Origin of the sequence: Nodosilinea sp. FACHB-141, from assembly GCF_014696135.1 — a bacterium.
Lineage (GTDB): Bacteria > Cyanobacteriota > Cyanobacteriia > Phormidesmidales > Phormidesmidaceae > Nodosilinea.
Genome location: NZ_JACJPP010000003.1, coordinates 57,672 through 115,342, shown reverse-complemented (window position 1 = coordinate 115,342; position 57,671 = coordinate 57,672). Strand labels below are relative to the sequence as shown.

The following is a 57,671-nucleotide window of genomic DNA, read 5'->3' as shown; positions in this document are numbered from 1 at the left end:
TCTCTCCTCACACCTGGGAGAAAAAGTCACTAAGCGCAATCTGCGGGCGGTTCTAGCCCGCCAGCTCAAAGCCCTGACGGTCAAAGCCCCCGACCTATCGGCAATCAGCCCCAGTGTCGCCCCTTTTCGGCGGCGTCGCGACTGGGGCGACGCCGCCACCGCCACGTTGTTCTATGGACGCACCGACGAGCTGGCCCAGCTGCAAGACTGGGTGGTTGCCGATGGCTGTCGGCTGGTGGGGCTGTTTGGTATGGGGGGTATCGGCAAAACCACCCTGGCGGTGAAGCTAGCCCAGCAGGTGCAAGACCGCTTTGAGGTGGTGATCTGGCGATCGCTGCGCCATGCCCCCCTGGTCAACGACCTGCTCAAAGATCTGCTGGGGGTGCTGGCACCCGGAACCAACGTCGCCGCTGAGTTTGACGGTCTGCTGCGATCGCTGCTCGATCAGCTGCGCCAGCACCGCAGTTTGATCGTGCTCGACAACGGCGAAACGATTTTGCAGCCGCGCGATCGTACCGGCACCTACCAGCCAGGGTACGAAAACTACGCTCAGCTGTTCTACAGCCTGGGCAATGTCGATCACCAGAGCACCGTCGTGCTCACCAGCCGCGAAAAAATCAAAGAAATCGCTCAGCAGGAAGGAGCTACCCTACCGATTCGCTCCCTGCGTTTGGGGGGCTTGCCGCCCCGAGTCGGCCAGTCCATCTTCCAGGCGCGGGGCCAATTTACCGGTAGCTCTGCCGACTGGCAGCACCTGGTCAATCACTACGCCGGCAACCCCCTGGCCCTCAAGATGGTAGCCGCTGTGGTGCAAGACTTTTTTGACGGACAGCTAGGGCCGTTTGTGCAGATTTTAGCCCAGGGAGACTCGGTATTCGGCGACATTCGCAATCTGCTGACCCACCAGCTCGATCGCCTTACATCTGTCGAGCAGCAGGTGATGGCCTGGCTCGCCATTCACCGCGAGCCCGTCACCCTAGCGCAGGTGCGCGCTTCCCTGGCGGCGCCCCTGGCTCTGGGCGAGCTAATCGAAGCCCTCACCAGCCTGGAGCGGCGATCGCTAATCGAGCGCGACACCCCGCGGGCTAATTCTCGTAGCACGCGCTTCACCCTCCAGCCCGTGGTGATGGAATATATGACCGACTGGCTGGTGGAGCAAGTCAGCCAAGCCATTCTGGCTCCCCCGACAATTGACCCCGGCCCGATGCACACCCACGCCCTAGTTTTGGCCCAGGCTAAAGACTACATTCGCGACAGCCAAACTCGGCTGATTCTGCAACCCGTATTGGAACGGCTGCGGCTGCGACCTGACAGTTTGGCCCAGCGCCTGCGCCATCACCTTGACACCTGGCGCGGGCAGAGTTTGCAGAGCTACGCCTGTGGCAACCTGATCAATCTGCTCCAGCAAGCCGGCGTTTCCCTGGAAGGCTGGGATTTTTCTGAGCAGACGATCTGGCAGGCCTATCTACAAGACAGCACCCTGCACAACGCCAACTTTGCTCAGGCCGACCTGTCGCGCTCGGTGTTTAAAGACACCTTTAGCCAGGTGCTAGCCATTGCCTTTAGCCCCGATGGTCAGCTGTTGGCGGCCAGCGATGTCAGCTACGAAATTCACCTGTGGCGGGTCAGCGATGCCCAGCCGATGCTCACCCTGCACGCCCAAGACGGCTGGTGCTGGGCGGTGGCCTTTAGCCCCAACAACCAAACCCTGGCCAGCAGCGCCAACGGCACCATCGACCTGTGGGATCTCAAAACCGGCGATCGCTATGGCCAGCTCAAAGACTCCTCCAGCCGGGTTTTTTCCCTCGCTTTTAGTTCCGACGGGCGCTTTCTGGTCAGCGGCTGCGAAGATCACCAGATCCGCGTGTGGAATGTGCGTACTCAGACCTTAGTTCACAGTTTGGTGGGCCATACTGACGAAGTGCGATCGGTGGCGTTTTCCCCCCAGGGCTACCTGCGAGGTGGTTTGAACCTGAGCAAAGCGCGAAGCATTCCGTTTCAGAATCGCTCTGAACTCCTGGTGAGCGGCAGCTATGACGGCACTCTGCGCCTGTGGGACTTGGCCAGCGGCGACAGCACCGTTGTGGCAACTGGGTCACCCGTGTGGTCGATCGCCTTTAGCCCTGACGGACAAACCTTAGCCAGCGGTCACCACAACGGCCACATCGGCATTTGGGATGTTGGCACCCAAGCGCCGGTGCGATGGTGCCAGACCGAGCCCAAGGGGCGATCGCCAAGTTCCCTCCAAGCGGCGCGTTCAGTGGCCTTCAGCCCCGACGGGCGCACCCTAGCCAGCGGCGGTGATGACCAGATCCTGCGCCTGTGGAACTGGCAGACCGGGCAAATCAAATGGGCGGTTAAGGGCCACAGCAGCTGGATCTCAAACGTCGCCTTTAGCCCCGTGGGGGAAACATCTGCCAAAGAGAACGGCTACATCCTAGCCAGCGCCAGCGAAGATCAATCCGTGCGCCTGTGGGATAGCCAGAACCACCAGCCCCTGCGGGTGCTGCGCGGCCATAACAGCGGCGTGTGGTCGGTAGCGCTGCATCCCCAGGGTGACTGTCTGGTCAGCGGTGGCCAAGATCGCCAGGTGCGCCTGTGGCCGCTAACTACCCCGGCTGCTCCCCGAAGGTTTATGGGGCACGATGGCTGGGTCTTTGCCGTAGCGGTCAGCCCCGACGGCCGCTGGATTGTCAGCAGTGGAGAAGATCGTACCGTGCGCCTCTGGGATAGCGAAACTGGTAATTGCCGCGCCACCTGGACTGACCATAGCCATGAGGTTTGGGCCTTGGCCTTTTGCCCCCAGGGCGATCGCCTAGTCAGCGGCAGTCTAGATGGCACCCTGCGCCTGTGGAATCTCACCAGCCACACCTGCGAAGGTACCTTCAACGGCCACACCAGCGGCGTTTGGACATTGGCCATTAGCCCCGATGGTCGCCGCCTGGCCAGCGGCAGCCAAGATCAAACCGTGCGCCTGTGGGATCTTGAATCCCAAACCTGCCTGCAAACCTTGCCCTGCGAGGGCAGCTGGGTGCGGGGACTGGCCTTCAGCCCGGATGGCCGGTTCCTCTCCAGCGGCGGCTCTAATGGCTATGTCATGCTATGGGATTTAAAGCTGGGTCACCGCACCGTCATCGGCACCCATCCCAGCCTAGTACTAGCCGTGGCCTTTAGCCCCGATGGCCAGTGGCTGGCCAGCTGCGGCGGCGATACCATCATCAGGCTGTGGAACCTGCGCACTCGCCAATGCCATCAAACCCTTTGCGGTCACGAAAAATGGGTGCGATACGTTACCTTTAGCGCCGACGGCGATCGCCTAATTAGCTGTAGCCAAGACGAAACTATCCAGATTTGGCAGAAACTACCGACCCCCAACGGCTTTATCTACTGCCACGAAGAAACGCTGCGGGTGCCTCGCCCCTACGAGGGCATGGCGATCGCTGGGGTAACTGGCCTCACCGAAGCTCAAAAAGCGGCCTTGGTGACACTAGGGGCCAGTGAAACCCCGGCCATCAGCCCAAAGCCCTCGATCGCGCCTCTGTATCATCGGTAGAGTAGACTACACTCCAGGTATCACAACTGCTAGAACTTAGCCTAGTCCAGAGCTCTCCAGCCCTAGGTTTGAGGCATTTAATCCCATGTTGACCCAGAGGTGGCTATGACATCTGAATTTGCCGTCGGCGATCGCGTCCGCCTCGCCGCCCTGCCCCCCTATTTCAAAACCGCCGACCCCATGCCCATGCTGCGGCCCGCCGATACAATTCCTCTGGGGGCCGAAGGGGTAATTCTCAACCGTCGCCCCGGTGGCTACTGGGGCATTAAATTCGACAAAGGGTCTTTTCTCGTCGATAGCCAGTTTTTAGAGTTAGCAGAAACCCCGGCAGACTAAACTACCGAGGTCTGCAAGTCATCCCTTGTCGCCAACTAGGCTGGCGACACTTCGGTGTCGGGCTCAGCATCAGCGGGGCTATCTGCCGTAGTTTCAGCAGCGTCACCTTCAGCAGCGGCAACGGTGTCTGCTTCAACGTCATCTGCTGCCGTTTCTTCCGGCGCTGCTTCAGGCTCCTCGACAGCCTCAACCTTAGGCTTGGGTTTGGGGCCACGCATGAGAGCGGGAGGGACCGAGGGCTTGCGATCGCGATCGTCGCGATCGCGACCTCTACCGCCGCCGCCCGAGCGCTTACCTTGACCCCTAGGGCGCTCCTCGCCACCGCCGCCGTCTTCTTTAACTCCTACGGTAATAATCTTTTTCTTGGGCTTCTCAGGGGAAGCATCCGGCGTGTCTGACATGACTTTACAGTAGTTAACGTCGTGGAGATCTTACCCCGAATCTGGCCCTGGCCCAATCTCGATCTATCAGACAGCGGCGGCACCGTCTGGTAATCCTATAGCCCCAGAAAAATCCTTTTTATAGGACTGAGGCGGCCTGAGGCCCAATGGTTGGCTTCCTGAGGAGGCTAAGGCAAAATTGCTAAGGCTTTGATGAAAGTGCCAGTGTGTCAGTGGCGGTGCATCAGTGCTGGTTGCAGGTTGGCTAGCGTTGGTGATATCTGAGTCATCTAACTCACATATCGCCAACGCCCCAAACACTAAAAAGTTAGTCGACGACCCGCAGTCTCCCCTGGCTAAGCGCTTCATAAACCCGATTGATCAAGGCGGCATCATTGGGGCTTAGATCGCGCTGAGAAAACATGGCCATCAGTTGCTGTTGGTCGTTTCGGGTTAGGCGACGGGCTGCAAACATTCGTTCGATGGTCTGCTCAAGGTTTGACATGGTAACGCACTCTGATTGGTCGAACCGTGGCTATTCGGGGGAATGTATAACACAACTTGAGTGTTACCCCCGAAAACTATAACGCTTTGTATAGTACCTCGATTTTACTGAGCGGCCAAAGGGGCGGCATCGGCGGGATAACCTAGTTTCTTCATCAGGAGTTGTGCACCCAGGAGGGTATATGTCCGTATTCTCACGGTTAGAGCTGGCGATCGCTTGATGAGCTCTGCCACGACACTGCTCTGAAATCAAGAGTTCACCGGGTATACTCGTGCCATAGGGGTAATAGAGTCAACAGCTAATGCAATACCTGGCGAAGGTTCAAAAAAAAGCATTCCTGGGCGGTGCAGAACTTCTGCTGCTGGCCGAACAGACCTCTGAATCGACCTGGACGTTACTGCCCTCAGAACGGATTGTTGAAACTACCCGCCTCCTCGCCTTTCAGGAAGGAAATCTGGTGCTGGTAGACCTCGACAACCTGAATCAGATCGTAGCGGTGCAAGACGCCACCCCCTGGGTGCTGGGCTTAGTCGAACACTATCTAGCCTATGGGGTCACCCCTGAAGCCCTAGAGCAAGAAATTGAGCGGGCAGAGCGATGGCGGCAGTCGCTAACCCTTAAAAGTCAGGAAGTCGATCGCCGTGCCCTCGAAACCGCGGCTCGCCGCGACGAAATTCAAGAGCTAGAGCGCAGCCTAAAGCACGAACGCGAGGAATTAGAAACCCGCTGGCAGGCTTTACAGCAGATGCAGTCGGAAGGGGAAGGGGGGTGACGAGGTAATGGAGTAAGGGGGGCATGGGGTAAGGGGGTGATGGCGAAGCCTGCCAGCGGGTTTAAGGGCGATTTTCACGTTCCTCCCCTACTTGCCCACTCGCCCACTCCCCTACTCCCTTAACCCCCCACTCCCTACCCGCCCACTCTCCTACTCCCTACCTTCAGACGCTTGCCTATGCCCCAACATCCTGATTGAATAGGGGCATTAAAAATGAAGTTTTATGACGGGAAGGCCCTATGTATATCGTGCAGATTGCTTCGGAATGTGCCCCAGTTATTAAAGCCGGAGGGCTGGGCGACGTGGTTTACGGCCTCAGCCGTGAGCTAGAAAACCGAGGCCACTGCGTCGAGATCATTCTGCCTAAGTACGACTGCATGCGGTACGACCACATCTGGGGGCTGCACGAGGCCTACAACGACCTGATCGTGCCCTGGTACGGTACCGACATTCGTTGCGACGTGCTCTGTGGCTGGGTGCATGGGCGGCTGTGCTTCTTCATTGAACCCAAATCGTGGGAGATGTTCTTTAACCGGGGCTGCTACTACGGCTGCGATGACGACCCCATGCGGTTTGCCTTCTTTAGCAAGGCGGCGATGGAGTTTTTGCTGCGCAGCAACAAGCGCCCCGATGTGATTCACTGCCACGACTGGCAGACCGGGCTGATTCCGGTGATGCTGTTTGAGATCTATAAGTACAACGGTATGGAGTTTCAGCGCACGCTGTACACCATCCACAACTTTAAGCACCAGGGCTTTGGCGGCAACGAGATTTTGGCGGCGACGGGCCTCAATCGGCCAGAGTACTACTTTCAGCCCTACCGACTGCGCGACGACTTTAACCCCTTTGCGATCAACTTTATGAAGGGGGGCATTACCTACGCCAATCACGTCAACACGGTGTCGCCTTACCATGCGTGGGAGGCGCAGCACACTGACCAGGGCTTTGGCCTAGGGCACACTCTGCACACCAATCAGCACAAGTTCTCGGGCATTCTCAACGGCATTGACCCGGAGGTGTGGAATCCGGAGAGCGATGCCTACATTCCCCATCACTACGGGCTGACGACTTTTGAAGACAAGGCGTTGAATAAGAAAGAACTGCGCGATCGCCTACTGCTGAGCCAGAGCGACAAACCCCTGGTGGCCTTCATTGGCCGTTTAGACGATCAAAAGGGCGTCCATCTCGTCCACCACGCTATGTACTACGCCCTAGAGCGGGGGGCGCAGTTTGTGCTGCTGGGCTCGGCCACCGAGAAGAGCATTAACGACTGGTTCTGGCACGAAAAACTCTTCCTCAACGACAACCCTGACGTGCACCTGGAGCTGAGCTTTAATGAGGAGCTGGCCCACCTGATCTACGCCGGGGCCGACATGATTGTGGTGCCCAGCAACTTTGAGCCCTGCGGCCTTACCCAGATGATTGGTCTGCGGTATGGCACCGTGCCCGTTGTGCGCGGCGTGGGCGGCCTGGTGAATACCGTCTTTGACTGGGACTATGACACCCTGCATGGGCCGGAGGAGCGCAACGGCTTTGTCTTCTTCCAAAATGACACTGTGGCGCTCGAGTCGGCGATGAACCGCGCCTTTGACGTTTGGAACCAAGAACCCGCGATTTTCAAGCAAATTGCTCAGCAGGGTATGGCCTACGACTTTTCGTGGAATCATCCGGCTCAGGCCTACATCGACCTGTATGAGTATGTGCGCCACAAGTAGCGTAAGATACAAAGCATCCCTGCAAGCGGCGCTGAATTGACCGTTTCTTGATGGATGTAAAGCTGATGTGGGGCCACCCTGTTGACCTTAGCGATCGCCTCCAGGAAATGGGCAAGCTTGGGGATAGGTCTACCACCCAGCGCCTTAAACGGTGCCTGTTGAATGAATGTCTGCTGGATCTGACGCCACCCTACCTAAGCTCACCCGTGCAAAGCTCCTCCGAGGTCAGGGGGATGCCCTCTACGCTATCGGTCGCCATAGTGAGGCTCTGTCGCGGTTTCAGGCCGTGCTCACCCTTGATGACAAGGACTACGAGGTGTGGACTCTGCACGGCTTTTGTCTGGCTGCCCTGAAGCAGTTTGAGGCCTCAATCGAAAGCTTTAACCAAGCGATCGCCTGCAACCCCGACTACGGCTTGGCTTGGCACGGCAAGGGGCATGCCTTGGCCAGGCTCAGCCACTTTGAAGAAGCCGTCACCCATTTAGAGCGAGCAGTTAAGCTCAGCCCCGGCGACAACAAAGCCTGGTACAACCTTGGTACTGCCCAAAACCAGCTGCGCCGCTACCGCGATGCCGTCGTTAGCTTTGGGCACAGCCTCAAACTCAGCCCCCAAGACCACCGGGCTCGCTATAACCAGGGGGTCGCTCTCTGCGGCCTGCACCGTTACGAAGATGCCCTTCAAGCGCTGCACCAGGCCCTAGGCCAAAAGCCCGACGCCCACTACATTTGGAACCAGCAGGGTACAGTGCTAATTCAAATGGGGCGCTATGGCGAGGCTATTCAGAGTTTTGACATCTCCCTCAGTCACCAGACCCACAACCCCAACGCTTGGTATGGCAAGGCCCGTGCCTACGCCATGGCCGGCGACCTAGAGCAAACCCTCAAAAATCTCTATCGCACCTTTGTCCTCAGCCCCTACATGTATCGGGTGATGGTGCAAATTGACGCCCATTTCGATACTGTGCGCCACCACCCCCGCTTTAAACAGCTCGTGGATGGAGCCCACTAGGCCGCTCAAAATGGCCAGCAGTGGCGGTAGCTCCGTATGCTTAGCGCTCTAAATTGGGGTGCTATAGTGGCCTGCGGAACAATTACGGGTGCAGAAGGCTATGGGGCAAACACCGGCAACACCAGCCACCGGCGGGACGGTGGCCATTCGTGGAGCGCTGTTAGACTGCATAGCGGATCCCTTTTACGAACCTGAAGCCCAGGCTGTGCGCTATATCCCCGATGGGCTGCTCGTGGTGCAGGATGGGCATATTGCGGCCCTAGGTTCCTACGAGGAGGTGTCTCCCACCCTAGGCGATATCCCCATCAGCGACTACACCGGCAAGCTGATTACCCCCGGCTTTATCGACACCCACATTCACTATCCCCAAACGGGCATGATGGCCGCCTACGGCGAGCAGCTGCTGGAGTGGCTAAATCGCTACACCTTCCCAACTGAGGGCAAGTTTGCCGACCCCGCCTACGCTCGTTCTGTAGCCGAGCTGTTTCTTGATGAGCTGTTGAGAAATGGCACCACTACGGCCCTAGTGTTTGCGGCGGTGTTTCCAGCCTCGGTGGATGCATTTTTTGAGGCTGCCGAGGCCCGTCATCTGCGCATGATCAGCGGCAAGGTGATGATGGATCGCAACGCCCCTGACTTCCTTAGTGATACGGCTCAGTCCTCCTACAAAGAGTCGAAGGCGCTGATTGAGAAATGGCATAACCGGGGTCGATTACTCTACGCCGTCACCCCTCGGTTCGCGGCTACCTCTAGCGAAGCCCAGCTGAAGCTGGCAGCCCAGCTGCTCGATGAATTTCCCGATGTCTACCTGCATACCCACTTATCAGAAAATGTTAGTGAGGTGGCCTGGATTCAGGAGATGTTTCCCCAGTATCAGGGGTATTTGGATGTCTATGACCAGACGGGGCTGGTGCGGGAGCGATCGCTGTTTGCCCATGGCGTGCAGCTCACCGATGCCGAGTTTCAGCGGCTCTCCGAGGCCAAGGCAGCGATTTCTTTCTGCCCGACCTCCAATCTGTTCCTCGGCAGCGGCCTATTTCGCATCGAACAGGCCAAAAACCCCACACACCCAGTCAAAGTAGGCTTGGGCACCGACGTGGGCGCGGGCACCAGCTTTTCGATGCTGCAAACCACCAACGAGGCCTACAAGGTGGCCCAGCTACGGGGGCAAAAGCTCTCAGCCTTCAAGGCGCTGTTTCTTGCCACCCTAGGTGGAGCCAGGGCGCTGTGTCTGGAAGACAAGCTGGGCAGCTTTGACCCCGGCAAGGAGGCCGACTTTGTGGTGCTCGACCCTCAAGCTACGCCATTGCTGGCGCTGCGGAACCAGTCCGGGATTCCTGGAACCTTGGAGGCAATGGCAGATCTGCTGTTTTCGCTAGTGATTATGGGGGGCGATCGCGCCGTCACCGCCACCTATGTCCTGGGCAAGGTAGCCTACAGCTCAGAATCTCCCTGAACCCCTTGAATAATCCGCGATAGCTCACTCTTCTCATCCACCGCGATCCGAGTGGGCGAACCGCTGATAATCCGCTCCAGGTTGCGGAAGGAGTCTTTGATATCTGGCCCCTGGTTGTTGATCGTGTACTCGCGAATGCCCTTGTCGTGCCACGAGCCGCGCATCTTAAACACGTTGATGGCCCGCGACAGTTCGCCTCGCACCTCCACGTATTGCAGCATCAAAATCGTGTCGGTAATGGTGGAAATGTGCGACTCGGTAATCGAGTGCAGCCCCATAAACTGCTCAGTGGTGTTGGTGAAGAAACCCGTGATCTCCTCCTGCTTGGCAAAGCCCGTCACGCCAATCACAAACTGCCGAAAAGAGTTGTTGCTGACGCCGCGATCGAGGGCCGATAGTGAGTCGATCGCCACGCGCGACGGCTTGAACTGTGAAATCTCGGTCTTGATAATTTGCAGGTGGTCTTCTAAACCCGCTGACTCGGGGTAGGCGCAGATGATCTTCAGCAGCCCCTGCTCCTCCATGGCCTCAAAGTCGACCCCCCAGGAGTAGGCGTTGCGGGAGAGCTGGGCACGCGACTCTTCATAGGCAAACAAGATCGCCCGCTCGCCACTCTTGCAGCCATCCACTAAGAACTTGCTGACCAGCAGGGTCTTGCCCGTGCCCGTGGCTCCGGTGGCCAAAATAATAGAATCTTTGAAGAAGCCGCCGCCGCACATTTCGTCTAACGTCGGCACCCCCGACGACACCCTAGCATTGGACGATCGCTGGGTTAACTGCATCGCCCCCAGCGGGAAGATGTTGACGCCGCCGTTGGTAATCGTGAACGGGTACTCCCCCTTCATGTGGGTGGTGCCCCGCAGCTTGAGAATTTCGATGGTGCGGCGACGGCGCTCCCCCTCTAGGGCGTTGCGCACAATCACCACATTGTCTGAGACAAACTCCTCGACCCCAAAGCGGGCCACCGGACCGTACTCATCGAGGCGCTCGGTGGTCATCACTGTGGTCACGCCCATCAGCTTTAGGCGAGCCACCAGGCGAAAGATCTCCCGCCGCACTACCGAGGCGGCATCGTACTGCTGAAATACCGCCGTCACCGAGTCGATGGAGACCCGCCGCGCCTTGTATTTACGGATGGCGTACTGAATACGTTCAATTAGCGCCGACAGGTCAAAGTTGCCCACCACGTCCTGGCCTTCAGGGTCGGGGGAGGCGTCAAGAATAAACAGCTTGCCGTCGTCCACCAGGCGCTGCAAGTCCCAGCCAAAGCTGTAGGCGTTTTGAATGATGTCTTCGGGGGATTCTTCGAAGGTGACAAACACCCCCGGCTCGTCAAACTCCGTGATGCCGTTATAGATAAACTGCACTGCGAACAGCGTCTTACCGGTACCCGAGGTGCCGCTTACCAGGGTCGATCGCCCCGCCGGCATGCCCCCGTGGCTAATGTCATCGAAGCCTTCGATAAGGGTGCGAATTTTACGCACGCCCGGTGGATGGGAGGATGACTGCAAATCGGTTTGGTCGGAATCTGTCATGGGAGATCGCTAAGGTCATGGGCAGCGTGCCGCCCTTAATAAACTACAGGAAATCTTGAGGATTAAGCATACCCCGAACCGGCTACCCTACCGGATTTAAGCTAGTTGTCTCCAGACGTTGGGCGTCCCTTGCCAGCCATCGAGGACTTTTCACTCGAGCCAGAGCCGCTAGCCGTAAATGTCGTCTTCGCGCAGCTCATCGTAGAGCAGGTCGAGGCCAATCAGCACGCGCTCGCGGTCCGACAGGTCACCAATAATTTTGCGCACTGGAGGTGGCAGAATCTTGGCTAGGGTGGGTGTCGCCAAGATCTTGTCTTCCTCCGCTAGCTGAGGATTTTTTAGCACGTCGATCACCTTGAGGGCATAGACGCCCTGAAACTCTTCTTCGAGAATGTTGTTGAGGGTCTTGAGGGCGCGAATGGAGTTGGGAGTATTGCCCGCGACGTAAAGCTTAAGGATGTAGGTCTTTTTGATGGAGCTCATAGAACCCTCTGGGCTAAGCAGGAACAAGCATGATTGTATCGAGAGTTTTTGGGTCAAGGGCCGCGATCGCCCTAGGGTTCGCGAGGGATCGATCGCCGGTACATTTCGCACAGGTGGGCAATGACGTCGATCAGGGTGAGGCGGTAGTCCAGCAAGATCTCTTCGCTGCGCCCCTCTAGCTTGAGCTGTTTTGAGAAGTTATCCATCAGCTCCATATGAATTTCAACGATTTGAGCCACGGAGATATCGGCCATGAATGCTTGATCGACAAAGTCGTCGATCAGCTGGTTGAGGTTGATTTTGGCATCCTTGGCGAAATAGCCCAAGACAATAGTGCGGTAATCGGTCTTGAGCTGACCCAAAAACGCCGCGCGGTCATCGGGGCTCATATGTCGCAAAAAAGAGCCGGGACTGCGCTTGTAATAGACTCCTAAGTATCCTAACCGGGCCTTAAGTTTCTCTGTCAGCCGATGTTGCTGAGCGCTCAGGCTATTGGAGAGACCGTCAGCTTTGTCGGCAGCGGCGGCTGGCGGTGATGCCTTGGGGTTGGGTAGTTGTAAAAATCCTTGGATGGCGTCCTGAATCACCTGGTCAAGCTGGGGCAGGGCATCGACAGCGCGATGCACTAGGGCTCCGGGGTAGGGTTCAGTGCCGGTAAGGGGGACTGCGTTGGTCTCTGGCAGCGGTTCAGCGGTGGAGTTGGGCACACCAATCAGCACCACCACCGGCAGCATCAGGCCGAGCTGGATCAGCGCCGGACGCAGAGCCCGTTGCCAAACCTCGTCATCGACCACTAAGCAATCGGGTAGATCTGGACGACTCCGTAGCCAGTCTAAGACGTCGCCGAGCACAGCCGTTTGATGCACTACATAACGGCTAGGATCCAGACTTAACTCGGGACCTTGCTCGACCTGATCACCATGGGTCAGGATACAAATTTGAAGGGGAGCAACCAAGGGGCGACAGGGGTAAGCGGGATAGGAAAATGCCTGGAACTACGTTCAGGGCCAAACAGCCAGAACCCATTTGGCCAGAACGTACTACACCGGCCTAGGAGATATCAGGATATTGTCAATTGTAAAGGGTGGTTGTCAGAATACAGCCTGCCCCCTAAACCTGGAAGCAAACCCCTTTGGGAATAAGCCCATGGCGCTGCCGCCCCTCGACCATGTTTTGAGCCCTGTTCCGGCCTACGGTCTGACGACTCCCTTGGGCAAAATTGCCGATGACCTAGGGCAGTTGGGGGCAGCAACTCCTAGCCATATTGTTGTTGTCAACGACGAGCAGCAGCCCATGGGGGCGATCGCCGTTGGGCGACTGTGGGCCATCAGCCAGGGCACTTCGCCATTAGCTGGTTCGAGGGAAACCGCCACCCTACAGCTGGCTGACTGCCAATCTTGGCTAAAACCCGTGGTTGAAATAATGGCTAGTGAGTGGGGCGATCGCGCCACCAGCACCCGGCTCAGAGCCCTGGCCCTGGAAGCAACCGCTGCTGTTTGGGTGGGCACCAGCACCGATGGTCAGTACCTAGGAGTACTCGACCCCGTTAAACTCATGCCCTGGCTGGCAGAGCCCGAACCGGAGATCGGCGGGACGATCGGTTCTAGCCCCACCGTGCCGACGCTGGGGCTAGAACCGCAGGCCTGGGTGCTGGAACTCAGCCATGCCCTAAAGACTCCAATGACCACTCTGCTAGGGCTATCGACCCTGCTGCTCGACAGTCGGGTAGGGTTGCTCAGCGATCGCCAGTTTCGCTACGTCAGCCTGATGCGACAGGCCATTCGCAAGCTCACGGGCATGATCAACCTGCTGCTCGACTGGATGCGGCTAGAGTCTGGCCAGCTTAGTCTGCTGTCCCAGGGGGTAGATCTTCAGCCCTTAGCTAATGAGCTACTGCCCAGCTTTTTGAGCGCTCAGCCTGAGGGCGGCGGGATAGCGGCTGCCTGGGCCGACGACTTTACGGTGAGTCTGGCGATCGCAGAGGGTTGGGTTCAGGCCGATCCCCTGCGCTTGCGCCAGAGTCTTCACTACGGCCTAGGCTACCTAATTGCCTACGGCGCTACTCCTGGCGGGCTGATCATTGAGCCATGGGGATCATGGCTAGGAATCACCCTATGGAGTTCAACCTTCATCGTTGACCCTGGCCCACCCCTGGGAACAACGGTCGCCTCCGGCCTCATTCAGCCTATCCCTCTGTCGCTAGAGGGGTTAGGGCTTGCCCTGGCCCGTCGGTTTACTCAGCTTCAGGGCGGTGAACTCAGCGGCCTGAGTGCCCCTAGCTGGGGCAGTCGCATTACGCTGCTGCTGCCTCAGCTAGGGACACCCCACGAGGGCGAAACCACGCTAGTACTACTGGCCAGCGCCAGCCAAGCCGTAATTGACCAGGTCTACGGCAATCTGCGGGGCAGCCCCTATCGCTTAGCGGTGGCCTCCTGCTGTCAAACCCTAGCGGCTATGCAAACTCGCCTGGCCCCCTGCTGTACGCTGATCCATTGGGAAGGACTGGCCGATGCCCCGGTTGATCCGGTGGCTCAGATGGTTCTGTTGCAGCGCCTGGAGATCCCCAAGGCAGTGGCCCTGCGGTCAGCTCCAGGGATGGCGGCGATCGCTGCCACCGAAGCCACGATGCCAAAGACGCTATATCTTGAAACCCTGACTCAACGGTTGCGGCCTACCCTAGATCAAATGTGCCTGGCGCCATCGGTGTCGCTGCCCCTGCCGGACGGGCTGACTATGCTCCTGCTGCACCCGTCGGGAGAAGGCAGCGCGCTGCCTCCCCTGGTGCACACCTGGCTACAGCGCTACCACTGTCGCCTGTTGGAGGTGGACGATCTGCAACAGGCGAGCCTGCTCAGCCGGGTCTGGCAACTCAAGGCAGTCATTCTAGACGGGGAGGTACCGGTCGCTACTGCCTACCTCCAGGCTCTGGCCCGCCATCCAGACCTGGCTCGCCTACCCCTGATTGCTCTGACGCCCCTGGCCGAGCAGGATGCCGCCGCCCTGGGGCTATCTCTAGTGTTCTGTCCAGAGGTGCTAACCCAACCACCTGCCCAGGCAGTGGTGAGTCTAATGCGGGCGATCGCCCAGTCTAGCCCCCGATTGAGCAAAAGCAGTTAATTCTCACCTGCGGCGGCCAAACTGGCGTGTGCAGTATAGTTGGGCAGCATTCTTAAGCGCGACTTTGGGCATATTGAGACCACTGCCACGGGCACTAAAACCGCCAAGCCAAGCCAATGACCTATGCACGACCCCGAGATCCATCGCGTTAACTCCGTAGTTTCTCTTCCATCGGTCGGCTTTTCCGCCTCCAACCCTGCTCTCTACTGGCTTACCCTGGCACTGCTGAATTACTCTCATAAGGATGGTCAGACCGCTTTTCTGGCGCTGCCTTCAGGCACAGCGGCTCCCCAGCAGCTGATTGATGTGATGCCAGGCATTGTGTTTCAGGCCGATGGCGATGCTGGCTGGTCAATGCGCTACCTCAGTGCTGGCTGTTATGCTTTGACCGGATACCAGCCCGAAGAACTGCTCAACCCAGACTACCCAACGTCGTACAACACCATTACCCACGCCGCCGATCTTCCCCGAGTGTTGACGAAAATTCAGCAGGCGGTCGATTTAGACCAGGCCTATGAAGTGGAGTACCGCATCCATACCCGCAGCGGCGAGGAGAAGTGGGTTTGGGAGAAAGGATCGCCCATTGTCGATGGCCAGGGTCAGGTCAACGGCATTGAAGGGTTTATTACTGACATCACTCCGCTGAAACAGTCGGAGGCGGCCCTGCGCCAGGCGGAGCAGGCCCTAAAAGCGCGCGAGGACCTGCTGGAGCTGGTGCTAGACAGCATTCCCCAACCTTTGTTTTGGAAGGACAGCCAGGGACGCTATTTAGGCTGCAATCAGGCCTTTGCAACTGCCATGGGGCTGTCGTCGCCGGCCGAGATCGTGGGGAGCACCGACACCGCTCTGCCCTACCTAAATGTGGAGGAAGCTGCATACCGAACCGCCCGCGATCGCCTGGTGATGACCCAAGGCATTGCCGATCTCCAAGCCATTGAGCCCCAGACCTACCCCGATGGCCATCAGGGCTGGGTCGACTGTAGCCGCCTGCCTATGCGTGATGCCGACGGCACCGTGATCGGGGTGCTCTGCACCTTTGAGGATGTCACCGCTGAGGTTGCCTCCCAGCAGGCGCTGCAGCGCCGAGAACAGACCCTAGCCACCCTGGCCGAAATTCAGCGTCTGCTGCTGGCTTGGCAGTGGGATTGGCAAGAACCCTCGATTTTGTCAATTTTTGCGGCCTTAGGCGAACTAGCGGGCGCTAGCCGGGTCTATTACTACGAGCTACAGGGGAGCCAGGGTGCCCCCCTTTTCCTGCGCCAGCGGGTGGAGTGGTCAGCGCCGGGCATCGGGCCCACCGCTGGCGACCCCCTGTTTCAAACCCTGCCCTTAGACCCCATATTTACCGATTGGCACACCCAGCTGCGGCAGCAGCAGACCATCAACCAGCTAGAATCAGACTTTTCTGACCTCCAGCGCCAGCTGCTGAGCAGCCCACCGAGCAATGTGAAGTCGATTCTGCTGCTGCCCCTGATCCTACAAAACCGGCTGCAAGGAGTGATGGGGTTTAGCAACTGCGTTGCCCCACGCCCCTGGGCCGAGGCCGACATTGACCTCCTCCAGGTGGTGACCGCTGACCTGGCCCTAGCCCTAGAGCGTCGTCAAACCGAGCTGTCGCTGAAGCAGGCAGAGCTGAAATATCGCAGCATGTTTGAAAATGCTGTTGAGGGCATGTTTCAAAGCACGCCCGAGGGACAGTATCTGACCGTAAACCCTATGCTGGCTAGGCTTTACGGTTACGAGTCGCCCCAGGATTTGATGCATACCCTAGTGGACATCAATCAGCAGCTCTACGTGCAGCCTGGTCGCCGCCAGGAATTTACCGAGCTGATTCAGGCCGGGGGGGCAGTGCTGGGATTTGAGTCTGAAGTCTACCGCAAAGACGGGGCTGTTGTCTGGATTGCGGAGTCGGCGCGGGCGATCTATGACGATCGCAACCAGCTAATCGGCTACGAGGGCACCGTCGAAGATATTACCGATCGCAAGCGGGGAGAGGCGGCTATTTTGCGCCGCGATCGCCTGCTGCAAGGGGTAGCTGAGGCCAGCCAGTGCCTGCTCACCACCACCGACATGCACCAGGCCATTCCTCAGGTGCTGGCCCGCCTGGGGGATGCGGCCACCGCCGATCGCGCCTACGTCTATACCCACCATCCCCATTCGCTCACTGGGGAACCGGCCATGACCCTGCGCTACGAATGGACCACCCCCACCACGACCCCGGGCATTGATCAGCCCCACTGGCAAGACCAAAGTTACCGCGCCCTGGGCCTAGAACGCTGGCTCACCCTTTTGCAGCAGGGCCAATCGATCTGCGCCCTGACCCGCCACATGCCCTCTGCCGAGCAGGAGGTGTTGCTCAGGGACAACATCCTATCGATTTTGATGGTGCCTATTTTCATCGATGGCCACCTGTGGGGCTACATCGGCTTCGATGCCTGTCAGCAGGAGTGGGAGTGGAGCGCCAGCGACGAGTCAATTTTGGTGGCGGTGGCGGCGAGCTTGGGGGCTGCCCTAAAGCGTCAGCAGACCGAAGCTCAGATGTGCTATCAGGTCTACCACGACGCCCTCACCGGGCTGCCCAACCGAACCTTTTTTGATCAGCACTTGCCCCAGGCGATCGCTCGTACTAGCCAGAACGAGCAGATGCTAGCCGTTATCTTTCTCGATCTCGACCACTTCAAAACCATCAACGATACCCTTAGCCACGCCGTTGGCGATTTGCTGCTGCAGCAGGTCACCCAGCGGATCAGCGCCGCCCTGCGAGTAGAAGACATTGTGGCCCGCTGGGGAGGCGACGAGTTTACGCTGATTTTGCCCAACCTGGCTACCGCCAGCGACGCCGCCAAAGTGGCCCGGCGTATTGCCGACCAGCTGACTCCACCCTTTTTGCTGCAAAACCACGAGCTACATGTCACCGCCAGCCTTGGCATTGCCCTATTTCCCCAAGACGGCCAGGACATGACCACCCTGCTGCAAAACGCTGATGCCGCTATGTATCGGGCCAAGCAGCAAGGTCGCAACAACTACCAGTTCTACACCCAGAGCCTCAGCACCGAGGCAGCCCAGCGCCTAAAACTAGAGACCTACCTGCACCACGCCCTGGGCCGCGACGAATTTGTGCTCTACTACCAACCCCAAGTGAATGTTGTCAGCGGGGTCGTGGTGCAGATGGAGGCCCTGCTGCGGTGGCAGCACCCTACCCTGGGGCTGGTGGCTCCCAACCAATTTATCCCCCTAGCAGAGGAAAATGGGCTGATTGTGCCCATTGGCGAGTGGGTGATGCGAACAGCTTGTACCCAGGTGATGGCCTGGCACCGGACGGGGCTACCCTTGGTCAACTTGGCGGTCAACCTATCGGCTCGGCAGCTTCAGCACCCCAATCTGGTCAACGTGGTCACCGCTGTGCTCAACGAAACCGGCCTGCCCCCTACTTATCTAGAGCTAGAAATTACTGAAACGGCGGCCATGGCCGATATGGCAGCCTCCATTGAGCGGCTGCGCGACCTGCGTCAGCTTGGCGTCAAAATCTCGATGGATGACTTTGGCACCGGCTACTCCTGTCTCAGCCACCTAAAGCAGTTTCCCCTCGATGGCATCAAGATCGATCGCGCCTTTGTCAAAGACCTCACCCACAGTTCGGTTGACCAGGCTATGGTTAATGCGATTATTGCCATGGCCAAGGGGCTTTCCCTCAACCTGGTGGCCGAGGGGGTTGAGACCGCCGATCAAACCCTGTGTCTCTACGAACTGGGTTGTACCGAAATGCAGGGTTACCTGTTTGGCTACCCCCAGCCAGCCGCAAAGGCTGTGCCCTACCTACAGGCCAGCCATGGCCAAAGGTGGCGGTTGGAATAGATATGGGAAAGGGTATGGGGTGAAAGGTTTAAGGTCTAAGGCCAACTTCGAAACCTTGCACCCTGCACCCCAGTGCCCTGGCCCAGCTATCGTCGCCTAGGTGCCTAGGCCAGGGCAGCCTTGAGACTTTGGCAAAAGTCGGCAATGGTTTGCAGGGCAACTTCAGGGGTGTCAGCGGCCAATCGTTTGACAAAGGCGCTACCCACAATCACGCCATCGGCTCCCCAAGCCTTGAGCTGCTGGGCCTGATCGGGGTCAGAGACGCCAAAACCCACGCCCACGGGCTTGTCGGTGGATTGTTTGAGGCTATCGATCAGGTCTTTGACGCGGCTTTGCAGCTCGCTGCGGATGCCGGTGACCCCGGTGACGCTGACCAGATAGACAAAGCCTTGGGCCTGAGCGGCGATCGCCTGAATGCGATCGGGCGGAGAGGTTGGGGCCACCAGCAGCGTGACATCAATGTTGGCGGCAGCGGCCCCAGCCAGCAGCGCATCGACCTCTTCGAGGGGTAGGTCAGGTACCACTAGGCCAGCAACCCCGGCCGCGGCCAAATCGGCCATAAACTGGTCAATGCCTCGGTTGAGGATGGGGTTGTAGTAGGTAAACAAAATTAGCGGTGCCTGCAACGGTGGCTGCAGCGCTTTCACCATGCCAAGAACGGCATCGAGGGTTACGCCATGGCCTAGGGCGCGAGTGGCCGCCGCCTGAATCACTGGCCCGTCAGCTAAGGGGTCGGAGTAGGGTACCCCCAACTCGATGAAGTCAGCTCCATTTTGGTCGAGCACCCGCAGGGCCGCAGCGGTGGTGCCGAGGTCAGGATCGCCAGCGGTAATAAAGGGAATCAGGGCGCATTCGCCCCGCGCTCGCAGGTCACGGAAGCGATCGGAAACAAGAGCCATGGCAGGGTACCGAAGACTTAATGCAAAGAAGCTGGGCCAAAGAGGTTGAGCAAATCGCCCAATAGAGCACTCTAGGGCAAGAGGGGCACTACGTCTATGGTTAGGGATTTAAGGTTCAGGGTTTGAGGCTTCCACAGGTCTACCCCTTGAGAAATATGGATGACGTCCTACTCCTTGTCGCTCTCACCGAGCTTGTCTTGTAAAGCGGCTAGCTGTTCGGGGCTGAGTTCGTCAAGGCGTTGCTGCAACACTGCCGACTCGTAGTCTTCCATCTGCTGGTTGAGGGTCATGTTGTGGGTAACCACCCGCAGCAGGTAGCTGGCCAGCCAGGCCACTAGGCCGCCCACCATCACGACCTGGCTCCAAATGCCGGCGTTGATGCCGTCTAGGCCAAACAGCCGAAAGCCCAGAAACAGCCCGCCTCCGGCCAGGAATATGCCAATGCCAATGGCGATTACGTCAATTCGTCGCATAACCCCCTAAGCCTTGAGGTTGCGGGGCTGAGCACGAAAATTTAGGAAGGGGCTAAACAGCAGCATGCCTGGGAAAAAGACAAATACCAGCCCGTATAGCAGCGTGCGTTCGATCGACCCGGCGATATACCAGCGCTGCCGCGCGTAGAAAATCAGCGCTAGGGGAATCACCACCAGGTAGACCCCAGCAATGCCGGCGTACGCTCCCGCCGCCAGTAAAAAATCGTTTGATAGCGCTGGCATTGTTATGGCCATTGTCCACTCACCTAACTGTAAAGCTGAAGGGCTTGGGCGCAGAGCTTCTTTAGCACCCCGCTTACCCCAAATCATAGTGCTTCTTCGACGATTGTAAAGGGAAAGCTGGTTTGCGGTTTTAGGTCACGCGCCCGCTGCCGGCACAAAGGCGCGATCGCCCGTTCTCACCCATCCTTCCTGAAGCACTCGTGCATACAGTCGGCTGCTGCCAGGGTGGTGCTTGTGGCTGATGCGGCTAAAGCGACGATCGCTAAACCACTTCATGATGGTGCGGCAAGGAGTGGCATAGTCGGTAATTTCAAGCCGCACCTGGTCGCCCAGACAGAGCTGACTGCCGGGAGCTAGGCTGGCCCAGTCTAAGCCAGACAGGGTGAGGTTTTCGCCGACGCTGCCGGGAGCGATGGGATGCCCCTCCTGCCGAAGTTGTTCAATGACTTCTAAGGACCAGAGGCAAAGGGCGCGATCGGGGCCGCCGTGAAATTTGAGATTGCGCTGGCGATCGCCAGCTAGACCAGCCATAGTCACTTCACCAGCGGGCACCGGCAGTTTGGGCACCCCGCCGGACGAAGCGTTGATCTGGGCAATGTGACCAATGGAGTTCACAGGGTTAGGGCTAGAGGGCTGAGGCGGCGATCGCAGCTGACTAAATCTCTAGAACGCGTGGGGTTTCAAAGCTTCTAGGTTACGGCCCTAAAAGCCGCTGGCTCACCCTACCGGCAGACCTTAAGGGAGTGTGCCTTACAAATTTCATATAACCTCTGTGCTACGTTCTAGCTCAAATTTACGGCGGAGCATTTTTGATGTCTGCCTGAATTTTTGGCATCAGGGGTTGAGCATCGAGCCAAGGCAAATCCGGACCCATTTAAAAATCTTTACAGAACGTTTGTGGAATTCACGGATGCCCTTGGTATGATTTGTCGAGTTTGGCGGCGGAAGTAAGTCTTTCGACTGATGACAGGGGCCGCTTGACCATCCAGGGGTGATAAAAGGCTTTTCTCTGGGCGACCTAGAGGAATGCCAGTGGTGTGACGAGTAGTCTCAGAGGGGTGGTGTGAGACGTAATCAGCGACGACTGTACCGGGGGCTGCTGTTCTGGCTAGCCCTGGTTTTAAGCTATTTCTTAAGCCATGCGGTGCCACCCTCGACGGTGGCGCAGGCTCAGAGTCAAATTTTTGTCAACCAAGCTTCAGCTCAGTTTGTGGGTCCCAACGGGCCGGCTACTACCGTCTCTAACCAGACAGAGGTCAGCACCCTGACGCCGCCAGGCCCGCCACCAGGCCCGGAGCTACCGCTGCTGCAAATTACTAAAACCGCTGACCGTGCCGCTGCTGAGCCCGGCGACGTGGCGATCTATCGACTGCTGGTTACCAACCTCTCGACGAGCCAGCCGGCCACGCCCCTCACCATTACTGACCAGTTGCCCCTAGGCCTGCTCTACGTGCCCAACTCAGTGCAGGCGACCCCGCAGCAGCCAACCCAGGTAGTAGCCACCGACAGCAGTTTAACCTTGACCTTTGACTCCCTAGGCCCTGGGGAATCGGTGTCTGTTGCCTATGGAGTCTTGCTGACCCCTGACGCCGTGCGCGGCAACGGGCGCAACATCGCCCAGGCCTCTGCCCCTGGCTTTACGCCGGTAACTGCCGCCTACCAAATGACCATCCGTCCCGGCATTCTGGCGGACTGTGGCACCATTCTGGGCCGAGTGTTTGTCGACAAGAACTTCGACGGTCAGCAGCAGCCCGGTGAGGCTGGGGTGCCCAACGCCGTCATCTTTATGGACGATGGCAACCGCATTTTGACCGACCCTGACGGGTTGTTCTCACTGGCCAACGTGCTGCCGGGCTACCGGGTTGGCACGCTGGACCTCTATAGCCTGCCGGGCTACACCTTAGCTCCCAATCTATACCGCATTGAAGAAAACAGCGCCTCCCGCTTTGTGCGGTTGTCGCCCGGTGGGTTGGGCCGAATGAACTTTGCTGTTACACCAACCTTTGGGGAGGAGCAGTCATGATGCCTCTGTCTTCTCGTTCGCTGGGGTTGGGCCTGTTGACAACTCTGGCTGGCTCATTCGGAATGTTGCTGCCCGGCCATGCCGCTCCTGAAGATCTGGGTACAGCAGCGGATCTGGAGATCTCTGGTGGCTCGGGTGCAGCAGTGCAATCTGTCGTTGAATCTACGGCAGTCGAACCTAACGCCATTGAAACGCTAGAGCTACCCCTGCCAGAGTCGCCATTAACGAACTCTGAGGCTGTTGTTGCGACTACAGCTGCACAGCCTTGGGCAGATTCAACGGCGGCGATCGCCGCCGCCACCGTCCTCCCCTCAGGCGATTTTCCTACGCCTGAAACCAATGCTCTGCCTGGGGAGGGTGGGGTGCCCCTGGCTAATCGCAGCGAAAACTCTGAGCTGTTTGAGTTTCAGTTTGGCGGTGACCAGCTGCCGCTCAACCCGCCTCCCACTCAGCCGCTGCGGCCTGTTGTGCCCCAGCCCGAGGTGGCGGCTTATAGCATTACCCTTCAGCCCGAGCGCGACATTCAGATACCCGCCAACGGGCGATCGGCGCTGACTCTAGTAGGCGCTGTCACCGCTGCTGAGGGCGAGCCCCTCGACGACAATTTGGTGGTGACTCTGACCAGCAGCGCTGGCGAGTTTATTGGGGCTGACTACGACAGCGATCGCAGCGGGTTTCAGGTTCTGGCTCGACAGGGTCTGTTTGAGGCGCGGCTGCGATCGACCCTCGATGCCCAGTCCGTTACCGTGCAGGCCATGGTCGATTCTCGCACCCTACGCGAGCTTGACCCCACGCTGCGCCAGGACTACCCTGCCCTAGAGGCCACCACGCAGGTCAGCTTCGTCACCGACCTACGTCCCACCATCATTTCTGGGGTCGTCGACTTCCGCATCGGCCGGGGTGGCACCAATCTGCTGGGTAGCTTCAGAGACTTTCTCAGCACCGACTCCCTTAACCAAGACGTCGAGGTGAGCTTTACCACCGGGCTGTTTGCTACGGGTGCTCTGGGCGATTGGTCGTTTACCGGGGCCTACAACAACACCCGCGGCCTCAACGATCGCTGCGATGGCAACAGCCTCTACCGCGATGTGCAGGCCTGCGACCAGACCTACCCCGTCTACGGCGACAGCTCCACCACCGACTTTCTCACCGAGTCAATCGACAGCCTGTACCTGCGCTTTCAGCGTGACTCGCTGGCCCCCGACGCTGACCCTGACTACTTCATGTGGGGCGACTACGGCACCCAGGAGTTTGCTGGAGAGTCGCAGCAGTTCACTGCTACCGTGCGCGAGCTGCACGGCTTTAAGGGCAACTACACCTTTGGCAACGGCCTCCAGCTGACCGCCATGTATGGCGACAACGTGCGGCCCTTCCAACGCGACACCATTGCCCCCGATGGCACCAGCGGCTACTACTTCCTGTCGCGGCGGCTGGTGCTGCGGGGCAGTGAGAACGTGTTCATCGAGGCCGAGGAATTTAACCGCCCCGGCACGGTGCTGGAGCGTACGCCGCTCTATCGCGGCGTCGATTACGACATCGACTACGATCGCGGCACCCTGCTCTTTCGCCAGCCGGTGCGGGCCGTCGACCTCAACCCCCTGGGCACTACCCTAGTGCGCCGCATTGTCGTCACCTACCAGGTCGACGATGCCTCGGTGCGGGGCAGTCTTTATGCGGGGCGCTTGCAGTACCGCCCCCAGGGCGACAGCGGCGGCGTAGTCGGGGCCACACTGCTGACCGAAAACCAGGGAGCCCAAGACTTTACCCTTTACGGCTTTGACTTCCAGTGGCCCCTGGGCGATCTGGGCCAGGTGACAGGCGAATATGCCCGCTCCTCCTTTAATACCGGGGCGACCAACAACCAAGGCAATGCCTATCGCGTTGAGCTGAGCGCCACCCCTTTTGAGGGCATCACCGGCCAAGCCTACTACCGCTCTACCGACAGCGGGTTTAACAACACCGCTACTAGCAGCTTTAGCCCCGGCCAGACCCGCTGGGGTGCTCAGGTACGGGCCCAGGTAGGGGCGCAAACTCAGCTGCGGGCCCTGGTCGATCAAGAACGCAACGTGGGCAACGCCGTAGCCGTGCAAACCACTGCGATCGGGTTGTTCCAGCCCGGCTTCAACCCGGTGCGAGGCGGGGTCGTCGACAACACCCTCACCGAAATTCGCGCCGGTGTTGTGCAGCAGATCGGCAGCGCCACTCTGGGAGTAGACTTCGTCAATCGCTCCCGTGAAGACCGCCTGACCAACTTCTCCACCGACGCCAACCAGCTGGTGTCGCGGCTCAACCTGCCGCTGACCGCTACTTTGAGCGCTTTGGCCCAGAGTGAGATTAACTTGAGCGCCGGTGACCCCCTCTACCCGACCCGCAATACCGTTGGTCTAGAGTGGGCCGTGCAGCCCGGCGTCAGCCTGCGGTTGGCTCAGCAGTTTTTGTCGGGGGTGCAGGGGCCGAGTTCGATCACCAGCCTCGACACCATTGTTGACTACCAGCTCGACGACAACACCACCCTGACCAACCGCTACTCGCTGTTGGGGGGCTACAACGGCATTACTGGCCAGGGGGCGGTTGGCTTGAACCACCGGCTGACACTGGCCCCTGGACTGCGGGCCACCTTTGGTTTTGAGCGTATCTTTGGAGATGCCTTCAACCTCACTGGATTGGGCCAGCAGTTTGCCCAACCCTTTGCCGTGGGCCAAGGGGCTTCGGGTCTCGGGCTCCAGGCCTCCACCGTGTACTCAGTCGGGCTGGAGTACACCGACAACCCTGACTGGCAGGCCAGCGGACGCATTGAGTATCGCGATTCGCCGGGTTCGAGCAATCTGGTGCTGGGGGCCGCCGCCGCCGGGCGCATTACCGATGCGCTCACGGGCTTGGCCCGCTTTGAAATGGGCAATTTTGCCAACCAGACGATCACCGATCAGCTGGGGGATTCGAGCACCCTGCGGCTGGGGCTGGCCTACCGCAACCCAGTGAGCGACCAGTTCAACGGCCTGCTGAGCTACGAGTTTCGCAACAACCCCAGCAGCACCCCCAACAGCATCTTGCAGGGCGTCAGCTCAGAGGCCCAAGACCACACCCTATCGCTGGAGGGCATCTACGCCCCCAACTACCGATGGGAGTTTTACGGCAAGTACGGCCTGCGCTACAGCACCGCCAACCTCGCCCAGGACATTGGCTTCTCGAACAGCATTCACCTAGCTCAGGCGCGGGCCACCTATCGCTTTGCCTACCGCTGGGATGTGGGAGCCGAGGTGCGCTGGCTAGGACAGCCGGTGGTCGGCTACAACGAAACCGGCTTTGCCCTGGAGGCGGGCTATTACCTGACTCCAGATGTGCGGCTGGGTCTGGGCTACAGCTTTGGCGGGGCTAGCGACGGCTCCTTTGTGGGCGGCGGTGGCTATCGGTCGGCCAGCGGCCCCTACTTTGGCATTACCGCCAAGGTGAATCAGCTGTTTAACCGCTTTGGGGTGCAGCCGGTGTCGCCCCCTCAGCAGCAAGAGTCTTACGTGGATGAGGCGGCCCTGATCGACAGGCCCGAGGCCGATGCAACGGGCACTGCCCCAGGAGGTGAGGAATGAATCAACGGTGGTGGATCGGATATGGTGCGATCGCTCTGGGCCTGCCAGCTGTGGGCTTGGCGATCGCCCCGGCCTTAGGACAGTCAGCCTTGGCAACCTACAGCATGCGGGTAACCAGCGCTGAGGATGGACCGGTGCAGCCCGACCAAGGGCTGACGCTGCGGGAGGCGATTGAGCTGGCCAATGGCAGCCTTATCCCTGAGCAACTGAGTGAGGCAGAGCAAGCCTTAGTGCAGCCTTTACCGGCGGGCCAAGGATCGCGGATTGGTTTTGACCTGTCGGCGGGGCAAACCACCATCGCCCTAGTCGATCTACTGCCTGAGATTGTGGCTCCAGAGCTGGTGATCGACGGCACCACTCAGGCAGGCTATGACGCCGAAGTCACCTACGACCCTAAGTTTCCGGCTGCGCCAGTGGTGAGCCTAACGGTGGCAGAGGGCAGCGAGGTGGCTCGCGGCCTCACGATCGCCGCCGATGGGGTGACAGTGCGGGGGCTGAGTTTGTATGGATTTCGCACCAGCGAGCGTGCTACCCAGACCACGCCGCCTTCCGATATTTTCATCAGCGCCCTGGCGCCCCCGGTGGACGCTAGCCCCCTCAGCCCGGCTTTGGAGCTGTTTCGTCTCGATCAGCCTGACCTGGCTCCGCGCGGGGTAGTGATTGAGCAAAACTGGCTGGGGTTGCCCCCCGATGGCGAGTTTCCCACGGTGCCCTCGGCCTTTGGGGTGACGGTGTTTAACGCCGTGGAGACCACGGTTCGCAACAACCGCATTCAAAACCACGACGGCAGCGCCATCATTACGGGCTTTCGGGCCGATGGCTTGCAGGTGAGCGAGAACGCTATCATCGGCAACGGTCTGGCCGGTATGCCCGATGCTATTCGCTTAGAGGGCACCATCGCTGCCAGCGCCATCACCGACAACCTGATCTGCGCCAACGACGGCAGTGGCATCTATTTGTTTAAGTCGGAGGGGGCCACCCAAATCTCAGGCAACGCTATTCAGTACAACGGGCGGCGGTTTGAGCGGGCGGCGGTGTACCTGATGGGTAATGACCACCAGCTCAGCGACAACTTTATTGGCTACCAGCCAGGGCCAGGGGTGGCGGTGACGGCCTACCCCCTCAGCCACCGCAATCAAATTCGCGGCAACCGCTACGCCGAGCTAGACGGTCTGGCCATCGACCTCAACACCCAGGGCAACACAGAGGTTCAAGACTTTCAAAAGGGGGATGGGCCGAACCCGCCGCGCAACTCGCACCACCGCCGCCGCGAGACCGGCAACGCCGCCATCAACGCCCCTCAGTTTGACGCCTATAGCTTTGCCAGCGGCGCAGCGGAGGTCACTCTCACGGGAACTGCCGACCCCGGCAGCGAGGTTGACCTATACCGCGTGACGGAAGATGACTTTCCCTACAGTCCGCTGACTGAGCCGTTGGGAACGGTGAGCGCCAGCCCTGAGGGCACCTTCAGCGCCAGTCTGGCACTGCCGCCCGGTACTCGGGTGAGCGCGATCGCCACTGACCCCGAGTGGGGCACCTCTGAACCCGCCGCCGTGGCGGCCGTGCTCGCTGCTGATGGCACCCAGCCTGACCTGCCTGCCACCCCGGTGGAACCCCCTAGCTGTGATCCACCCACGCCGCCACCTGCGCCCGTGGAGCCGCCGCCGCCGCTGGAGCCCTTGCGCCTAGAAATTCCGCGCAATGTGCACTTTGCCCTCGATCGCTCCAACATTAGCGCCGAGAGCGCTGGGGTGCTCGACCAGATTGCCGCCGCCCTGCTGGAATATCCCTTTCTCACGGTGGAACTACACGGCCACACCGACCCCCGTGCCAGCAATGCCTACAACCTGGCCCTCAGCGAACGCCGCTCCTTGGCCGCCCGCGAGTACCTCATTCGCAAGGGGGTACCCCTAGAGCGCATGCGAATTGTGCCCTTTGGTGAGACTCAGCGCCGCAGCCAGGGCAGCGGCCGCGTAGACTATGCCCGCGATCGCCGAGTGGAGTTTATCTTCACCGACGTGCGCGGCCTCGATATTATCTTCGTGAATCAAGAGGCCGACCTCCAGCTTGAGTAGAACCCGAGCCATGGATGACCCGCAATTGCCGTATTCGTCTTTAACCATGTTTGTCATGCCACAGTTTGCTAAACCCCAGATGCAACCAAGGATCCCTGTGACGCTTCTGCCTTGGGTTGTGCGCTCGGCTGGCTTGATGGCCGGGGTTGCGCTGGCCCTAGCGACTGTGCTTGGAGGGGCCGCCCCGGCCTTTGCTCAGCTTGCTCCTCCAGTTGGGGTTGATCAGTTGATCTTTACTGAGCAACTTGCTACTCCCAGTCCTTTCCCCGATACGCCCTACACCACACCGTGTGATCCCAACTCCTTTAACGGTTGCGACGACCCGCAGGCTGTTACCGACCTCACCTTTGGGGCTGAGAACAATGTTGTGCTCAACGCTGTGATTGCTGCCGGTACTCGGTTTGAGCCTGCCACAGATCTACTGCCGCCAGTAGGGTTAGCCCAGCAGATCGTGTTTCGTCGCAATGTCGATGCCGATCTGCCCAACCGTCAGCTGCTCTTCTTTGAGCAAACGACCGTCACCCCCGACGCGCTCACCCTGGCCCCTGGTCAGGTCGCAGGCATTGAAGAGGCCATGCTGAGCAATATCATCAACCGGGGTATTGACAACGTTTTCAACAATGTACCGGAGGTGGCTCCTGAGCAAAATGGCCAGGAGACCGCCAACAACATTGAGAGAATCGACTACATCATCACGGCTCCCGGCATCTTGGTTCCCGTTGCCGACCAAGGGAATGTAGGGTTTTTGATTTTGGAGCGGGGCGGTAATGACGCCTTTAAAATTGCAGCGATCACGGCTCTAGACGGGAATGGGGCTCCAGCGGCCTATGGCCCTCTAATTAATATTTCTACCGCGAACTGGGGGGCCAGCAACGACGTCCAGGTAGCATCGGCCGTGATGCGGTGGGACGATCTAAACGATTCTACGCCACCGTTGTTTAGGCCGTCTCACGTGGTAGGGGCTCAGCCGGTGCGGGGTATCTTTTTCCCCATCAATTCTTTAGTGACGGCCCCTGACAACGCAAATCCTATTTTTGGGTATTCGTTGTTTGCCGTTGACGTGAATGGGTCAGGTGCACAGCTGGTCAATTTCTTCGACACGACTGTTTTTCCTACTAACACTACGGGAGCTAATGCAGTCGGCGGTCTTGACCTAATTGCCGGGGGGTTTGGTCTGATTCGACGAACCGGGGGTTTCTCGCTAGTGAAGCGGGTTACCGACCTGCTGGGGCCGGCGACTCTGCCCGACTTTAGCCAAGTTTTGGGCGCCGGCCGCGATATTGATCTACTCCGCAACAACAACCTGGGCCAGGGGCAAATTACCATTGCCGACCCGCCTGTGCAGACCGGTAATGGTATTGAGTACACCATTTATTTGACCAATACCGACACCATTGGCGTCACCGGCGTAGTGGTGTGCGACCAAATTCCAGCGGGGACGACCTTTAACCCCGACGGCTACGGGCCGGGGTTGGGCATTGAGGCGATCGCATCCTCTAGTCCGCCGGGGCCAGCAGTCACCTACACCAGCGCCGACGACGGCGACCCTGGCACCTTCTTCCCGCCAGGAGCGGCCCTGCCCGCAGTCTGTGGTGCCAACCAAAATAACGGCGCCGTGGTGGTAACGGTAGGGCCGGTAAACGCCAACCAGGTGGGGCTAATCCGCTTTCAAACTACCGTGAACTAATTGCTCACCTCATCCTACGCAGAACGGCTGGCCAATACGGCCAGCCGTTTTAGTATGAGAGCCAGGTCGTGGGCAAATATAGGGCGCGTTGCCGGGCTCAGGGGTGGAATGTGGACAAAGAGGGCTTGGACGGGCCAGCGATGCTGGGCGATCGCCTCCAGTAGCCGGTAATACAGGTGGTTGCAGACGTAGGTACCCGCGTCGTCGCTAATGCCGCTGAGGTGGGTGTTGACTAGCAGCTCCGCCAACGGCAGAGAGCTTTCTAGCGCTATATCCTTGCCTTTACCGTAGCGCTCCAAGTGCAGGTGGCTACGACCCTCGGCCATGCCGCAGCACACCACCATCGGCGATCGCAGTTCGACCAGCTTAGCCATCACTCGAATGGGGGCCAGCTCAAAACTGACCGGGATGTGGCGCAGCACAGTGGTGCCGGGAGGAATCTGCTGCTGCTGTTGCAGATAAGCAACCAGATCATCGGCGGCGTTGGAAGGCTGGTGGGCCCGCCAGGGAGCGAAGGTGGTGAGGAGCATGGGAGGGGTGAGGGAGGTGGGGAAGATAAGGGAGTGGCAGAGTAATAAGCTAGTTTTGAATCTTAAGGGTTGAGTTTTGCATGTACAGAAAGCATTCAAACTCAACCCTTAAAACTTTCCCCCCACCCCCTACCCATCCACCCTCTACTCATCCACCCCTTACCCATCCCCAGGTAGGATAGAGTCTGTAGAAACCCCGACGCCAGAGCGCAGGAGCATGTATGGCTAATATTGCCGTGATTGATTACGACATGGGCAACCTGCACTCGGCCTGCAAAGGTTTGGCACTGGCGGGGGCGACACCGCAGATCACTGACGTGGTGGCCGATCTAGAGGCGGCCGATGCTCTAGTACTGCCCGGTGATGGGGCCTTTGACCCAGCGATGCGGCACCTGCGAGAGAAGGGGCTGGTGGAGCCGATCAAAGCGGCGATCGCATCGGGCAAACCTTTCCTTGGCATCTGTCTGGGCCTACAGCTGCTGTTCGACGGCAGCGACGAAGGGGTAGAGCCAGGGCTGGGCATCATTCCCGGACGCATTAAGAAATTTCAGAAAGAGCCAGACATTGCTATCCCCCACATGGGCTGGAATCAGCTGACGCTGACACAGCCCCAGTGCCCCCTGTGGCAGGGGGTAAGCGATGGCGACTGGGTGTACTTTGTGCACTCCTACTATGCTGAACCGAGCGACCCGGCGGTGAATGCGGCGACGACAACCCACGGCAGTCAAACCGTGACGGCGGCGATCGCCCAAGACAACATCCTCGCTATGCAGTATCACCCCGAAAAGTCTGCCCCCGCTGGCCTGGTTATGCTGGCTAACTTCGTTGCCCTGGTCAAAGCCCAAACCCCTATGGCTGTGGCCTAGCCCATGCTGCGCATCTACGGCAATCGCGCCCTTAAAACCCTTCCCGGTCTAGACACCCGCCCCACTTCGGCGCGGGTGCGCGAGGCACTGTTCAACATCTGGCAGGGGCGCATTACCGACTGCCGCTGGCTCGATCTGTGCACGGGCAGCGGTGCGATGGGGGCCGAGGCACTGTGTCGCGGTGCGGCAGAAGTGGTAGGGATTGAGAAGTCGCCCGAGGCCTACACCATTACCCGCGAAAACTGGCAAAAAGTGGCTCAGCCCGACCAAACTTTCAGCCTGTTTCGCGGCGATGTGGTGAAGCAGCTATCACGGCTGCACGGGCAACCCTTCGACTGCATTTACTTCGACCCGCCCTACGACAGCGAGCTGTACCTGCCTGTTCTGGAACGGGTAGCGAGCCTAAATCTGCTTCAGCCTACGGGGGAAATTGCTGTGGAGCATCGACCCGATGCCTGGGTTCCGATCGCTGTTCCTGGGTTGGAGTTGGTGCGTCAAAAGCACTACGGCACAACCTACCTGGCGTTTTATGCCCCTGAGGCACCCACTGCTTAAATTCAGTAGACTACAAACACGCTTTCTTGCCGTAATCTAGCCCTCTCCCTAAATTCCTCTCCCAAGCTGGGAGAAGGACTTTGAAGTTTGGTTGCGGCTCCCCTCTCCCAAAGAGGAGAGAGGCTGGGGGTGGAGCTTGCTTCCCATAGGGTAGGTGCGGGGACTTTTGAACTATTGAAACTACCTCTAATAACATTCAAACGTTTGAATGTTTCCAAGAGAAATGTCTCAACCAAATAACTTACAGTGAGCTTTGTTTAGAGCATGATAGATAAGTGCTTTACAGCCAATGTTTTGGGTAAGGGCGGCCGGGAATCCAGCGGCTAAAGGCTACCGTGCAGAGCACTAGCAAAACCGCCCCAGTCAACACGGGGGTAAAGACAAAATCCCAAGAGGCATTGCTCATGACGCCCACCAGGGCAACAGCGCCTCCGGGGGGATGCAGGGTGTGGGTGAGCTGCATCAGCTGAATGGCGGTGGCCACCGCTAGGGCCATCACCCAGGGCGCAGTGCCAAAGAGACTGACGCAGGCAACGCAGACTACTCCCCCGACCACGCATCCGCCAATCACGTTGCGAGGCTGGGCTAGGGGGCTTTCGGGCACGGCAAACACCAGCACCGCCGTAGCCCCAAAGGGAGCGGCGATTAAAGGATAGCCGGTGTAGACCGTGAGGTAGGCCAAAACGGCAATACCCACAAAGCTGCACAGGTAGGAAGTCAAAATTTGCCCGTGGGTGAACCGGGGCTGATGGGATGAGGGGCGCAACAGCCTCAGGGTTCGAGGTGCAGGTCGATAGTTAAGCTGTCTCATAGTGGTGCCGCTGTTAGCCCTTAACCGCCTAAATGCTCAACGCAGTCGATAAGCAAAAATACTCTGGAAGTATTTTGTCATATTTTGCTGACATGGTCACAGAAATGTAGCTAAAGGCACAGAAATTAGAGACTCTTGGGCGAGCCGCATTGGGCGATCGCGTCCTCTATGCCTGAAATCCCAATAATTGGGCTAAAACAGCGATCGCACGAGAACGCAGCGCAGCAGCACTAGCCCCTGCGCTTAGCAAATTATGGTGTCCTCGATTGCTCTTAGACAAACCCTCGAAAGTGATTAGCCTGCGATCGCAGCCACCCGTAGGGGTTCTCCCGTCAGGCTAAAGGGGCGCACTTCGGTGATCTTGACTGGCACGAGTTCGCCCTTCAGCAGTGCAATATCGCCGGGGAAGAAGGCGAGGCGGTTGCCGCGAGTGCGACCCATCACCTGGGTGGGGTTTTTAGGGTTGGCGGCTTCGACTAGCACTTCTTCGGTGCGGCCTGCGTAGCGCTGCGATCGCTCCGCCGCCTTCGTATTCACCAAATGATTGAGCCGCTGGAGGCGATCGGCCTTCACCTCTTCAGAGAGCTGGTTTTCCCATAGGGCGGCGGGGGTGCCGGGGCGGGGCGAATAGGCCGCCGTATTGAGCTGGTCAAAGGCGATGTCGTTGACCAAATCCATGGTGCGCTGAAACTGTTCTTCGGTTTCGCCGGGGAAGCCGACGATCGCATCGGCACTGAGGGCAGCGTCGGGCAGATAGCGGCGCACGGTGTCGATAATGCGGCGATATTTTTCGTGGGTGTAGCCTCGCGCCATCGCCTTCAGCACGTCGTTGTCGCCCGACTGAAAGGGAATGTGGAAGTGTTCGCACACCTTGGGCAGCTCAGCGCAGGCGCGAATTAGTCGCTCGGTAAAGTAGCGGGGGTGGCTGGTGGCAAAGCGAATGCGCTCAATGCCGGGCACATCGTGGACGAAATACAGCAGGTCGGTGAAGGTGTGCTGGTGCCGCCCGTCGGCGGTAGAGCCGGGCAGGTCGCGGCCGTAGGCGTCGATGTTTTGCCCTAGCAGAGTCACTTCTTTAAAGCCCTGGCGGCCTAGTTCCTCCATCTCGGCGCGGATGGCCTCTGGCGTGCGCGACTGCTCGATGCCGCGTACCCCCGGCACAACGCAGTAGGTGCAGCGCTCGTTGCAGCCGTAGATTACATTCACCCAAGCAGTGATGGTGCTGTCGCGCCGGGGCTTGGTAATGTCTTCCATGATGTCCACCTCTTCGGTGGCGACGACTTGGTTGCCGTCGAACACCTGCTCGAGCAGGTCTTGCAGGCGGTTGGCGTGCTGTGGCCCCATCACCAGGTCGAGTTCGGGCACCCGGCGCAGCAGAGCTTCGCCTTCTTGCTGGGCGACGCACCCAGCCACAATTAGCGTCAGGTCGGGGTTTTCGTGCTTGCGTCTGGCCTGACGACCCAGGTAGGAGTAGACTTTTTGCTCGGCGTTGTCGCGAATGGTGCAGGTGTTGTAGAGCACCACGTCAGCATCGTAGGGGTCGTCGGTCCAGGTGAGGCCCATGGTGTCGAGAATGCCGGCCATGCGCTCGGAGTCGGCCTTGTTCATCTGGCAGCCGAAGGTGGTGATGTGATATTGACGAGCAGAACCGGCCATAGGTTTGGGCTTTGGGAGTAGCAACAACGCAGTTTCCCATTTTAGCGCTATGGCTCTGCATCCTTTCGCCTGTGAGAGCGATCTGAGGTAATAAGGGCGCTTATGATGCCTGAACCGGGTTGCCGTCAGGCAAATGCCAACAAGCTTGTAGGGTGCATTCGCGCAGCAATGCACCACTCAGAGTATCTACCGCTCCTCCCACAAATACCGATGCACACTTGAAAACACCCAATCCGTTGGGCACTCTACCAGCCCATGCTTTACCGGGTTGTTGTGAATATACTCACAATGGCTCACAAAATCCTGCTCATTTCGAATGCAGCTTTCCCAATAGCGCCGCTGCCACAAATTTCCTTCCCTACGCCGCTCTCCCGATGCGCTTTTCTCAGCCACAGTAGGGTGGGCAGTGCCCACCAGCGAAGAGAATAGGCGATCGCCCCAATGCAACCTGCTAAAATTGCCTGATTGCGAGCAAAATTGAGCTGACTGAAGTAGCTTAATTTTAATGGTGGCAATACCCATCTAGCAGTTTTTATTTACTCCCATTTCTGCCAGAGTTTCATCTCTTATGTAGTCAAGACTCCAAGTATATCCACGATAGTAATCAATAAGCCAGAGAAAATCTTTTACTGAAAGCAATATTTTTTCAAGCCCTCCATAGCTAGGTGCTTGACGGCCAACATGAACCACTTTATTTCTAAGTTCAACACCCTCTCCAATATCCCGACGGATGGATTTTGGTGGAGCTAAAACTTCAGCATTAAATTTATTTTTAGTAGGAAGAAGCGGTAAATAGTTCTTCATCATTGCTATTAACGGAGGAGTAGGTGCTTCTTCTGCTAACCATTGAGCATGTGGAACTAAAGAGGCTATACATTCTTTCATAGCAACTTCTGCTGCTGAAATTCCAATTACTATCGAACTCCGCGGATTCTTAAAGCGCAGTTCCCAAGACTCTCGAAAAAGTTCGTGGTAAACGGGCTCTTTCATTGATTTAGATAAAATTTCATCTATTTCATCCTTAGGAAGTTTAATCGGATCTAAAATTTCCGTAATATGAAAAATTGGCGAAAACAGTACATAATTAAAATGATTCCATACACTCTGATCCCTAGACCATTCAAATCGCCTTAATGTAGTCGTTTCGGAAAAGTCGGAGAGGTTCATGCGCCAACGAAAGACAGCTATGGTATCTTTCGCTATCTTTGCTATGTTTTCCTGAATAGATAAGATTACAGACTTGAACGATTCTGGAAAACTACTTGGCCGCATTGCATCTAGTTCTTTGCCGCTTTTGAGTTTAAAGCTTTGATCGACAATGCAAGATTCTTGCCCTGAGTCATTAAAAAGTTTTTCTAGCTCAAAAAGTATTTCCTCACATTCTTCATCAATGCTTGAGGCAATCACTATCTCACAAAAATGTTTGGTTTCAAATCCCTCGCTCTCGACTGGACCTCTCAAAACAACGGTTGTTAAATTATCAGGATGAGATTCAATCACTTCAAAAGCTGGAATTTTTTTTGAATTTATGTAGCGGATAGAGCAGGAGTAGCGAAAAAACATGATTTCGGCGAAAACAAAATTTGTAGTAGTGGTTTCAGAGGCTTAAGAGCCTGTTATAGAGCCCTATAAATTCGAAGGAATGGTTTTGTCTAAATCGGCTACCTAGGGATTAAATGGTTTTATAAATGGGCTCTAAGTCGAAGGCAAATGTTAGTTATATAAGATCGTCTTCTTCCGGCTTAGCCCTTAATATATTTCCTAGGTAAAGTTGTGCAAAATCTTCTGCGGCCTGAGAGTCGAGAATTTTCAAGGCTTCAACAATTTCTACTACTGTCTCTGCTGTAGGGTCGCGTTTGTCGTGGTACCAGCGGAAGACGCTGCCTCGTTCTACACCCATTGTCACGGCAAGCTGATTTTGGCTAATGCCGTAGGTGTCTAAAACCTGCTTTAGTGCTTGGCTTGCTCTACCCATGCTCCAACTGTGTCAGAGAGTCATGGCTACGTAAATGTTGGCTTAATGGATCACGACCGTGTAATCGGTGCTATCTTGTGATCCATTAAGCCAACAAGGAGCTTTCTATGCCGCAAGCGTTTATGCCTTCAATCCTGTCAAATCCTGCTCTGCAAGTCACTATTGAACCCGCTGCCGAGCCGGGGCGCGAGGTCATTCGCATCTTGGTCATCGGCAGCGCCCACGGCGTAGAGCGCATCATCCACGAACTCTATCGCCTCGGCTTTGCCGAAGTGCGCGAATGGAGCAAACCCCAGCCCACCGGACGCATCAACGAAATCATGCGCGTGCTCACCCGCTACGTCTTAGCGGAGTAGAGCCAGTGAGCTGAGTTTATCGTTTCCTTTTCAAAGCCCCTAGCTCATTTGCTCAAAGTAGCTATCGAGGAACCCAAGGGCATGGTTGCGGAGTTCAAAGTACTCTTTGGATTCGCGCAGGGCAGTGCGATCGCGCGGGTGCTTAAACGGCACCTCCAAAATTTCGCCAATGTGGGCATTGGGGCCATTGGTCATCATCACAATGCGATCGGCCATATAGATCGCCTCATCCACATCGTGGGTAATCATCATTACCGCCTGGGGGTTGCGCTCCCAGATATCCAGCACCTGGCGCTGGAGGTGACCGCGGGTGAGGGCATCGAGCGCACCAAAGGGTTCATCCATCAGCAGCATTTTGGGGCGAATCGCCAGGGCGCGGGCAATGCCGACCCGCTGCTTCATGCCGCCCGACAGCTCGTCAGGGTATTTCAAGGCTGCGTCGGTGAGGTTGACCATGGCTAGGTGTTCTTCTACCAGATCAGTGCGATCGCGGGGAGAAAGATGGTCGCACACTTCATTCACCGCCAGCCGCACATTCTCGCGCACTGTCAGCCAGGGCAGCAGCGAATAGTTTTGAAACACCATCATGCGATCGGCCCCTGGCTTTTTGATTGGTTTCCCTTCCAAAAGCACCCCGCCTGAGGTAGCCTGCTCTAGGCCGCTGACAATCTTGAGCAGCGTCGATTTACCACAGCCCGAGTGGCCAATAATGGCGATAAATTCGTTGGCGCCGACGGTGAGGTTGATGTTGTCGAGCACGACTGTGGGGTCGCCACCAGCGCTAGGGTAAGCCTTTACCAGGTCTTGAATGACCAAAAAATTGGTTCCAAGCTCAGCCTGCCGTTGCTCAGAGGGCTGTGAGTATTGACTTGATTTGACCATGGTTTTCTCCTGAATATTGCATCTAGAGCAAGGAAGACTGTTTGCGGGGCAACGGGCTTAGCTTAAGGGGGTCGGTTTAAAGATCTTGACATGTCAGCCCTTCAACCAGCCATCTCTCACCCCATATAGATCCGCTGGGGACGGTTAGCGCGAATCTCAAACCCGTTCAAATAGCCCACTGGGTCGCTGGGGTCATAGGCAAGACCGTCGATGAATAGCTCCCCAGGTTCTACCTTGTAGTCATCTGCTGGGCACTCAATACCCATTTCGTTTGCGATGTCTCGATATAAATCGGTGCGCCAGGCCTGCTTAGCTTTGGCCTCTGCATCGGCCGGAAACTCCTCAATCTGCCCCCAGCGGGTGGCCTGGGTCATCAGCCAGATTGACTGAGACTGCCACATAAAGGTGGAATGGTCGCCAGCGGGATGAGGCAGGTTCTCGGGCATTTTAAAGAAGACGGTACTATCTGGCATTTGAACAGTGCGATCTTTGCCGTCGAAACCGCCGTAGTTGTAGTTGCCCACCAAAGCAGGTTCCGTAAATTTAGGCTTTGCCCCAGTAAACGATCGGGCCGAGATAATCTCTGCAACTTCGGTGCGATTGGCCGGGTCGTCGCAGTAGCGGCAGGCCTCGATCATCGCCTTAACGAGGGAGCGGTAGGTCTTGGGGTTTTCGTTGATGAAGTCTTCCATCACCGCCAGCACCCGGTCAGGGTGGCCCTGCCACACCTCTTTGCCGTGGGCAAAGGTAAAGCCGACACCCTCGTTGCCGGTGATGGCACGGGTATTCCACGGCTCGGCTACCATGTAAGCCTGCATGGCCCCAATGCGAATATTGGAGACCATCTGCGGCGGCGGACTGATAATGATGCGGAACGTTTCTACCGGGTCAACCCCTGCCGCCGCTGAGATGTAGCGAATGAAGTATTCGTAGATGGCTGAACTGAGCACCGCGGCCCAGACCTTTTGAGATGTGGGTATGCTATCGAAATAGCCCCGAAAATCGCGACCAAAGGCCTCCAGATCGCCATTATATTCTCGCCAAGGGCGCAGGCCATAATCCCACATGGCGCGGTTCATGGTCATGGCATTGCCATGGCGATGAATGGTCAGGGCCGCACACATAGGGGCCGCCGGAGCACCCTCAGCCCCAACCCGGGCGTTGGTGACGGCCCCAGAGACTACCGGGGATGCGTCAAGCCGCCCAAAGATGACGGCATCGCGGGAGGTGCCCCAGCTGGCCTCGCGGTTGAGGGCAACCGTCAGCCCGTATTTGTGAAAAAAGCCCTTGGCCTGGGCGATCGCAAACGGAGCGCAGTCATTGACGGGCACATAGCCCACCTTAATGTGGGACCGCTCTAAACTAGCTGGGTCAACCACTTGCTCAACGTTGGCGGCCTGAGCCGCCCCGCCGCTAGGTGATGGACTGCTCGATCGCAGCGCCTGACTACAGGCCGAAGCCGCTAGCCCCGCCGTAAACCCAGCCGCCCCTTGCAAGAGCGATCGCCGGTTGATCATCGTCATGGCTTTAATCCTTGTTGTCTGTGAGGTGTCAGGAAGGGATTGGACTGACCAGCCGCGTTTGGCTGCCTACTCAAAACCTGCTCTTCAAAGAATTTGCTCAGCAGTGAACTGAGAGGTTTTGCCAGTTAGCTTGAAGGCTACATAGCTTTGGCAGGACGGTGGGTTGCCCAGCGCTCGAGCAGAGTGATGCCGTAGTCCAATACTAGGCCGGTGAGACCAATAACAACCACCGCCAAAAATACCGAGCTAAGGCTGAGCCGGTTCCATTCATCCCAAATAAAGAAGCCAATACCAATGCCGCCAGTGAGCATTTCAACTGCCACAATTACCAGCCAGGCGATCCCCAAGCTCAGCCGCAAACCCGTGAAAATATAAGGTAGGCTGGCTGGCCAAATAATCTTAGTCATCTGCCGCCAGCGGGGCATTTCTAGCACCTGCGCCACGTCTAAATAATCTTTAGGAACGCTGGCCACACCCAGGGCGGTGTTGATCACCGTTGGCCACAGGGAAGTGATAAAAATTACGAAAATAGCCGATGGATTGGCCAGGTTAAAGATTGATAGGGCAATGGGCAACCAGGCCACCGGAGACACCGGGCGAAACAGCTGCACGATGGGGTTGATGGCCATCATGGCGCGGGGCGATAGACCAATCCAAAAGCCGACTGGAATGGCCACTAGCGTGCCTAGCAAAAACCCCAGCAGCACCCGACGCAAACTGGCCAGCAGCAGCCAACCAATGCCCAAATTGCCCGGCCCGCGCCGGAAAAAGGGATTAAAGATGTAGTCGAGGTTGGCCATAAACGCTTGCCCAGGAGTAGGCATCAGCGTGGTGAAAAATGTGGCGACCACCCACCAAACCAGCAGCACGACGAGAAACGCGATCGCCGGTAAGACAATCCTTTCCAACGGAAAGCGAAATGGCGGCTTGACAGACTTGGTCTGCCCCGAACGGGCAGCCGCACGGGTGCGCAACTTGGGCTGCATGAAACACTCCTAGAGGCTAATCATGGACAGCGAACAAGCCGTGTTAACACGACTTAGGACACTGAAACAGCCAAACATTAGTAAAAATGCTGACGATTCAATCTCCCCTCAATGCCGACGAGGTTAGCTGACGGGCTAGGACTGAGAGATGTCCTCTTCCGATTACCCTCAATTTGGGTATTAAGAACTCGGAAATACGCCCCTTTACTGGTTCCCCCGCTCTTGCATACCCAGACACTTAAAGGCAAAAACCTAAAGACACAGGGTTAGCAGACTAGGCTGACTTGTTCGATTTACTGAGTTTAAGCGTAAGAATCTGAGCCTGTCAACTAGAAACTTAGCAGCACTCAATGTATCTATCCTAGGTAAAGATCTGTTTTCTCTCAATAGCTTGACTTCTCCCTATTTAAAGGTGCAATGGATATTAGCTCATGACTTATTTTGTTAACAATAATGATTCGTCAGCGCCAAACATTTGCTATAAGTAATGACTTATTGCTTAAAGAAGCACAGACTTTAATGCACTTAACATGAGTAATTACCTATTGATTGAAGGGGCAAAGATTCCAGCAAAACGCAGTCATCTGTCGGTACTAGAAACCCAAAATCCATAGGTTTTTGCGCAGCGTTGGGCTATTCTAGCTATCGTACAAATGGGTAACTAGTCGCTCCGGTCTTCATTTGCCCTATGGCTCAGTCAAGCCTTACTCCTAAAGCCATTGTGCTGCTCTCGGGTGGTCTCGATTCGGCTACGGCCGCTGCCCAGGCGATCGCCGATGGCTATGACCTGGTGGCGCTGTCGTTTAACTACGGCCAGCGGCACCAGCGCGAGCTAGAGGCAGCGAAGGCGGTGGCAAAGCATTTTGCGATCGCAGACCACCACTTCATCGATGTCGATCTGGCCCAGTGGGGCGCGTCTTCTCTCACCGACCTGGCCCAGCCGCTGCCCCAGGAAGGCATTGACGCGGGCATTCCTTCCACCTACGTACCGGGGCGCAATACGGTGTTTATTGCCCTGGCTCTAGCCCTGGCCGAAGCCAAGGGGGCCGAGGCGATTTACTTGGGTATCAACGCGGTGGATTATTCTGGCTATCCTGACTGTCGGCCTGAATATCTGGCTGCCTTTCAGCAGCTAGCTCAGCTCTCCTCAAAGGCGGGGCTAGAAGGTCATGCCCCCAAACTGGTTGCGCCTTTGGTGGTGGATTCTAAAGCAGATATTGTGCGTCGAGCGGTGGCCCTGGGGGTGCCGATCGCGCAAACCTGGTCGTGCTATCTGGGTGGTGCGGAGCCCTGTGGGCGGTGCGATTCCTGCCGCATTCGCGATCGCGCCTTAGTGGAAGCAGGCTATCCCCAGCTCGCCACCTCTACTGGCTAAAGACAGGTTTAACCGGGCGGGTACGCCTTTGGCCTGCTCTTACCGCTAGCCTCCTGTCTTGGTTTCCTAGCGGGGACTCTAGGGGAATGTGGCACAGTGTAATAAGCTGCATGACAGTCGCTGCCTCAAAACTGGAGGCAACGCGCTCTGTTTAAACCCCCTCTGCACTTCCACCTATGCTCTGGCCTCGAATCATTAGCGGAATAGTGGCGATCGCGGTCGCCTTGGTCATGATTTTGCTGGGGGGCTGGTACTTCACCCTGGGCTTTGGGGTGCTGATTTTCTTGGGGCAGCTCGAAATTTTTGCCCTGGTAAAAGCCAAAGGCATCTTGCCGGCGGCCAAAACTACCCTGGTGGTAAGCCAGCTGCTGCTGATTACTGCCCACCTGTCGCCGCCCTTGGCCGACGCTCTGCTGCCGCTCAGCGGCACGTTTATCTGCTTTTATCTGCTGTTCCAACCCCAGGTGGCCACCATTGCCGATGTGGCAGCGTCTATCCTGGGCCTGTTCTACGGTGGCTATCTACCCAGCTTTTGGGTGCGCCTGCGCGACTTGGGCGACACCGCTACCACTCTGCCCCTGGGCGGCTTCTGGCCCGCAACTTGGCCCCCTGCCCTAGATGCTCTACCCTACGGTCTTGTTATCACCCTGCTAGCTTTTGCCTGCATTTGGGCTTCGGATATTGGGGCCTACACGGCTGGAAGAATTATTGGCCGCACCCCGCTGTCTAACATCAGCCCCAAGAAGACGGTTGAAGGGGCGGTCTTCGGCATGCTGGGCAGCATGGTGGTGGCATTGATTGGCAGTCACTGGTTGCAATGGCCTATCTGGCCTGCCACTGGAGCTGCCCTCGGCCTAATGGTGGGCACATCCAGCCTGCTGGGTGACCTCACCGAATCGCTGATGAAAAGAGATGCCGGGGTCAAAGACTCTGGAGCCCTCATCCCCGGCCACGGCGGCATTTTAGACCGCACCGATAGCTATGTGTTTACAGGCGCACTGGTGTACTTTTTCGTCACCCTGCTGCTGCCCCTGCTGTCGGCGAGTTAGCGGCCCCGCTGCTCCCAAAAGTTCAGCTCTTGGCGAATGCGATCGCGCTCTTCCACACTGGCGAATCGCAGTTGGTGGCGCAGCTCTCCAATCACCTGGCGACGCTGGATAGACGATTGCTTATCCATAACTTTCCTTCAAAAACTGTAGCTATAACTACAGTTTAGAGAGCAATGTTCCGGATTCCACCTCCCATTACAAATCTTTGAATGGTCATCCAACGCCAACATTTGCTCATTAGCCCACCACCATGGTCGAATCAGCAGGGTCTGGCTCGGGCAGCTGCGCTGTAATCAGCGCCGCCGTCAGCACAAACAAGCTCGACACCCACAAGCACCCCACCAGACCAAACCACTGGTAAAACAGCCCCGAGGTAATTGTCCCCAGTAACCGCCCGCCCGAGTTTGCCATGTAATAGAAGCCCACATTGAGGCTAACATCGCGATCTTCGGTGTAGGCCAGCACCAAGTACGAGTGCACCGCCGAGTTAAAGGCAAACACAACGCCAAAAACCACAAGTCCGCCGGTCACGGCAATGTTGCCCCGCACTCCAGCCATCAGCGTCAGCGCAATCAGGGCTGGAATGGGCGTTAAAATGGATGTCCAAAACAGAATGGTCTTGGCCTTGGGCACCACCTTGCCGGTGCTGTCTTTGCGCAACAGCTGCGGGGCCAAAAACTGCACCATGCCGTAGCCAATTACCCAAAGAGCCATGTAGCTGCCCACCTGCATAAACCGCCAGCCTAGCGCCTCATATAAGAACACCGGCAGCGCCACTACAAACCACACATCCCGCGAGCCAAACAAAAAGAACCGCGCCGCCGACAGCACGTTGATCGCTTTGCTCTTAGAAAACAGCTGCTTGAAGGGCACCTTTTTGCCGATTTTGCCCATACCCACAGGCAGCAGCGAGCCCGACAGCAAAATCACCCCCAACACCGCCGCCTGGCTCAGCAGCGCTGGGCGAAAGCCCACCCCCTCTAGCAAGGCGGCCCCGACGAAAAATCCCACCCCTTTTAGCGCGTTTTTCGACCCGGTGAGCACCGCCACCCACTTAAACAGGCGCGACGCAGCCTCCTTGGGCACCACCAAACGAATAGCGCTCTTAGAACTCATCTTGGTAAGGTCTTTGGCGATGCCCGAGAAGGCCTGAGCCGCCATTACATAAGCCACCTGCACCGGTACCCCCCAGTCGGGATTCAAGTAGCTCAGCATCACCAGAGCAAAAATTTGCAGGGCAATGCCGCCGTAAAGGGTTTGCCGAATGCCCACTTGGGAACCAATCCAGCCACCGAAGAAATTCGTCACCACGCCAAACACTTCGTAGAAGAGAAACAGCATGGCGATCGCAAAGGGACTGTACCCCAGCACGTGGAAGTGCAGCAGCACCAGCATCCGCAGGGCACCGTCGGTGATGGTAAAGCCCCAGTAGGCGGCGGTGATGATCGCGTAGTTGCGCAGGCTCTCGGGTTTAAAGGTGGAGGACATGGGGAGTGGATGGGTGGGCGAGTGGATGGGTGGATGGGGGGCCGTAGGGTGCATTCGCGCAGCAATGCACCACAGAGTTCAGGTCAAGAAAGAAGAAAATGTTCGCTGGGCCTTCTCTTTTGAGGAATAGATTTATAGACTCTGCGCTACCTTGCGAGCGAGTTCCGCCATGCGGCAGGAGTAGCCCCACTCGTTGTCATACCAGGCGAGAATTTTGACCTGGGTGTCGTCTACGACCATGGTGGAGGGGGCATCGACGATCGAGGAGCGGGGATCGTCTTTGTAATCCACCGAGACTAAGGGTCGGGTTTCGTAGCCTAAGATTCCTTTGAGAGGGCCATCGGCAGCGGCTTTGAGAAGGGAGTTGGCTTCTTCGACGGTGGTGGGGCGATCGACTTCAAACACGCAGTCGGTAAGGGAGGCATTGAGCAGGGGTACTCGCACCGCTAAACCATTGAGCTTGCCCGCTAGTTCGGGGTAGATCAGTGCGATTGCCGTCGCCGATCCCGTCGTTGTTGGAATTAGCGACATGCCGGTGGCGCGGGCGCGGCGCAGGTCTTGATGGGGGGCATCCACAATGGTCTGCGTGTTGGTGTGGTTGTGGATGGTGGTGATCACCCCGTGGCGAATGCCCAGCCCTTCGTGGATGACTTTAACCACCGGGGCCAGGCAGTTGGTAGTGCAGGAGGCAGCCGTCAGTAGGTGGTGTTCTGCTGGGTTGTAGAGGTTATCGTTGATGCCGTAGACCACGTTGAGCGCGCCGGCTTTGACCGGGGCAGCAACGATAACCTTCTTAACGCCGTGGTCGTAGTAAGGGGCCAGGGATTCTACAGTGCGAAACTTGCCGGAGCACTCCAGCAACAGGTCTACGCCATAGTCGGCCCAGGGCACCTCATTGGGAGAAGCGCCGCTGCTGAAGCTAAGGGGAATGCCGTCGATCGCAATTTTTTCAGAGCTAACGGCTTCGACTTCTGCCGCCCAACGACCGTGGACCGAATCAAATTTGAGTAGATGCGCCGCAGACTCAGGGCCACCTTTGATTTCGTTGATGTGAACGAATTCCAGCTCAGGCATGGCCCAGCCCGCTCGCAACACCAGCCGCCCAATACGGCCAAATCCGTTTACAGCAACCCTAACCATTCCTAAACCCTCTGTATCAAACGATGGCGAATAGAAGCAAGAAACTAGCTGTAGCGCTTTGCTCACAGCCTCATTTCAAAAAATATTGATGCTTTATTATTTCAAGAAAAGTTGATGTGTCAAGTTGTGCAGACTACATCTCCTAGGCCTTAGAGTCTCAAACTCCGCGCTGCTGAAGAATTAGCGCAGCTAGGGTCAGCTGGCGAGTACAGTAAACTGTAATCACATCTGTTCTAAATCACGGCGGGTGTCTAGATGGTGCAGGCCACAGCGCAACCCCTCAGTTTTGAAGACTTTATCGATCAATACCCCTGCGATGGCGGGCGCTACGAGCTGATTGAAGGCGAGGTGGTTGAGGTGCGTCCCACGGGTGCCCATGAAGACATTGGTGGGTTTATTGCCCTCAAGCTTGGTGTTTTAATTGACCAGTTGGGGTTGCCGTTAATGATTCCTCGCACTTGTGTGGTGAAACCCCTGCGGCCCAATGCAGGCTACATTCCTGATGTGGCCGTGCTCGATCGCACCCAACTCCAGCACGAGCCCCTGTGGGAAAAATCGTCTACGGTTTGCAACGGCGCCACGGTCAAGCTAGTGGTAGAGGTGGTTAGCACCAACTGGCGAGACGACTACGGTCTCAAGCTGGCCGACTACGAGGCCATGGGCATCGCAGAATACTGGATTGTGGACTTCCGCGCCTTGGGGGCCGCACGGGTAATTGGCCAACCAAAGCAGCCCACAATCACACTCTGTACCCTAGGGACCGATGGCTATCAGCTAGAACGATTTACTGGAAACGATCTACTGGTTTCACCGACCTTTGCAGCGTTGAGGCTGACAGCGCAGGACATATTTAGAGCGGGTGCAGGATAGCCAGTTTTTCTTGCACCTCACTCGGGTTGTTCGCCGTAGCCGCCGCCGCCCGGTGTGGCGATTCGAATGCAGTCTCCCGCATCTAAAGCTATGGTGGCCTGCCCCGGCAAAGCCTCCACTTGGCCATCGGCGCGAAGCACCTGGTTTTCTCCCACCTGACCCGGTTGCCCACCAGCCAGGCCAAAGGGCGGCACTAGCCGATGGTTGGAGAGAATGGCGACCGTCATCGGTTCACGAAACTCTACTGTGCGCACAATGCCGTTGCCGCCAGCATATTCCCCCGCTCCGCCGCTGCCCTGGCGAATGCAGAATTCTCTCAACAGCACCGGAAAGCGCCATTCCAGCACCTCGGGGTCGGTCAGCCGCGAGTTGGTCATGTGGGTATGCACCGCATCGGTGCCGGGGAAGCCGGGGCCAGCACCGGAGCCGCCGCAAATGGTTTCGTAGTATTGGTGGCAATCGCTGCCAAAGGTGAAGTTGTTCATAGTGCCCTGGGAGGCGGCGATCGCACCCAAGGCCCCATACAGCGCATCGGTCACCGCCTGAGACACCTCCACATTACCCGCCACCACCGCCGCTGGGTAGTGCGGGTTTAACATGGACCCCTCTGGGATGATGATTTCCAGCGGTTTGAGACAGCCCGCGTTGAGGGGAATGTCGTCATCCACTAGGGTTCTAAACACGTAAAGCACCGCTGCTTTGCACACCGCTGCTGGCGCGTTGAAGTTGCTGGGCCGTTGGGGGGAGGTGCCAGAAAAGTCAATTTTGGCGCAGCGTCCCTCGCGATTCACTGTGACCTGCACTGCAATCTGGCTGCCGTCGTCCATAGGGTAGGTGAACTGCCCGTCTTGGAGGCTATCGATCACCCGCCGCACGCATTCTTCGGCGTTGTCTTGCACATGCTGCATGTAGCTCTCCACCAGCGCTAAACCATAGTGATCCACCAGCTTTTGCAGCTCTTGCGCTCCCTTTTCATTCGCCGCAATCTGGGCTTGCAAGTCAGCGATATTCTGCGTTGAGTTCCGCACGGGATAGGGGGCCGTCGTCAGGATTTGCAATAGTTCAGCTTCCAGAAACCTCCCCCGATCAACCAGTTGCACATTGTCGAGCAATACGCCCTCTTCCTCAATTGAGGTGCTGTTCGAAGGCATTGAGCCAGGGGTGATGCCGCCTATGTCGGCGTGGTGACCGCGAGACGCGACGTAGAACTGTGGACGGGTGGATGAATGGATGGGTGGATGGGTGGATAGAGTTTGAGAGGGTTTTGGATTCTCCTCTTTCCCCGACTGATCGAGATAGGGGTGGGGCTCAGCCAAGAAGACTGGGGTTATGACGGTTATATCCGGCAAATGGGTGCCGCCGTTGTAGGGATTGTTTTGCAGGTAGACATCGCCCGGTTTGAGGTCAGCGCCCTTAGCCTCGATTAAACTCCGCACGCTTTCGCCCATCGACCCCAGATGCACAGGAATGTGGGGCGCGTTAGCCACCAGTTGACCATTTTGGTCAAACACCGCGCAGGAGAAATCCAACCGCTCTTTAATGTTGACCGAGTAGCTGGTGTTTTGCAGCGTGATTCCCATCTCTTCGGCCACGGCGCGGAAGAGGTTGTTGAAGATTTCGAGTAGAACAGGATCAGGCAAGTTTGAATTTTGTTCGCGCAGCGTCTCTGAAGGAGAAATTTTGAATGTTGAATTCCTGACTCCTATTGCCTGTCCTCTGACCTCCTTCTTCAAAATCAAATGCCCCTTTGTTGTCAGAGTTGCCCTCCAACCCGGCTCTACAACATTGGTGCCCGTCGCCTCGATAATGAGGGCCGGACCAGCGATCGCATCCCCCGGACACAACTCATCGCGGTGATAAACCGGAGTGTCATACCAGGTGTCAGCGGTGTAGACAGACACACTGGTTTTAGGCAACAGCGGCGTAGTTCGAGTTTTTTGAATGTCGGGTTCGTCAGGGCTGTGGGTTTGGCCAATGGCTTCGACCGCAGCGGTATCAACAATGAGAGTTTTATTTTCCTGGGCGAAACCATAGCGCTGGCGGTGCAGGGTGGTGAACTGCGATCGCATCGCCTCCACCTCAGCAAAATCCACTGCCAGCACTGAATCCGTCCCCTCATACTTCAGCAATAGCCGAGGCAAAACCTGGGGCAATTTTGAATTTTTCAGTTCCCCTCGCCCTTGGGGATAGGGGCTAGGGGAGAGGGTCTCAAACCCCTGCTGGCGCAATTCCTCCAGTCCCTTTTTAGCCAGAGACTCCACCACCTGCTGAATCTGCGGCAGCGTAGCCTCATCTAGGGGGAGTTCTACAGATTGCTCGTTTAGCGATCTGACATCCGCCAGCCCCATGCCGTAGGCTGATAGCACCCCCGCGTAGGGATGTAGAAACACCTCGGTCATGCCCAGGGCGTCGGCAATCAGGCAAGCGTGCTGTCCTCCGGCCCCGCCAAAACTGCACAGCACATATTCAGAAACGTCGTAGCCCCGCTGCACAGAAATCTTTTTGATGGCGTTGGCCATTTTCTCCACGGCAATGGCGAGAAATCCAGCGGCGACCTGTTCAGGGCTGCGAGCATTCCCAGTGGCAGCGTGGATTTCCTCTGCCAGTGCCGCAAACTGCTCGCGTACCACCGCTGCATCGAGCGGCAGATCGCCCCCTGGTCCAAACACATGAGGGAAAAATTCGGGCTGGAGTTTGCCTACCATGACGTTGCAGTCGGTCACCGCCAGCGGTCCACCGTGGCGATAGCAGGCCGGCCCCGGATACGCCCCCGCTGACTCTGGCCCCACTCGGTAACGGTTGCCGTCGAAACTCACGATCGAGCCGCCCCCCGCTGCCACGGTGTGAATCGCCATCATTGGTGCCCGCAGCCGCACCCCCGCCACCTCGGTTTCAAAGGTGCGCTCGTACTCGCCTCGATAGTGCGACACATCCGTTGAGGTGCCGCCCATGTCGAAGCCAATCATGCGGTCGTACCCGGCTTGACGGCTGGTCTGCACCGCCCCCACTACGCCCCCGGCAGGGCCAGAGAGAATGCTGTCTTTGCCCTGAAACAGCGCTGCATCCGTCAGGCCACCGTTGGACTGCATAAACATGAGGCGAGGGGGCGAGGAAGGTGAGGAGGCATAGGGCTGCTTGTTCTCCTCCATCTCCCCCACCGCCAACTGCCCTGCCACCCGATCGACATAGCGCTTGAGAATTGGCGACAGATACGCATCTACTACCGTCGTGTCGCCTCGGCTGACGAGCTTGATTAATGGGCTCACCTGGTGAGAGAGGGAGACTTGGGTAAAGCCAGCCTGGCGGGCGAGGCTACCCAGGCGCAGTTCGTGGGCAGGGTAGCGATAGCCGTGCATGAGAACAATGGCACAAGCGCGAATCCCAGCATCGTAAGCTCGCTGAAGTTCCTGAATGAGTCGAGCTTCCTCTTCAGCATTTAAAGCAATTAAAACTTCGCCCTGGGCGGTGAGGCGTTCGTTGACCTCGATCGCCCGTTCGTAGAGCATTTCGGGCAGCTCGATGTGGCGAGCAAAGATGTTGGGGCGGTTTTGGTAGCCGATGCGCAGAGCATCCTTAAAGCCTTGGGTGGTGATCAGGAGGGTGCGATCGCCCTTCCGCTCCAGCAGTGCATTGGTGGCTACGGTTGTCCCCATTTTTACCGCCTCGATCAGCTCAGCCGGAATCATTTCCCCTGGCTCTAGCCCCAACAGATCACGCATGCCTTGAATGGGGGCGTCGGCGTAGCGATCGGGGTTTTCGGATAGCAGCTTATGGACGATAATCTGTCCATCGGGGCGACGAGCCACAATGTCGGTAAAGGTGCCGCCGCGATCGATCCAAAATTGCCAGCGGTTAGGTAGGGGCGGTAGGGTCATGGTGCAAAGGAGCGAAAAACTTGAGATGAGTCTCAGCCCCCATTGTGAACTACCGCTAAACTCGGCGAGCGAGCAGTTGTCGTTGACAGACTCCCGATGCCAGACTCGTGGCAATGGGGATAGGCCATCTACATTATTTAGTTCTTACGTAATTTTTATCTGAGCTCAACCCTATGGATACTCAATCAAAAATCTATGTAGCTGGTTCCCGTGGCCTTGTAGGCAGTGCCCTGGTGAGAACCCTTAAAGCCCAGGGTTATGAAAATTTGGTACTGCCCTCAAGCCAAGAGCTTGACCTGCGCAGTCAGGTAGCAGTGGATGAGTTCTTTGCCCAAGAAAAGCCCGATTACGTCTTTCTGGCGGCAGCTAAGGTGGGTGGCATCCATGCCAACAACACCTATCGAGCCGAGTTTCTCTACGACAATTTGATGATTGAGGCCAACATCATCCACAGCGCCTACCAGCACGGCGCGCAAAAACTGTTGTTCTTAGGGTCATCCTGCATTTATCCCAAGCTGTGCCCGCAGCCGATGAAGGAAGACTATCTGCTGACGGGTTTTCTAGAGCCGACCAATGAGCCCTATGCGATCGCCAAAATTGCCGGCCTCAAGCTCTGCGAAAACTACTGCCGCCAGTACGGGGTGAACTTTATCTCGGCCATGCCCACCAACCTCTACGGGCTCAACGACAACTTTGATCTGGCCAATTCCCACGTGCTGCCCGCGCTGATGCGCAAGTTCCACGAGGCCAAAGTCAATGGCGAACCCACCGTCACCGTGTGGGGCACCGGCACCCCGCTGCGCGAGTTTTTGTATGTTGATGATTTAGCCGACGCCCTAGTGTTTTTGATGAACAACTACAACGACGTAGATTTCGTCAACGTCGGCACTGGGCAAGAGGTTTCAATCAAAGAATTGGCCCTCACTATGAAAGCTGTGGTCGGCTATGAAGGTGACCTAGTGTTTGATACCACCAAGCCCGACGGCACCCCGCGCAAACTGCTCGACGTCTCGCGCCTCAACGCAGCGGGCTGGCAAGCTAAAACCGATCTCAAAACTGGTATTGAGCAGACCTACGCCTGGTTTTTGCAGAGCTACGACTCGCTCCGGGGCCGAACTGCTGCCTAGGGTCGTGGTGCCTCTTCAAGCGGGCTCGCATTTGCCGCTGCGAATCAACCCCACCCGGCGGGTAATGGCTTCCTGCTGGGTGGCGTAGGGTCCCCACATAGGGCGACGCTCCTGCAATCGCTCGCGGCTAATGCTTTCTGCGGATAGCACGTTGCAGGTGCCGTCTTCGGCCTGAACTACGTACCACCCCTCATTTCTTTCTGACATTCACTCACTCCTAAACCATGTCATGGCGCTAACCTATTAAACTCGGTTTTGCTCCAAGTGGGGGGAGAGGTTAATAACAGAAGCGATCGTTGCTATTGGCTTGGGTGTGTCCTTTGCCCTTGCGCATCGCCCCAATCATGGTAGAAACCACCACGCAGCGATGGGTTAGTTTGCTGCCACCCGTTGAGAAGGTTACAGTGCTGAGGCCAGCCTTGACGTTACCGTACATATCAAACTTGACATAGTAAGTGCCGCCCGAACTGAGCATGGTGTTGTCGATGTCGGCAAAGACAACGCCCTCAACCAAGGGAGACCAAGCGACTACTTGGGTCGATAACGTCGTTTCAGGATGACTGGCCCACTCAATTCGCCCGTTGCGATCGCGAATACTGAAGCGGCGATCGTGGCGCTGCTGCATCGCATCGGCCTGGGTAGCCCGCATTCCCTGATACACCATGTCTTGGGTGGCGTTGATCTTGCGCTGTTGCACAAAACTAAACCATGAGGGGGCCGCGATCGCCGCCATCAGCCCCATAATCACCACCACAATCAATCCTTCAATCAGCGTGAACCCAGCAGAATTAGCCTGCTTGTAGATTGGTCTGCGCGATCGCTGCAAAAGTTGAGCCATATCGTAGATGAACAAAGTCCAATGAGCTCAAGATGCCCGTGGGCAAACGGGTGTAGGGGATTGTCTAGCCTCACATCGGCCATTGTGCCGAGCAATGTCTGAGAATGCTGACAGATAGCCTAAGCGCTGCAAAGTCGGTAAGCTGACTAAGAGGTTGCAATAGCTCATCTGAGCCGGTTTCAGCCCCTTGCCAAACTAGCCAAATTGGCGATTCCCATGACAGGTGTTGATACCAAGCGACAGACTACAAAATTCTGCGTTTGGCACCCACGCCACCGTTTTGACTGCCCCAAAGGAGATCTTGCTTGTGGATGTTAGAGCTGCCGTTGCCCTTGGCCCTGGCCAACCCCTGACTATTGAAACCGTTCAGCTAGAGGGGCCCCGCGAGGGTGAAGTGCTAGTCGAAATCAAAGCCACCGGCATTTGCCACACTGATGCTTACACCCTCTCTGGCAAAGATCCCGAAGGGTTGTTTCCAGCAGTCTTGGGTCATGAGGGGGCCGGAGTAGTGGCCGAAGTCGGTCCTGGCGTTACCAGCCTTAAGCCCGGTGATCACGTGATCCCGCTCTATGTGCCTGAGTGCCGTCAGTGCGAATACTGCCTCAGCTTTAAGACCAACCTCTGCCAGGCTATCCGCCTCACACAGGGGCGGGGTCTCATGCCCGATGGCAGCAGCCGATTTTCTCTGGGTGGGAAGCCGCTGTTTCACTACATGGGCACCTCCACCTTCTCGAACTACACGGTGGTACCCGAGATCGCCTTGGCCAAGATTCGCTCCGATGCCCCCTTCGAGAAGGTTTGCTATATCGGCTGCGGCGTCACCACGGGTCTGGGCGCAGTGATTAACACTGCCAAAGTTGAACCCGGTGCCAACGTGGTGGTGTTTGGCCTGGGCGGCATTGGCCTTAACGTCATTCAGGGCTGCCGCATGGTGGGGGCCAACAAAATCATCGGCGTTGACATCAACCCCAACCGTCAAGAATTGGCTACCAAATTCGGCATGACCCACTTCGTCAACCCGAAAGAAGTGGAGGGCGACCTGGTAGCCCTCCTGGTGGAATTAACGGGCGGCGGGGCCGACTACAGCTTTGAGTGCGTGGGCAATGTCAACCTCATGCGCCAGGCACTAGAGTGCTGCCACAAGGGTTGGGGCGTCAGCGTCATTGTCGGCGTTGCCGCCGCGGGCGAAGAAATTAGCACCCGCCCCTTTCAGCTGGTGACCGGAAGGGAGTGGAAGGGCACGGCTTTTGGTGGAGCCAGGGGTCGCACCGACGTACCCAAAATTGTCGATTGGTATATGGATGGCAAGATCAACATCGACGACCTGATCACCCACGTCATGCCGTTGGATGAGATCAACACCGCCTTCGACCTCATGCACCGGGGTGAGAGCATTCGCAGCGTGGTGACGTTTTAGGCTCTTTTTTGACAACCGAGACGGCTATCTCACAAACCTGAAACCACCTGCTTTTCTCGGGTGGAATAGGGAGCCTGCCTGTCCCAGATAGACAGCCGAGAGGCTATCCCACAAACATCTCTACCATCTACCCCTATGGCCCTTACTCTCCATAAACAACATGCCTGCTTTGATGGCACAGTTAGCTACTACAGCCATCCCTCTGATGTCTGCAACTGCGAGATGCGATTTGCGGTGTTTGTGCCACCCCAGGCGCAGACTGGCCCGGTGCCGGTGCTGTTCTACCTGTCGGGGTTAACCTGCACCGAAGACAATTTCACCAGCAAGGCCGGAGCTCAGCGCTATGCTGCGGAACACGGCATTATGTTAGTGGCCCCCGACACCAGCCCTCGCGGTGAAGGGGTGCCCGATGAGCCGGAGGCCTGGGACTTTGGCGTTGGAGCTGGGTTCTACGTGGATGCCACGGAAGCGCCCTGGAGCAAAAACTACTCCATGTATAGCTATGTGGTGCAAGAACTGCCGGAGCTAATTGCCCAGGAGTTTTCGGTGCGGCGCGATCGCATGGGCATTTTTGGCCACTCCATGGGGGGCCACGGGGCGCTGGTGTGCGGCTTGCGCAATCCCGAGCTATTCAAATCGATCTCGGCCTTTGCGCCGATCGCCGCCCCCTCCCAATGTCCCTGGGGTCAGAAGGCGTTCTCGGGCTATCTAGGGGCAGATTCCAATAGCTGGAAGGCTTACGACGCGACGGAGCTGGTGAAGGTTCATCCGCAGCGCGATCGCACCATTTTGATTGACCAGGGCACCGCCGATAATTTTTTGGCGCAAAACCAGCTGCTGCCCGACGTTTTTGCAGACGCTTGCAAAGAGGCCGGACAACCTCTAGTTTTACGCATGCAGCCGGGCTACGATCACAGCTACTTTTTTATGGCGTCCTTTATGGCTGACCATCTGCGCCACCATGCCGATGTGTTAACAAAGGGCTAGGCTAGGAAAGATTGTCCAAGCTGACTTGCGTTATCAGGAGACCCCGCTATGGTGAGATATTGTGTTGCTGCTCTACTAATAGTGCTGGCATGGCTGACCCCAGGAGCAGCTTGGGCCAGCTCATCATCCCCGCTGCTGGCCCAGGCTACTGGGGTAGAAGTGCCTGAGATTGACGCCAGTGCGCCCCTTAGCGACACCGACATTGCCACCTTTGCCAAGGTTTACCAGCAGGTGCAAACCCTGCGTCTCCAGGCCGAGCAGAAGATGGCCAAGGCCGTAGAAGACGAAGGTCTAACCATTGAGCGGTTTAATGCAATCGCAGAGACTCAGCTCACCGGTGCAGCCGAAAGCTCTGAAGACATGGCTAAAATTGCTGAGAAAGCCAAAATTTCTAAAAAAGACGACAAAAAGTTTAAAGCGGCCGTAGATCGCATCATCGCTATTCGCCAGAGCACCGAAGGCGATATGGAAAAAGCCATTGAGGCTGACGGTCTCTCGATCGATACTTTCAACAGCATTCTGGAGCGCTCCGCCGACGATACCACCCTCCAGCGGCAGATTAGCGATGAGATCGTTAAGCAAACCCTGGCTGCTGCGGAACCGGCAGCTTAGTAATCTGGGAAGCCAAACGTGACAGGTTGATGGGGGTTTAGGGTTCAAGGTTTAAGGCCTCAGGTGCATGACCTGCCTTAAATCCGGCACCTTGAACCCTAGACCCTAGGCGTTAAAACCTGTCACAGTCAGCTCGGTTGATCAGTAGCTCTGATTAGAATCATCAACCACCACCCTTAAGAGTAGTTATCTCAGGTTTTATGAGGTTATGTGAACCCGACCCCGGGCTGCGGAAAAATGGGGTCACAATGGGCCACAGAAGCCGATCTGTGCTTACTCTTGAGGGTTTTTGTGATGGTGCCTTTCTTTAAAACCGCCCCTGCGGAAACCGATACGGAGACCAAGATTCTAAAAGCGGCTCTAAAGCTGTTTGCTAAGCATGGCTATGGGGGCACGACTACCCGCGAACTGGCCCAGAGCGCCGGGGTGGCCGAGGGCACTCTGTTCCGCCATTTTGAGAATAAGAAAGCGATTCTAGTGGCAGTGGCCAGCCAGGGCTGGGTCGAAATTCTTACCGACTTGCTGACTGAGCTGAGCGAAATGGCTAGCTATAAGGCGATCGGCCAGGTCATGCAGCGGCGCATGCTCAATCTGCAAAAGAACTCGGCCCTGATGCGGGTGTGCTTTATGGAAGCGCAGTTTCACCCCGAGCTGCGGGAGCAAATTCAAACCGAAGTGATCGGCAAAATGATCGACGTTGCCGAAGCTTTCTTCCAAACTGCGATGGATCGCGGCGTCTACCGACCGATGAACGCCCGCATGGTAGCGCGCGTCTTTTTGGGCATGTTTACGGTCGCTGGGTTTAGCCAAGACACCCTCGGCGACGAAGCCGCCTCGCCCCAAGCGATGAAAGATTTGGCCGAGTGTTTGACGGATATCTTTTTGAATGGGGTGTTGGCCTAGTAAAAGGTAGGGAAGATAAGGAAGGTAAGGAGGATGAGGAAGGTTTTGCTACTTTTTCTCCTCATCCCCTCATCTCCCTATCTTCCTTACTTTCCTACCGCCGTCCCTGACCAAACAGGATCGCCTTGGCCTCATCGCTCATGGTTGATTCAGCGCGCATTGACTCGGCGATCGCATAGGCCCGCTCCACCGCTGGCCGCGCTTTGATCGCCTCAAACCAGCGCTTCAGGTTGGGGAAATCCTCCAGGTTTTGCTGCTGGGTTTCGTAGGGCACAATCCAGGGGTAGCAGGCCATATCGGCGATGGAGTAGTCGCCGGCGATAAAGTCTTTGCCCTCAAGCTGCCGATCTAAAACGCCGTAGAGACGCTCGGTCTCTTTGACGTAGCGGTTGATGGCATAGGGGATTTTCTCAGGGGCGTAGCTGCCGAAGTGGTGGTTTTGGCCCAACATTGGCCCTAGCCCGCCCATTTGCCAAAACAGCCACTGCATAACGTTGGCGCGATCGCGCAGCCCCGACGGCAAAAACTGCCCGGTTTTTTCGGCTAGATATTGCAAAATTGCTCCCGACTCAAACAGGCTCAGGGGCTCACCACCGTCGGCTGGGTCGTGATCAACGATGGCGGGGATGCGGTTGTTGGGCGCGATCGCTAGAAAGTCAGGATTAAACTGATCGCCCTTGCCGATATTGATGGGCTTGAGGGTGTAGTCCACATCAGCTTCTTCGAGAAAAATGGTGACCTTGTGGCCGTTGGGGGTCGTCCAATAATAGAGGTCAATCATGGCAAGCATCCTTGGGGGCAAAGCACGGAAGCAGACCCAAATAGCCTAGACCAAGTCCTCCGCTATTGTGAAAAATTTAGTACAATTGAACTATGTAATGACGATAGGCACAGCGCCTAAAGCAGCAACTTGGACAAAACGCGCTGATATCGGTTCAAAACCCCGACCTCTAAGGCGTTGTGAGCCCTAGGTCGTGTGTAGCTCAACATTTCTTTCGATTTTGTTCCCATCCAAATCTCGATCTGGCCTTAGAATCAAGCGATATTTCGGACTCGCGCCCGAGCAGACCGGCCTTTAAGGCCAGCCCACCGCCCTAGAGGATGACTCGTTATGGCCATTATTGCCCTCAAAGCCTGGTACCTCGAAGCCTACGAGCCGGTGCGAGATTTAGAGCAGCGGCCCCATGACCTGCGGCTGAGCAAAAACAGCCTGCTGAAGTCAGCACTGCGGGCCGATTTTTTGGACGACAGTGCCGATGTGAAGCAGTCGGCCTGGTTTCAGCGGTACCTCGATGGCGAAACTGTGGAGTTTTACATTGAGGGCAGCGGCGGCTACGGGATCGCTAACATCGACCTGATCAGCCACGAGATCTACTTCACTAAGCTAGATGTCATGGCCCGCCTGGAGCCGATTATCTACTTCTGCTATCAGCAGGAGTACAGCGAGTCGGCCGAGGCTCTGCATCAGGCCCTCACCGATGCGATCGAAAGCTTTAACAAAAAGTCTCGCATTGCCCTCACCCTAGAGGTGTCCCACCGGCTCAGCGACGGCCCCGCTCGGCTCAACAGCGCTCTCACTCGCAAAATTCGCAAGTCGCTGCTGTTTGTGGCCGATGGCACCCCGATCGCAGCCGTGGAGGGCAACACTACGCTGCTGCTGCCCAGCCCCCACGTTTGCGTGGAGATGGGCTACGCGCTTCAGGCGAAGCCCGCCGAGCAAATTTTGCTGGCCCAAATGGAGCGATCGGACATTGTCGGGCAGTACCCCTTTGACCTGCCTGCTCAGAACCGGCTGACTTTTAAGACTAAGACCGACATTGCCAAGCAGATTCCTAAAGCCTTAGAGCAGCACCTATCTCGCTTCAATCTTTGGGCTTAGCGGCGTTGTGAGGATGGCACGGGTAGACGGGTGGGGGGAGGGCGATCGCAAAGCGTCCCCTGCGGAGAATCGTCCATCAGAGCCGGTCTTTGACCATCGTTCGGTTGCCAATACCCAAGATTGTGCGGCGAATCACGGTGCCGGTTGAGAGTTGTGTCCTAAAGTAGGAAAAACTTAGCCTAACCACGCCCTCTCTTCAGAAAGCCCCATGCTGGATGCCCCCGATCTGCTCAGACTGCTGCACCCGTTTCTGGCCGTTACGGTGGTGATG

At 57.2% G+C, this 57,671-nt stretch carries 49 protein-coding genes, 1 pseudogene and 1 riboswitch (2 of these 51 cut by a window edge); of the genes and pseudogenes, 25 read left to right on the top strand and 25 right to left on the bottom strand.

Going from position 1 to position 57,671, the window contains the following annotated elements:
* Both H6F59_RS01220 and sipA read left to right on the top strand, forming a co-directional pair.
* On the top strand, nt 1–3,553 hold the 3' portion of the coding sequence (locus tag H6F59_RS01220; RefSeq protein ID WP_190694480.1) for an NB-ARC domain-containing protein. Its footprint begins 185 nt before the window's first position; the window shows 3,553 of its 3,738 coding nt (coding positions 186–3,738); its start codon lies off the left edge, out of view; the stop codon is at nt 3,551–3,553.
* A 105-nt stretch (nt 3,554–3,658) separates the two neighbouring features.
* A complete protein-coding gene (gene sipA / locus H6F59_RS01215; protein WP_073609289.1) occupies nt 3,659–3,889 on the top strand; it encodes a regulatory protein SipA in 231 nt (76 codons plus the stop codon).
* Between the two features lie 35 nt (nt 3,890–3,924).
* Here the strand turns inward: sipA and H6F59_RS01210 are convergent, their stop codons facing one another.
* Both H6F59_RS01210 and H6F59_RS01205 read right to left on the bottom strand, forming a co-directional pair.
* The gene (locus H6F59_RS01210; RefSeq protein WP_199325501.1) at nt 3,925–4,290 is read right to left on the bottom strand and encodes a hypothetical protein; all 366 of its coding nucleotides are present in this window, start codon (nt 4,288–4,290) and stop codon (nt 3,925–3,927) included.
* Between the two features lie 307 nt (nt 4,291–4,597).
* Nucleotides 4,598–4,774, bottom strand: a complete 177-nt coding sequence (locus H6F59_RS01205; protein ID WP_190524118.1) for a hypothetical protein — start codon at nt 4,772–4,774, stop codon at nt 4,598–4,600.
* 301 nt (nt 4,775–5,075) lie between these two features.
* Between H6F59_RS01205 and H6F59_RS01200 the strand changes: the two genes are divergently transcribed.
* From H6F59_RS01200 to guaD, 4 genes are all read left to right on the top strand, one after another.
* Entirely contained in the window at nt 5,076–5,546 is a 471-nt protein-coding gene (locus H6F59_RS01200; RefSeq protein WP_190694479.1) for a hypothetical protein, read from the top strand.
* A 239-nt stretch (nt 5,547–5,785) separates the two neighbouring features.
* Nucleotides 5,786–7,261 (top strand): glycogen synthase GlgA, encoded by a 1,476-nt coding sequence (glgA, locus tag H6F59_RS01195; RefSeq protein WP_190694478.1) that lies wholly within the window; start codon nt 5,786–5,788, stop codon nt 7,259–7,261.
* 166 nt (nt 7,262–7,427) lie between these two features.
* The gene (locus tag H6F59_RS01190; protein ID WP_190694477.1) at nt 7,428–8,270 is read left to right on the top strand and encodes a tetratricopeptide repeat protein; all 843 of its coding nucleotides are present in this window, start codon (nt 7,428–7,430) and stop codon (nt 8,268–8,270) included.
* 100 nt (nt 8,271–8,370) lie between these two features.
* Complete coding sequence (gene guaD / locus H6F59_RS01185; protein ID WP_190694476.1) at nt 8,371–9,726, top strand: guanine deaminase; 1,356 nt, start codon at nt 8,371–8,373, stop codon at nt 9,724–9,726.
* Here the strand turns inward: guaD and kaiC are convergent.
* From kaiC to H6F59_RS01170, 3 genes are all read right to left on the bottom strand, one after another.
* Complete coding sequence (gene kaiC / locus H6F59_RS01180; protein WP_190694474.1) at nt 9,705–11,261, bottom strand: circadian clock protein KaiC; 1,557 nt, start codon at nt 11,259–11,261, stop codon at nt 9,705–9,707. The two genes, guaD and kaiC, sit on opposite strands and share 22 nt — an antisense overlap.
* A 168-nt stretch (nt 11,262–11,429) precedes the next feature.
* Nucleotides 11,430–11,744, bottom strand: coding sequence for a circadian clock protein KaiB (gene kaiB, locus H6F59_RS01175; protein ID WP_073609295.1), 315 nt, complete (start codon nt 11,742–11,744; stop codon nt 11,430–11,432).
* Nucleotides 11,745–11,815: 71 nt separating this feature from the next.
* Complete coding sequence (locus H6F59_RS01170; protein ID WP_348251249.1) at nt 11,816–12,700, bottom strand: circadian clock protein KaiA; 885 nt, start codon at nt 12,698–12,700, stop codon at nt 11,816–11,818.
* A 190-nt stretch (nt 12,701–12,890) separates the two neighbouring features.
* On the opposite strand from H6F59_RS01170, the gene H6F59_RS01165 reads away from it, so the two are divergent.
* Both H6F59_RS01165 and H6F59_RS01160 read left to right on the top strand, forming a co-directional pair.
* A complete protein-coding gene (locus H6F59_RS01165; protein ID WP_190694472.1) occupies nt 12,891–14,861 on the top strand; it encodes a sensor histidine kinase KdpD in 1,971 nt (656 codons plus the stop codon).
* 123 nt (nt 14,862–14,984) lie between these two features.
* The gene (locus H6F59_RS01160; RefSeq protein ID WP_190694470.1) at nt 14,985–18,716 is read left to right on the top strand and encodes an EAL domain-containing protein; all 3,732 of its coding nucleotides are present in this window, start codon (nt 14,985–14,987) and stop codon (nt 18,714–18,716) included.
* A 104-nt stretch (nt 18,717–18,820) separates the two neighbouring features.
* Here H6F59_RS01160 and trpA read toward each other — a convergent pair whose 3' ends face one another.
* The 4 genes from trpA to H6F59_RS01140 form a co-directional block, all read right to left on the bottom strand.
* Complete coding sequence (gene trpA, locus H6F59_RS01155; RefSeq protein WP_190694468.1) at nt 18,821–19,615, bottom strand: tryptophan synthase subunit alpha; 795 nt, start codon at nt 19,613–19,615, stop codon at nt 18,821–18,823.
* A gap of 167 nt (nt 19,616–19,782) precedes the next feature.
* Complete coding sequence (locus H6F59_RS01150) at nt 19,783–20,088, bottom strand: DUF3007 family protein (protein WP_190524138.1); 306 nt, start codon at nt 20,086–20,088, stop codon at nt 19,783–19,785.
* Between the two features lie 6 nt (nt 20,089–20,094).
* Nucleotides 20,095–20,343, bottom strand: coding sequence for an NAD(P)H-quinone oxidoreductase subunit L (gene ndhL, locus H6F59_RS01145; RefSeq protein ID WP_190694466.1), 249 nt, complete (start codon nt 20,341–20,343; stop codon nt 20,095–20,097).
* Nucleotides 20,344–20,466: 123 nt separating this feature from the next.
* On the bottom strand, nt 20,467–20,946 hold the full coding sequence (locus tag H6F59_RS01140) for an MOSC domain-containing protein (protein WP_313887076.1): 480 nt from the start codon (nt 20,944–20,946) through the stop codon (nt 20,467–20,469).
* A 448-nt stretch (nt 20,947–21,394) separates the two neighbouring features.
* Here H6F59_RS01140 and H6F59_RS01135 point away from each other — a divergent pair, with 448 nt between their 5' ends.
* From H6F59_RS01135 to H6F59_RS01120, 4 genes are all read left to right on the top strand, one after another.
* A complete protein-coding gene (locus tag H6F59_RS01135; protein ID WP_313887075.1) occupies nt 21,395–22,354 on the top strand; it encodes a hypothetical protein in 960 nt (319 codons plus the stop codon).
* Nucleotides 22,354–25,938, top strand: coding sequence for a TonB-dependent receptor (locus H6F59_RS01130; protein WP_190694511.1), 3,585 nt, complete (start codon nt 22,354–22,356; stop codon nt 25,936–25,938). Before H6F59_RS01135 ends, H6F59_RS01130 begins: the two co-directional genes overlap by 1 nt.
* Complete coding sequence (locus H6F59_RS01125; protein ID WP_190694464.1) at nt 25,935–28,013, top strand: OmpA family protein; 2,079 nt, start codon at nt 25,935–25,937, stop codon at nt 28,011–28,013. The genes H6F59_RS01130 and H6F59_RS01125 overlap by 4 nt, the downstream gene beginning before the upstream one ends.
* A gap of 97 nt (nt 28,014–28,110) precedes the next feature.
* Nucleotides 28,111–29,700, top strand: coding sequence for a DUF11 domain-containing protein (locus H6F59_RS01120; RefSeq protein ID WP_190694462.1), 1,590 nt, complete (start codon nt 28,111–28,113; stop codon nt 29,698–29,700).
* A gap of 14 nt (nt 29,701–29,714) precedes the next feature.
* On the opposite strand, the gene H6F59_RS01115 is transcribed toward H6F59_RS01120, so the two are convergent.
* Nucleotides 29,715–30,230, bottom strand: coding sequence for a peptidase C15 (locus H6F59_RS01115; RefSeq protein WP_190694460.1), 516 nt, complete (start codon nt 30,228–30,230; stop codon nt 29,715–29,717).
* 221 nt (nt 30,231–30,451) lie between these two features.
* Here H6F59_RS01115 and hisH point away from each other — a divergent pair, with 221 nt between their 5' ends.
* Nucleotides 30,452–31,096 (top strand): imidazole glycerol phosphate synthase subunit HisH, encoded by a 645-nt coding sequence (hisH, locus tag H6F59_RS01110; RefSeq protein ID WP_190694458.1) that lies wholly within the window; start codon nt 30,452–30,454, stop codon nt 31,094–31,096.
* A 3-nt stretch (nt 31,097–31,099) separates the two neighbouring features.
* Nucleotides 31,100–31,651 (top strand): 16S rRNA (guanine(966)-N(2))-methyltransferase RsmD, encoded by a 552-nt coding sequence (gene rsmD, locus H6F59_RS01105; RefSeq protein ID WP_190694456.1) that lies wholly within the window; start codon nt 31,100–31,102, stop codon nt 31,649–31,651.
* A gap of 280 nt (nt 31,652–31,931) precedes the next feature.
* On the opposite strand, the gene H6F59_RS01100 is transcribed toward rsmD, so the two are convergent.
* The 5 genes and pseudogenes from H6F59_RS01100 to H6F59_RS01085 form a co-directional block, all read right to left on the bottom strand.
* On the bottom strand, nt 31,932–32,462 hold the full coding sequence (locus H6F59_RS01100; RefSeq protein WP_190524165.1) for an HPP family protein: 531 nt from the start codon (nt 32,460–32,462) through the stop codon (nt 31,932–31,934).
* 294 nt (nt 32,463–32,756) lie between these two features.
* Nucleotides 32,757–34,118, bottom strand: a complete 1,362-nt coding sequence (gene miaB / locus H6F59_RS01095; RefSeq protein WP_190694454.1) for a tRNA (N6-isopentenyl adenosine(37)-C2)-methylthiotransferase MiaB — start codon at nt 34,116–34,118, stop codon at nt 32,757–32,759.
* Between the two features lie 201 nt (nt 34,119–34,319).
* A pseudogene (locus tag H6F59_RS27485) lies at nt 34,320–34,508 on the bottom strand (transposase); the annotation flags it as partial.
* A 132-nt stretch (nt 34,509–34,640) separates the two neighbouring features.
* Complete coding sequence (locus H6F59_RS01090) at nt 34,641–35,681, bottom strand: hypothetical protein (RefSeq protein ID WP_190694452.1); 1,041 nt, start codon at nt 35,679–35,681, stop codon at nt 34,641–34,643.
* Nucleotides 35,682–35,835: 154 nt separating this feature from the next.
* On the bottom strand, nt 35,836–36,093 hold the full coding sequence (locus H6F59_RS01085) for a helix-turn-helix transcriptional regulator (RefSeq protein ID WP_190694450.1): 258 nt from the start codon (nt 36,091–36,093) through the stop codon (nt 35,836–35,838).
* A gap of 107 nt (nt 36,094–36,200) precedes the next feature.
* On the opposite strand from H6F59_RS01085, the gene H6F59_RS01080 reads away from it, so the two are divergent.
* Nucleotides 36,201–36,449: a hypothetical protein gene (locus tag H6F59_RS01080; protein WP_190694448.1), complete on the top strand. Its 249-nt coding sequence runs from the start codon at nt 36,201–36,203 to the stop codon at nt 36,447–36,449.
* A 39-nt stretch (nt 36,450–36,488) separates the two neighbouring features.
* Here the strand turns inward: H6F59_RS01080 and H6F59_RS01075 are convergent, their stop codons facing one another.
* The 3 genes from H6F59_RS01075 to ntrB form a co-directional block, all read right to left on the bottom strand.
* On the bottom strand, nt 36,489–37,331 hold the full coding sequence (locus H6F59_RS01075) for an ABC transporter ATP-binding protein (RefSeq protein WP_190694446.1): 843 nt from the start codon (nt 37,329–37,331) through the stop codon (nt 36,489–36,491).
* Nucleotides 37,332–37,447: 116 nt separating this feature from the next.
* Nucleotides 37,448–38,854 (bottom strand): ABC transporter substrate-binding protein, encoded by a 1,407-nt coding sequence (locus tag H6F59_RS01070; RefSeq protein WP_190694443.1) that lies wholly within the window; start codon nt 38,852–38,854, stop codon nt 37,448–37,450.
* 137 nt (nt 38,855–38,991) lie between these two features.
* Nucleotides 38,992–39,840 (bottom strand): nitrate ABC transporter permease, encoded by an 849-nt coding sequence (gene ntrB / locus H6F59_RS01065; RefSeq protein ID WP_190524189.1) that lies wholly within the window; start codon nt 39,838–39,840, stop codon nt 38,992–38,994.
* A 97-nt stretch (nt 39,841–39,937) separates the two neighbouring features.
* Nucleotides 39,938–40,097, bottom strand: a riboswitch (cyclic di-AMP (ydaO/yuaA leader).
* Between the two features lie 431 nt (nt 40,098–40,528).
* On the opposite strand from ntrB, the gene queC reads away from it, so the two are divergent.
* The gene (gene queC, locus H6F59_RS01060) at nt 40,529–41,215 is read left to right on the top strand and encodes a 7-cyano-7-deazaguanine synthase QueC (RefSeq protein ID WP_190694441.1); all 687 of its coding nucleotides are present in this window, start codon (nt 40,529–40,531) and stop codon (nt 41,213–41,215) included.
* Between the two features lie 176 nt (nt 41,216–41,391).
* A complete protein-coding gene (locus tag H6F59_RS01055) occupies nt 41,392–42,264 on the top strand; it encodes a phosphatidate cytidylyltransferase (RefSeq protein WP_190694440.1) in 873 nt (290 codons plus the stop codon).
* On the opposite strand, the gene H6F59_RS26650 is transcribed toward H6F59_RS01055, so the two are convergent.
* The 3 genes from H6F59_RS26650 to H6F59_RS01045 form a co-directional block, all read right to left on the bottom strand.
* Nucleotides 42,261–42,392, bottom strand: a complete 132-nt coding sequence (locus H6F59_RS26650; protein ID WP_277882358.1) for a hypothetical protein — start codon at nt 42,390–42,392, stop codon at nt 42,261–42,263. The two genes, H6F59_RS01055 and H6F59_RS26650, sit on opposite strands and share 4 nt — an antisense overlap.
* Nucleotides 42,393–42,501: 109 nt before the next feature.
* Entirely contained in the window at nt 42,502–43,752 is a 1,251-nt protein-coding gene (arsJ, locus tag H6F59_RS01050) for an organoarsenical effux MFS transporter ArsJ (RefSeq protein ID WP_190694437.1), read from the bottom strand.
* A gap of 132 nt (nt 43,753–43,884) precedes the next feature.
* On the bottom strand, nt 43,885–44,892 hold the full coding sequence (locus H6F59_RS01045) for an ArsJ-associated glyceraldehyde-3-phosphate dehydrogenase (RefSeq protein WP_190694435.1): 1,008 nt from the start codon (nt 44,890–44,892) through the stop codon (nt 43,885–43,887).
* A gap of 255 nt (nt 44,893–45,147) precedes the next feature.
* Here H6F59_RS01045 and H6F59_RS01040 point away from each other — a divergent pair, with 255 nt between their 5' ends.
* A complete protein-coding gene (locus tag H6F59_RS01040; protein ID WP_190694433.1) occupies nt 45,148–45,762 on the top strand; it encodes a Uma2 family endonuclease in 615 nt (204 codons plus the stop codon).
* A gap of 17 nt (nt 45,763–45,779) precedes the next feature.
* Here H6F59_RS01040 and H6F59_RS01035 read toward each other — a convergent pair whose 3' ends face one another.
* Complete coding sequence (locus H6F59_RS01035; protein ID WP_190694431.1) at nt 45,780–49,637, bottom strand: hydantoinase B/oxoprolinase family protein; 3,858 nt, start codon at nt 49,635–49,637, stop codon at nt 45,780–45,782.
* Nucleotides 49,638–49,810: 173 nt separating this feature from the next.
* On the opposite strand from H6F59_RS01035, the gene H6F59_RS01030 reads away from it, so the two are divergent.
* Complete coding sequence (locus H6F59_RS01030) at nt 49,811–50,764, top strand: GDP-L-fucose synthase (RefSeq protein WP_190694429.1); 954 nt, start codon at nt 49,811–49,813, stop codon at nt 50,762–50,764.
* Nucleotides 50,765–50,779: 15 nt separating this feature from the next.
* Here the strand turns inward: H6F59_RS01030 and H6F59_RS01025 are convergent, their stop codons facing one another.
* The gene (locus H6F59_RS01025) at nt 50,780–50,971 is read right to left on the bottom strand and encodes a hypothetical protein (RefSeq protein WP_190524215.1); all 192 of its coding nucleotides are present in this window, start codon (nt 50,969–50,971) and stop codon (nt 50,780–50,782) included.
* Between the two features lie 70 nt (nt 50,972–51,041).
* Nucleotides 51,042–51,602: a Tfp pilus assembly protein FimT/FimU gene (locus H6F59_RS01020; RefSeq protein WP_190694427.1), complete on the bottom strand. Its 561-nt coding sequence runs from the start codon at nt 51,600–51,602 to the stop codon at nt 51,042–51,044.
* A gap of 307 nt (nt 51,603–51,909) precedes the next feature.
* On the opposite strand from H6F59_RS01020, the gene H6F59_RS01015 reads away from it, so the two are divergent.
* The 4 genes from H6F59_RS01015 to H6F59_RS01000 all read left to right on the top strand — a co-directional run bounded on the left by H6F59_RS01015 (nt 51,910) and on the right by H6F59_RS01000 (nt 55,521).
* A complete protein-coding gene (locus tag H6F59_RS01015; protein ID WP_190694425.1) occupies nt 51,910–53,019 on the top strand; it encodes an S-(hydroxymethyl)glutathione dehydrogenase/class III alcohol dehydrogenase in 1,110 nt (369 codons plus the stop codon).
* Between the two features lie 135 nt (nt 53,020–53,154).
* Nucleotides 53,155–54,006: an S-formylglutathione hydrolase gene (gene fghA, locus H6F59_RS01010; protein ID WP_190694423.1), complete on the top strand. Its 852-nt coding sequence runs from the start codon at nt 53,155–53,157 to the stop codon at nt 54,004–54,006.
* A gap of 48 nt (nt 54,007–54,054) precedes the next feature.
* A complete protein-coding gene (locus H6F59_RS01005) occupies nt 54,055–54,618 on the top strand; it encodes a DUF4168 domain-containing protein (protein ID WP_190694421.1) in 564 nt (187 codons plus the stop codon).
* A 294-nt stretch (nt 54,619–54,912) separates the two neighbouring features.
* A complete protein-coding gene (locus tag H6F59_RS01000; RefSeq protein WP_190524228.1) occupies nt 54,913–55,521 on the top strand; it encodes a TetR/AcrR family transcriptional regulator in 609 nt (202 codons plus the stop codon).
* Nucleotides 55,522–55,615: 94 nt separating this feature from the next.
* Here H6F59_RS01000 and H6F59_RS00995 read toward each other — a convergent pair whose 3' ends face one another.
* The gene (locus H6F59_RS00995; RefSeq protein ID WP_190694418.1) at nt 55,616–56,302 is read right to left on the bottom strand and encodes a glutathione S-transferase N-terminal domain-containing protein; all 687 of its coding nucleotides are present in this window, start codon (nt 56,300–56,302) and stop codon (nt 55,616–55,618) included.
* A 330-nt stretch (nt 56,303–56,632) separates the two neighbouring features.
* Here H6F59_RS00995 and H6F59_RS00990 point away from each other — a divergent pair, with 330 nt between their 5' ends.
* Both H6F59_RS00990 and H6F59_RS00985 read left to right on the top strand, forming a co-directional pair.
* Complete coding sequence (locus H6F59_RS00990; RefSeq protein ID WP_190694416.1) at nt 56,633–57,400, top strand: hypothetical protein; 768 nt, start codon at nt 56,633–56,635, stop codon at nt 57,398–57,400.
* Nucleotides 57,401–57,608: 208 nt separating this feature from the next.
* Nucleotides 57,609–57,671 carry the beginning of a DUF4079 domain-containing protein gene (locus H6F59_RS00985; RefSeq protein WP_190694414.1) on the top strand. The gene runs 627 nt beyond the window's last position, so the window shows 63 of its 690 coding nt (coding positions 1–63); it begins with the start codon at nt 57,609–57,611; the stop codon falls past the right edge of the window.

Bases quoted from the DNA above. Each gene is read 5' to 3' on its own strand.
- sipA (WP_073609289.1), top strand. From the start codon at position 3,659: ATGACATCTGAATTTGCCGTCGGCGATCGCGTCCGCCTCGCCGCCCTG.
- H6F59_RS01210 (WP_199325501.1), bottom strand. From the start codon at position 4,290: ATGTCAGACACGCCGGATGCTTCCCCTGAGAAGCCCAAGAAAAAGATT.
- H6F59_RS01205 (WP_190524118.1), bottom strand. From the start codon at position 4,774: ATGTCAAACCTTGAGCAGACCATCGAACGAATGTTTGCAGCCCGTCGC.
- H6F59_RS01200 (WP_190694479.1), top strand. From the start codon at position 5,076: ATGCAATACCTGGCGAAGGTTCAAAAAAAAGCATTCCTGGGCGGTGCA.
- glgA (WP_190694478.1), top strand. From the start codon at position 5,786: ATGTATATCGTGCAGATTGCTTCGGAATGTGCCCCAGTTATTAAAGCC.
- H6F59_RS01190 (WP_190694477.1), top strand. From the start codon at position 7,428: ATGTCTGCTGGATCTGACGCCACCCTACCTAAGCTCACCCGTGCAAAG.
- guaD (WP_190694476.1), top strand. From the start codon at position 8,371: ATGGGGCAAACACCGGCAACACCAGCCACCGGCGGGACGGTGGCCATT.
- kaiC (WP_190694474.1), bottom strand. From the start codon at position 11,261: ATGACAGATTCCGACCAAACCGATTTGCAGTCATCCTCCCATCCACCG.
- kaiB (WP_073609295.1), bottom strand. From the start codon at position 11,744: ATGAGCTCCATCAAAAAGACCTACATCCTTAAGCTTTACGTCGCGGGC.
- H6F59_RS01165 (WP_190694472.1), top strand. From the start codon at position 12,891: ATGGCGCTGCCGCCCCTCGACCATGTTTTGAGCCCTGTTCCGGCCTAC.
- H6F59_RS01160 (WP_190694470.1), top strand. From the start codon at position 14,985: ATGCACGACCCCGAGATCCATCGCGTTAACTCCGTAGTTTCTCTTCCA.
- trpA (WP_190694468.1), bottom strand. From the start codon at position 19,615: ATGGCTCTTGTTTCCGATCGCTTCCGTGACCTGCGAGCGCGGGGCGAA.
- H6F59_RS01150 (WP_190524138.1), bottom strand. From the start codon at position 20,088: ATGCGACGAATTGACGTAATCGCCATTGGCATTGGCATATTCCTGGCC.
- ndhL (WP_190694466.1), bottom strand. From the start codon at position 20,343: ATGGCCATAACAATGCCAGCGCTATCAAACGATTTTTTACTGGCGGCG.
- H6F59_RS01130 (WP_190694511.1), top strand. From the start codon at position 22,354: ATGCCTCTGTCTTCTCGTTCGCTGGGGTTGGGCCTGTTGACAACTCTG.
- H6F59_RS01125 (WP_190694464.1), top strand. From the start codon at position 25,935: ATGAATCAACGGTGGTGGATCGGATATGGTGCGATCGCTCTGGGCCTG.
- H6F59_RS01115 (WP_190694460.1), bottom strand. From the start codon at position 30,230: ATGCTCCTCACCACCTTCGCTCCCTGGCGGGCCCACCAGCCTTCCAAC.
- hisH (WP_190694458.1), top strand. From the start codon at position 30,452: ATGGCTAATATTGCCGTGATTGATTACGACATGGGCAACCTGCACTCG.
- rsmD (WP_190694456.1), top strand. From the start codon at position 31,100: ATGCTGCGCATCTACGGCAATCGCGCCCTTAAAACCCTTCCCGGTCTA.
- H6F59_RS01100 (WP_190524165.1), bottom strand. From the start codon at position 32,462: ATGAGACAGCTTAACTATCGACCTGCACCTCGAACCCTGAGGCTGTTG.
- miaB (WP_190694454.1), bottom strand. From the start codon at position 34,118: ATGGCCGGTTCTGCTCGTCAATATCACATCACCACCTTCGGCTGCCAG.
- H6F59_RS01090 (WP_190694452.1), bottom strand. From the start codon at position 35,681: ATGTTTTTTCGCTACTCCTGCTCTATCCGCTACATAAATTCAAAAAAA.
- H6F59_RS01085 (WP_190694450.1), bottom strand. From the start codon at position 36,093: ATGGGTAGAGCAAGCCAAGCACTAAAGCAGGTTTTAGACACCTACGGC.
- H6F59_RS01080 (WP_190694448.1), top strand. From the start codon at position 36,201: ATGCCGCAAGCGTTTATGCCTTCAATCCTGTCAAATCCTGCTCTGCAA.
- H6F59_RS01075 (WP_190694446.1), bottom strand. From the start codon at position 37,331: ATGGTCAAATCAAGTCAATACTCACAGCCCTCTGAGCAACGGCAGGCT.
- H6F59_RS01070 (WP_190694443.1), bottom strand. From the start codon at position 38,854: ATGACGATGATCAACCGGCGATCGCTCTTGCAAGGGGCGGCTGGGTTT.
- ntrB (WP_190524189.1), bottom strand. From the start codon at position 39,840: ATGCAGCCCAAGTTGCGCACCCGTGCGGCTGCCCGTTCGGGGCAGACC.
- queC (WP_190694441.1), top strand. From the start codon at position 40,529: ATGGCTCAGTCAAGCCTTACTCCTAAAGCCATTGTGCTGCTCTCGGGT.
- H6F59_RS01055 (WP_190694440.1), top strand. From the start codon at position 41,392: ATGCTCTGGCCTCGAATCATTAGCGGAATAGTGGCGATCGCGGTCGCC.
- H6F59_RS26650 (WP_277882358.1), bottom strand. From the start codon at position 42,392: ATGGATAAGCAATCGTCTATCCAGCGTCGCCAGGTGATTGGAGAGCTG.
- arsJ (WP_190694437.1), bottom strand. From the start codon at position 43,752: ATGTCCTCCACCTTTAAACCCGAGAGCCTGCGCAACTACGCGATCATC.
- H6F59_RS01045 (WP_190694435.1), bottom strand. From the start codon at position 44,892: ATGGTTAGGGTTGCTGTAAACGGATTTGGCCGTATTGGGCGGCTGGTG.
- H6F59_RS01040 (WP_190694433.1), top strand. From the start codon at position 45,148: ATGGTGCAGGCCACAGCGCAACCCCTCAGTTTTGAAGACTTTATCGAT.
- H6F59_RS01035 (WP_190694431.1), bottom strand. From the start codon at position 49,637: ATGACCCTACCGCCCCTACCTAACCGCTGGCAATTTTGGATCGATCGC.
- H6F59_RS01030 (WP_190694429.1), top strand. From the start codon at position 49,811: ATGGATACTCAATCAAAAATCTATGTAGCTGGTTCCCGTGGCCTTGTA.
- H6F59_RS01025 (WP_190524215.1), bottom strand. From the start codon at position 50,971: ATGTCAGAAAGAAATGAGGGGTGGTACGTAGTTCAGGCCGAAGACGGC.
- H6F59_RS01020 (WP_190694427.1), bottom strand. From the start codon at position 51,602: ATGGCTCAACTTTTGCAGCGATCGCGCAGACCAATCTACAAGCAGGCT.
- fghA (WP_190694423.1), top strand. From the start codon at position 53,155: ATGGCCCTTACTCTCCATAAACAACATGCCTGCTTTGATGGCACAGTT.
- H6F59_RS01005 (WP_190694421.1), top strand. From the start codon at position 54,055: ATGGTGAGATATTGTGTTGCTGCTCTACTAATAGTGCTGGCATGGCTG.
- H6F59_RS01000 (WP_190524228.1), top strand. From the start codon at position 54,913: ATGGTGCCTTTCTTTAAAACCGCCCCTGCGGAAACCGATACGGAGACC.
- H6F59_RS00995 (WP_190694418.1), bottom strand. From the start codon at position 56,302: ATGATTGACCTCTATTATTGGACGACCCCCAACGGCCACAAGGTCACC.
- H6F59_RS00990 (WP_190694416.1), top strand. From the start codon at position 56,633: ATGGCCATTATTGCCCTCAAAGCCTGGTACCTCGAAGCCTACGAGCCG.